Source organism: Pararhizobium qamdonense (assembly GCF_029277445.1).
GTDB lineage: Bacteria > Pseudomonadota > Alphaproteobacteria > Rhizobiales > Rhizobiaceae > Pararhizobium > Pararhizobium qamdonense.
The window spans coordinates 2,401,577-2,457,955 of the sequence record NZ_CP119566.1 but is presented as its reverse complement, the minus strand read 5'-3'; the positions used below and the strand labels follow the sequence as shown (position 1 = coordinate 2,457,955).

Annotated in this window: 56 protein-coding genes (2 of these 56 only partly in view); 26 read left to right on the top strand and 30 right to left on the bottom strand. The window is 60.9% G+C overall.

Translation table 11 applies throughout. The features are described 5' to 3' along the window. Nucleotides 1-88, bottom strand: the start of a protein-coding gene (gene cobT / locus PYR65_RS11820; RefSeq protein WP_276118118.1) for a nicotinate-nucleotide--dimethylbenzimidazole phosphoribosyltransferase. It extends 929 nt beyond the left edge of the window; only the first 88 of its 1,017 coding nucleotides appear in the window; the start codon lies at nt 86-88; its stop codon lies beyond the left edge, outside the window. 176 nt (nt 89-264) lie between these two features. Here cobT and PYR65_RS11815 point away from each other — a divergent pair, with 176 nt between their 5' ends. From PYR65_RS11815 to PYR65_RS11800, 4 genes are all read left to right on the top strand, one after another. After that, nucleotides 265-1,053, top strand: coding sequence for an adenosylcobinamide-GDP ribazoletransferase (locus PYR65_RS11815; protein WP_276118117.1), 789 nt, complete (start codon nt 265-267; stop codon nt 1,051-1,053). A 48-nt stretch (nt 1,054-1,101) separates the two neighbouring features. Continuing rightward, nucleotides 1,102-1,326, top strand: coding sequence for a DUF1289 domain-containing protein (locus PYR65_RS11810; protein WP_276118116.1), 225 nt, complete (start codon nt 1,102-1,104; stop codon nt 1,324-1,326). After that, entirely contained in the window at nt 1,323-2,027 is a 705-nt protein-coding gene (locus PYR65_RS11805; RefSeq protein ID WP_276118115.1) for a retropepsin-like aspartic protease family protein, read from the top strand. The genes PYR65_RS11810 and PYR65_RS11805 overlap by 4 nt, the downstream gene beginning before the upstream one ends. A gap of 218 nt (nt 2,028-2,245) precedes the next feature. Continuing rightward, nucleotides 2,246-3,385: a glycosyltransferase gene (locus PYR65_RS11800; protein ID WP_276118114.1), complete on the top strand. Its 1,140-nt coding sequence runs from the start codon at nt 2,246-2,248 to the stop codon at nt 3,383-3,385. A 167-nt stretch (nt 3,386-3,552) separates the two neighbouring features. Here PYR65_RS11800 and PYR65_RS11795 read toward each other — a convergent pair whose 3' ends face one another. Both PYR65_RS11795 and PYR65_RS11790 read right to left on the bottom strand, forming a co-directional pair. Continuing rightward, nucleotides 3,553-4,314, bottom strand: a complete 762-nt coding sequence (locus PYR65_RS11795) for an ABC transporter permease (protein WP_276118113.1) — start codon at nt 4,312-4,314, stop codon at nt 3,553-3,555. Continuing rightward, complete coding sequence (locus tag PYR65_RS11790; protein ID WP_060640771.1) at nt 4,311-5,237, bottom strand: ABC transporter ATP-binding protein; 927 nt, start codon at nt 5,235-5,237, stop codon at nt 4,311-4,313. The genes PYR65_RS11795 and PYR65_RS11790 overlap by 4 nt, the downstream gene beginning before the upstream one ends. Nucleotides 5,238-5,664: 427 nt before the next feature. Between PYR65_RS11790 and PYR65_RS11785 the strand changes: the two genes are divergently transcribed. Both PYR65_RS11785 and PYR65_RS11780 read left to right on the top strand, forming a co-directional pair. Next, nucleotides 5,665-5,925: a CopG family ribbon-helix-helix protein gene (locus tag PYR65_RS11785; protein WP_276118112.1), complete on the top strand. Its 261-nt coding sequence runs from the start codon at nt 5,665-5,667 to the stop codon at nt 5,923-5,925. Continuing rightward, on the top strand, nt 5,922-6,266 hold the full coding sequence (locus tag PYR65_RS11780) for a type II toxin-antitoxin system RelE/ParE family toxin (protein WP_276118111.1): 345 nt from the start codon (nt 5,922-5,924) through the stop codon (nt 6,264-6,266). The genes PYR65_RS11785 and PYR65_RS11780 overlap by 4 nt, the downstream gene beginning before the upstream one ends. A gap of 142 nt (nt 6,267-6,408) precedes the next feature. Here PYR65_RS11780 and PYR65_RS11775 read toward each other — a convergent pair whose 3' ends face one another. The 5 genes from PYR65_RS11775 to PYR65_RS11755 form a co-directional block, all read right to left on the bottom strand. Beyond that, entirely contained in the window at nt 6,409-7,692 is a 1,284-nt protein-coding gene (locus PYR65_RS11775) for an extensin-like domain-containing protein (RefSeq protein WP_276118110.1), read from the bottom strand. Nucleotides 7,693-7,921: 229 nt separating this feature from the next. Continuing rightward, entirely contained in the window at nt 7,922-8,323 is a 402-nt protein-coding gene (locus PYR65_RS11770) for a VOC family protein (protein WP_276118109.1), read from the bottom strand. A 160-nt stretch (nt 8,324-8,483) separates the two neighbouring features. Then, nucleotides 8,484-9,287: an endonuclease/exonuclease/phosphatase family protein gene (locus PYR65_RS11765; RefSeq protein ID WP_276121045.1), complete on the bottom strand. Its 804-nt coding sequence runs from the start codon at nt 9,285-9,287 to the stop codon at nt 8,484-8,486. An 86-nt stretch (nt 9,288-9,373) separates the two neighbouring features. Further along, nucleotides 9,374-9,976 (bottom strand): Kazal-type serine protease inhibitor domain-containing protein, encoded by a 603-nt coding sequence (locus PYR65_RS11760; RefSeq protein ID WP_276118108.1) that lies wholly within the window; start codon nt 9,974-9,976, stop codon nt 9,374-9,376. Between the two features lie 221 nt (nt 9,977-10,197). Next, nucleotides 10,198-12,012 (bottom strand): methyl-accepting chemotaxis protein, encoded by a 1,815-nt coding sequence (locus PYR65_RS11755; protein ID WP_276118107.1) that lies wholly within the window; start codon nt 12,010-12,012, stop codon nt 10,198-10,200. Nucleotides 12,013-12,212: 200 nt separating this feature from the next. On the opposite strand from PYR65_RS11755, the gene PYR65_RS11750 reads away from it, so the two are divergent. The 5 genes from PYR65_RS11750 (at nt 12,213) to PYR65_RS11730 (ending at nt 16,215) form a co-directional block, all read left to right on the top strand. Then, nucleotides 12,213-12,599: an acyl-CoA thioesterase gene (locus PYR65_RS11750; protein ID WP_060640762.1), complete on the top strand. Its 387-nt coding sequence runs from the start codon at nt 12,213-12,215 to the stop codon at nt 12,597-12,599. Nucleotides 12,600-12,633: 34 nt separating this feature from the next. Then, nucleotides 12,634-13,221 (top strand): hypothetical protein, encoded by a 588-nt coding sequence (locus PYR65_RS11745; protein ID WP_060640761.1) that lies wholly within the window; start codon nt 12,634-12,636, stop codon nt 13,219-13,221. Nucleotides 13,222-13,378: 157 nt separating this feature from the next. Next, nucleotides 13,379-14,347 (top strand): aliphatic sulfonate ABC transporter substrate-binding protein, encoded by a 969-nt coding sequence (locus tag PYR65_RS11740; RefSeq protein ID WP_276118106.1) that lies wholly within the window; start codon nt 13,379-13,381, stop codon nt 14,345-14,347. A 157-nt stretch (nt 14,348-14,504) separates the two neighbouring features. Beyond that, nucleotides 14,505-15,284: an ABC transporter permease subunit gene (locus PYR65_RS11735; protein ID WP_276121044.1), complete on the top strand. Its 780-nt coding sequence runs from the start codon at nt 14,505-14,507 to the stop codon at nt 15,282-15,284. 34 nt (nt 15,285-15,318) lie between these two features. Beyond that, the gene (locus PYR65_RS11730; RefSeq protein ID WP_276118105.1) at nt 15,319-16,215 is read left to right on the top strand and encodes an ATP-binding cassette domain-containing protein; all 897 of its coding nucleotides are present in this window, start codon (nt 15,319-15,321) and stop codon (nt 16,213-16,215) included. A gap of 3 nt (nt 16,216-16,218) precedes the next feature. Here the strand turns inward: PYR65_RS11730 and PYR65_RS11725 are convergent, their stop codons facing one another. Together PYR65_RS11725 and PYR65_RS11720 are read right to left on the bottom strand one after the other, a co-directional pair. Beyond that, a complete protein-coding gene (locus PYR65_RS11725) occupies nt 16,219-16,989 on the bottom strand; it encodes a hypothetical protein (protein WP_276118104.1) in 771 nt (256 codons plus the stop codon). A gap of 76 nt (nt 16,990-17,065) precedes the next feature. Continuing rightward, on the bottom strand, nt 17,066-17,419 hold the full coding sequence (locus tag PYR65_RS11720) for a DMT family protein (RefSeq protein ID WP_037096567.1): 354 nt from the start codon (nt 17,417-17,419) through the stop codon (nt 17,066-17,068). A 258-nt stretch (nt 17,420-17,677) separates the two neighbouring features. On the opposite strand from PYR65_RS11720, the gene PYR65_RS11715 reads away from it, so the two are divergent. The 3 genes from PYR65_RS11715 (at nt 17,678) to PYR65_RS11705 (ending at nt 23,099) form a co-directional block, all read left to right on the top strand. Further along, nucleotides 17,678-18,907, top strand: a complete 1,230-nt coding sequence (locus tag PYR65_RS11715; RefSeq protein WP_407951324.1) for an MFS transporter — start codon at nt 17,678-17,680, stop codon at nt 18,905-18,907. Nucleotides 18,908-19,017: 110 nt separating this feature from the next. Then, nucleotides 19,018-22,197: an excinuclease ABC subunit UvrB gene (uvrB, locus tag PYR65_RS11710; protein WP_276118102.1), complete on the top strand. Its 3,180-nt coding sequence runs from the start codon at nt 19,018-19,020 to the stop codon at nt 22,195-22,197. Nucleotides 22,198-22,619: 422 nt separating this feature from the next. After that, nucleotides 22,620-23,099: a DUF3828 domain-containing protein gene (locus PYR65_RS11705; RefSeq protein ID WP_276118101.1), complete on the top strand. Its 480-nt coding sequence runs from the start codon at nt 22,620-22,622 to the stop codon at nt 23,097-23,099. Between the two features lie 357 nt (nt 23,100-23,456). On the opposite strand, the gene PYR65_RS11700 is transcribed toward PYR65_RS11705, so the two are convergent. Beyond that, a complete protein-coding gene (locus PYR65_RS11700) occupies nt 23,457-24,035 on the bottom strand; it encodes a J domain-containing protein (RefSeq protein WP_276118100.1) in 579 nt (192 codons plus the stop codon). Between the two features lie 524 nt (nt 24,036-24,559). On the opposite strand from PYR65_RS11700, the gene PYR65_RS11695 reads away from it, so the two are divergent. Next, nucleotides 24,560-24,772, top strand: coding sequence for a cold-shock protein (locus tag PYR65_RS11695; RefSeq protein WP_037095903.1), 213 nt, complete (start codon nt 24,560-24,562; stop codon nt 24,770-24,772). Between the two features lie 366 nt (nt 24,773-25,138). On the opposite strand, the gene dusA is transcribed toward PYR65_RS11695, so the two are convergent. From dusA to PYR65_RS11680, 3 genes are all read right to left on the bottom strand, one after another. Continuing rightward, nucleotides 25,139-26,248, bottom strand: a complete 1,110-nt coding sequence (gene dusA / locus PYR65_RS11690; protein ID WP_276118099.1) for a tRNA dihydrouridine(20/20a) synthase DusA — start codon at nt 26,246-26,248, stop codon at nt 25,139-25,141. A 336-nt stretch (nt 26,249-26,584) separates the two neighbouring features. Next, nucleotides 26,585-26,827: a DUF982 domain-containing protein gene (locus tag PYR65_RS11685; protein WP_060640378.1), complete on the bottom strand. Its 243-nt coding sequence runs from the start codon at nt 26,825-26,827 to the stop codon at nt 26,585-26,587. Nucleotides 26,828-27,080: 253 nt separating this feature from the next. Then, on the bottom strand, nt 27,081-27,329 hold the full coding sequence (locus PYR65_RS11680; RefSeq protein ID WP_276118098.1) for a hypothetical protein: 249 nt from the start codon (nt 27,327-27,329) through the stop codon (nt 27,081-27,083). Nucleotides 27,330-27,613: 284 nt separating this feature from the next. Here PYR65_RS11680 and PYR65_RS11675 point away from each other — a divergent pair, with 284 nt between their 5' ends. Beyond that, nucleotides 27,614-27,811, top strand: coding sequence for a hypothetical protein (locus PYR65_RS11675; protein ID WP_060640380.1), 198 nt, complete (start codon nt 27,614-27,616; stop codon nt 27,809-27,811). A gap of 287 nt (nt 27,812-28,098) precedes the next feature. Next, complete coding sequence (locus PYR65_RS11670; RefSeq protein ID WP_276118097.1) at nt 28,099-28,629, top strand: gamma carbonic anhydrase family protein; 531 nt, start codon at nt 28,099-28,101, stop codon at nt 28,627-28,629. A 49-nt stretch (nt 28,630-28,678) separates the two neighbouring features. On the opposite strand, the gene PYR65_RS11665 is transcribed toward PYR65_RS11670, so the two are convergent. Genes PYR65_RS11665 through PYR65_RS11655 form a run of 3 tightly spaced genes read right to left on the bottom strand, consistent with a single transcriptional unit; the run spans nt 28,679 to nt 30,838 of the window. Then, on the bottom strand, nt 28,679-29,083 hold the full coding sequence (locus tag PYR65_RS11665; protein ID WP_060640382.1) for a Fur family transcriptional regulator: 405 nt from the start codon (nt 29,081-29,083) through the stop codon (nt 28,679-28,681). Continuing rightward, a complete protein-coding gene (gene znuB, locus PYR65_RS11660) occupies nt 29,083-29,916 on the bottom strand; it encodes a zinc ABC transporter permease subunit ZnuB (protein WP_060640383.1) in 834 nt (277 codons plus the stop codon). The genes PYR65_RS11665 and znuB overlap by 1 nt, the downstream gene beginning before the upstream one ends. Next, nucleotides 29,909-30,838, bottom strand: a complete 930-nt coding sequence (locus PYR65_RS11655) for an ATP-binding cassette domain-containing protein (RefSeq protein ID WP_328518489.1) — start codon at nt 30,836-30,838, stop codon at nt 29,909-29,911. The genes znuB and PYR65_RS11655 overlap by 8 nt, the downstream gene beginning before the upstream one ends. Nucleotides 30,839-30,942: 104 nt before the next feature. Here PYR65_RS11655 and znuA point away from each other — a divergent pair, with 104 nt between their 5' ends. Continuing rightward, nucleotides 30,943-31,938, top strand: coding sequence for a zinc ABC transporter substrate-binding protein ZnuA (znuA, locus tag PYR65_RS11650; RefSeq protein ID WP_276118095.1), 996 nt, complete (start codon nt 30,943-30,945; stop codon nt 31,936-31,938). A gap of 91 nt (nt 31,939-32,029) precedes the next feature. After that, on the top strand, nt 32,030-33,235 hold the full coding sequence (gene zigA, locus PYR65_RS11645) for a zinc metallochaperone GTPase ZigA (protein WP_276118094.1): 1,206 nt from the start codon (nt 32,030-32,032) through the stop codon (nt 33,233-33,235). Between the two features lie 83 nt (nt 33,236-33,318). Here zigA and PYR65_RS11640 read toward each other — a convergent pair whose 3' ends face one another. Together PYR65_RS11640 and PYR65_RS11635 are read right to left on the bottom strand one after the other, a co-directional pair. Then, nucleotides 33,319-33,672 carry an RcnB family protein gene (locus PYR65_RS11640; RefSeq protein WP_276118093.1) on the bottom strand — a complete coding sequence of 118 codons (354 nt, stop codon included), beginning with the start codon at nt 33,670-33,672 and terminating at the stop codon, nt 33,319-33,321. Between the two features lie 141 nt (nt 33,673-33,813). Further along, nucleotides 33,814-35,433, bottom strand: a complete 1,620-nt coding sequence (locus tag PYR65_RS11635) for a glycoside hydrolase family 43 protein (RefSeq protein WP_276118092.1) — start codon at nt 35,431-35,433, stop codon at nt 33,814-33,816. Between the two features lie 342 nt (nt 35,434-35,775). Here PYR65_RS11635 and PYR65_RS11630 point away from each other — a divergent pair, with 342 nt between their 5' ends. Both PYR65_RS11630 and PYR65_RS11625 read left to right on the top strand, forming a co-directional pair. Next, nucleotides 35,776-36,351, top strand: a complete 576-nt coding sequence (locus PYR65_RS11630; protein ID WP_276118091.1) for a TRAP transporter small permease subunit — start codon at nt 35,776-35,778, stop codon at nt 36,349-36,351. Further along, the gene (locus tag PYR65_RS11625) at nt 36,348-38,144 is read left to right on the top strand and encodes a TRAP transporter large permease (RefSeq protein WP_276118090.1); all 1,797 of its coding nucleotides are present in this window, start codon (nt 36,348-36,350) and stop codon (nt 38,142-38,144) included. Before PYR65_RS11630 ends, PYR65_RS11625 begins: the two co-directional genes overlap by 4 nt. Before the next feature lie 115 nt (nt 38,145-38,259). Here PYR65_RS11625 and PYR65_RS11620 read toward each other — a convergent pair whose 3' ends face one another. Further along, the gene (locus tag PYR65_RS11620) at nt 38,260-39,366 is read right to left on the bottom strand and encodes a TRAP transporter substrate-binding protein (RefSeq protein ID WP_060640391.1); all 1,107 of its coding nucleotides are present in this window, start codon (nt 39,364-39,366) and stop codon (nt 38,260-38,262) included. A 512-nt stretch (nt 39,367-39,878) separates the two neighbouring features. On the opposite strand from PYR65_RS11620, the gene PYR65_RS11615 reads away from it, so the two are divergent. The 4 genes from PYR65_RS11615 to PYR65_RS11600 all read left to right on the top strand — a co-directional run bounded on the left by PYR65_RS11615 (nt 39,879) and on the right by PYR65_RS11600 (nt 43,721). After that, the gene (locus PYR65_RS11615) at nt 39,879-40,856 is read left to right on the top strand and encodes a sulfate ABC transporter substrate-binding protein (protein ID WP_276118089.1); all 978 of its coding nucleotides are present in this window, start codon (nt 39,879-39,881) and stop codon (nt 40,854-40,856) included. A 95-nt stretch (nt 40,857-40,951) separates the two neighbouring features. Continuing rightward, complete coding sequence (cysT, locus tag PYR65_RS11610) at nt 40,952-41,773, top strand: sulfate ABC transporter permease subunit CysT (protein ID WP_276118088.1); 822 nt, start codon at nt 40,952-40,954, stop codon at nt 41,771-41,773. A 2-nt stretch (nt 41,774-41,775) separates the two neighbouring features. Beyond that, nucleotides 41,776-42,705 (top strand): sulfate ABC transporter permease subunit CysW, encoded by a 930-nt coding sequence (cysW, locus tag PYR65_RS11605; protein WP_276118087.1) that lies wholly within the window; start codon nt 41,776-41,778, stop codon nt 42,703-42,705. Further along, a complete protein-coding gene (locus tag PYR65_RS11600; RefSeq protein ID WP_060640395.1) occupies nt 42,702-43,721 on the top strand; it encodes a sulfate/molybdate ABC transporter ATP-binding protein in 1,020 nt (339 codons plus the stop codon). Before cysW ends, PYR65_RS11600 begins: the two co-directional genes overlap by 4 nt. 72 nt (nt 43,722-43,793) lie before the next feature. Here PYR65_RS11600 and mgrA read toward each other — a convergent pair whose 3' ends face one another. From mgrA to PYR65_RS11555, 9 genes are all read right to left on the bottom strand, one after another. Next, nucleotides 43,794-44,825 (bottom strand): L-glyceraldehyde 3-phosphate reductase, encoded by a 1,032-nt coding sequence (gene mgrA, locus PYR65_RS11595; RefSeq protein WP_276118086.1) that lies wholly within the window; start codon nt 44,823-44,825, stop codon nt 43,794-43,796. A 189-nt stretch (nt 44,826-45,014) separates the two neighbouring features. Then, on the bottom strand, nt 45,015-46,148 hold the full coding sequence (locus PYR65_RS11590; RefSeq protein ID WP_276121043.1) for a Gfo/Idh/MocA family protein: 1,134 nt from the start codon (nt 46,146-46,148) through the stop codon (nt 45,015-45,017). A 29-nt stretch (nt 46,149-46,177) separates the two neighbouring features. Further along, nucleotides 46,178-46,939, bottom strand: coding sequence for a sugar phosphate isomerase/epimerase family protein (locus tag PYR65_RS11585; protein WP_276118085.1), 762 nt, complete (start codon nt 46,937-46,939; stop codon nt 46,178-46,180). Nucleotides 46,940-46,978: 39 nt separating this feature from the next. After that, on the bottom strand, nt 46,979-47,668 hold the full coding sequence (locus tag PYR65_RS11580) for a D-lyxose/D-mannose family sugar isomerase (RefSeq protein ID WP_276118084.1): 690 nt from the start codon (nt 47,666-47,668) through the stop codon (nt 46,979-46,981). A 9-nt stretch (nt 47,669-47,677) separates the two neighbouring features. After that, nucleotides 47,678-50,143, bottom strand: coding sequence for a beta-mannosidase (locus tag PYR65_RS11575; protein WP_276118083.1), 2,466 nt, complete (start codon nt 50,141-50,143; stop codon nt 47,678-47,680). Between the two features lie 202 nt (nt 50,144-50,345). After that, nucleotides 50,346-51,425: an ABC transporter ATP-binding protein gene (locus PYR65_RS11570; RefSeq protein WP_276121042.1), complete on the bottom strand. Its 1,080-nt coding sequence runs from the start codon at nt 51,423-51,425 to the stop codon at nt 50,346-50,348. 10 nt (nt 51,426-51,435) lie between these two features. Beyond that, nucleotides 51,436-52,362 (bottom strand): carbohydrate ABC transporter permease, encoded by a 927-nt coding sequence (locus tag PYR65_RS11565; RefSeq protein ID WP_276121041.1) that lies wholly within the window; start codon nt 52,360-52,362, stop codon nt 51,436-51,438. 7 nt (nt 52,363-52,369) lie between these two features. Beyond that, the gene (locus tag PYR65_RS11560) at nt 52,370-53,272 is read right to left on the bottom strand and encodes a carbohydrate ABC transporter permease (protein ID WP_060640402.1); all 903 of its coding nucleotides are present in this window, start codon (nt 53,270-53,272) and stop codon (nt 52,370-52,372) included. A gap of 118 nt (nt 53,273-53,390) precedes the next feature. Continuing rightward, nucleotides 53,391-54,626 carry an ABC transporter substrate-binding protein gene (locus PYR65_RS11555; RefSeq protein WP_276118082.1) on the bottom strand — a complete coding sequence of 412 codons (1,236 nt, stop codon included), beginning with the start codon at nt 54,624-54,626 and terminating at the stop codon, nt 53,391-53,393. Nucleotides 54,627-55,119: 493 nt separating this feature from the next. Between PYR65_RS11555 and PYR65_RS11550 the strand changes: the two genes are divergently transcribed. Beyond that, a complete protein-coding gene (locus PYR65_RS11550) occupies nt 55,120-56,148 on the top strand; it encodes a LacI family transcriptional regulator (RefSeq protein WP_276118081.1) in 1,029 nt (342 codons plus the stop codon). Between the two features lie 75 nt (nt 56,149-56,223). On the opposite strand, the gene gndA is transcribed toward PYR65_RS11550, so the two are convergent. Next, nucleotides 56,224-56,379: the 3' portion of an NADP-dependent phosphogluconate dehydrogenase gene (gndA, locus tag PYR65_RS11545; RefSeq protein ID WP_276118080.1), read on the bottom strand. The gene runs 1,275 nt beyond the window's last position; 156 of the gene's 1,431 nt are visible here — the last part of the coding sequence; the start codon falls outside the window, past its right edge — the gene reads right to left on this strand; its stop codon occupies nt 56,224-56,226.

Genomic DNA, 56,379 nt, shown 5'->3' with positions numbered 1-56,379 from the left:
GCGCGGCCACCAGCGCCGCACTGTCCGGACCCGGCAGGTTTCGCAGCAATTCACGGAAATCGTCGAACGGCAGGCCGCTGGCACTCATGGTGTAAATCCTTGTATCGTCTCGTCATCGGCAAAGCTTGGCTTCGCAAAGGTGCTTCCTCATAAAGTGCTGCGATGAATCCGGCAACGGGGTTTGCGCCGGTTCGTGCCGCCGTCGCATGATCGGCTTGAAAACACCGATTCGCCGGGGGCGGCCCGGTCTGGGGGACGATGTTCATGTTCGATATCCGCGATTTCATCGATGACCTGGCCCGCTCGGTGGCGTTTCTCAGCCGGATCCACATGCCGCAGCGTCATTTCGTCAATTTCGATGGCCGCCTCAGCCGCGCCGTGCGTGCCTTTCCGCTGGCTGGCCTGCTGATCGTGCTGCCTGCCGCCGCCATCGTGTCGGTCTTCAGCGCGCTCGATGTTTCGCCCCTGTTCACTGCCTTCGCCGCAGTTGCCGTCCAGGCGCTGATCACCGGCGCCCTGCACGAGGACGGCCTCAGCGATACCGCCGATGGCCTTGGCGGCGGCAGGACCCGGGAAAAGGCGCTCGTCATCATGAAGGACAGCCGCATCGGCTCCTACGGTGCCGTCGCCCTCATCCTCTCCTTCGGGCTGCGAGTATCGGCGCTTTCTGCAGTGCTGCCGCTGGTATCGCCGACGGGTGCGGGATTGCTGGTACTGGCCGCTGCCGCGCTGAGCCGCACCGCCATGGTCTGGCACTGGTCGAAACTGCCGCCCGCCCGGCACGACGGCGTTGCGGCGTCAGCCGGCGAACCGCAGGCATCGGCAGTCACATTCGCGCTGATCTCCGGCGTCGTGTCGTCCGCAATCCTGCTGCTTTTGTCCGGCGCGTCGCTGCCGGCCACCGTCCTTGCCATCGCCGCTTTTGCCGTCACGGTCCCTGCCTTCAGCCAAATTGTCGATGGCAAGATCGGCGGCCATACCGGCGACACAATCGGTGCCACACAACAATTGACCGAAATCGCCGTTTTCGCGGCCCTTGCGCTGGCAATTTGAAACGACGATATAAGTTGGAACAACTGTTTGCCCGGATTACCGAACCTGATGGAAACACCCTGCATTCTCGTCTGTTCGATCGATATGAAAACCGGATATTGCTTCGGTTGCGGCCGCACGCGCGATGAGATCGGCGGCTGGACGCTGTTCACGCCGCAAGAACGCCGCGACATCATGGAGAGCCTCGGCGCCCGGCTGGAAACGCTGGAGCGCAAGCCGCGCCGCGAAACGCGCCGGACCCGTATGGCACGCGAAAGGGTCACCGGCGAATGACGAGACTGACCATTGTTCTGGGCATCCTTGCTGTCGGCCTCGTCTTTCTCATCCTCAACCACGACAGCGGCCGCACGTTCGGCATGTTGAACGACGATTTCGGCCGCTTGGTGACGCTCGGCGCCATCGCCACGATGTTTGCCACCGGCATCGTGCAAAGCCGCCGCCACAATATCGGCGAGACGCTGCGCCAGTTCGGCATCTGGGTGCTGATCATCCTCGTTCTTGTCTCGGGCTATCTCTACCGCACCGACCTGCAATCCTTCGGCAACCGACTGGTCGCCGGCCTTATTCCCGGCCGCGCCGCCGTCTTCACCGACAATGAGGGCATCCAGGAGGTCGTGCTGCACAAGGTGCTGAACGGCCATTTCGAAACGCCTGTCACCGTCAATGGCGAAACCGTCCAGATGCTGGTCGATACCGGCGCCAGCCGCGTCGCGCTCTCCTACGAGGATGCCCAAACGCTGGGCCTCAACCCCGCCGGCCTCGCGTTTACTCAACGGGTCTCCACCGCCAACGGCGAAGCCCGCGCCGCCCCCATAACCCTCGCCGAAGTCGCCATCGGCCCGATCGTGCGCAACAACATCCAGGCCATGGTCACGGAAGAAGGCAAGCTCGATCAGAGCCTGCTCGGCATGAGCTTTCTGTCGACCCTGGATTTTTTGCAGATGCAGACGGATGAGCTGCGCCTGCGGGATTAACGGCCCTCCCTCTCCCCTTGCGGGAGAGGACGCAAAATCAACATCTTAGCTTCAGCTAAGTGTTAGATTTTGCTGGTGAGGGGCTCGCTTCGTTTCCCAGCGACGCGTCTCTTTAAAGCACCGCCTGTCATCCGCGCGTCATATGACAATGATGTTGCTGGATAGCTCAGCTGCTGCGGATTCGTCAAGAAGCAGCTGAGCGAGCAAGGGGACTGTGTATGATCATCGCATTGGCCGCTGCGGCCGCAATCCTCATCCTGGTCAATGTCGTCAGTATCATCATCGCCGGCTGGCGAATGGCGCCAAGCGGGGAGCCGGCTCCGCCAGTCCAGAAGCGGCCGCCGGTCTCAATCGTCGTGCCCGCCCGCGGCATAGAAGCATTCACATCCGATACGCTCGCGCGCGCCTTTTCGCTCGACTGGCCCGATTACGAGCTGATCTTTTGCGTCGCCAATCCGCGCGATCCTGTCATCGGCGAGATACGCCGGGCGATGGCTGCCAATCACGGCATTCCCACGCGCATCCTGACCGGCGACGACCGGATCAGTGCCAATCCAAAACTCAACAACTGTGTGAAGGGCTGGAAAGCCGCCCGGCACGACTGGGTGATCCTTGCCGATTCCAACGTGCTGATGCCGAAGGACTACGTGGCTCACCTCATGGCGGGTTGGCGCAAGAACACAGGTGTGGTGTGCTCGACGCCGATCGGATCACGGCCGGACGGTTTCTGGGCCGAGGTCGAATGCATGTTCCTGAACACGCATCAGGCCCGCTGGCAATATACCGGCGAAGCGATCGGGCTCGGATTTGCACAGGGAAAGAGCATGCTGTGGTTCAAACCTCTCCTTGACTCACATAACGGCATTGAAGCGCTCGCCGCCGAGATTGCCGAGGATGCCGCCGCAACCAAGCTGGTCAATCGTCTCGGGTTGAAGGTCCATCTTGTATCCTCCCCCTTCGACCAGCCGCTCGGCAGCCGCACCCGCCATGACATATGGTCGCGCCAGGCACGATGGGCACGCCTGCGCCGCGTCACCTTTCCGCTGTTCTTCGCACCGGAAATTCTGCTCGGCGCGCTGCCGCCCCTCCTCCTTGCAATCGCCGCAGCTCATCTCGCAGGCGTCAATGTCTTTGCCGTCGCCTTGGCCGTCGCCGCTGCGATCTACCTGCCGGAACTGGCCCTTGGCCTGGCCAAGGGCTGGCGCGTATCGCTCCTCTCCCTGCCCGCCATCCTCGTGCGCGACATCATGCTGCCGCTGGTCTGGATCCGGAGCTGGGGCAGTGGCGCATTCGTCTGGCGCGGTAACGCCATGACGATCGACACGAAGGCCTGTGAACTGGAAGAAGTGGCGCAGTGAGCGAATAGCGAATAGTGAGTAGTGAGTAGTGAGTAGTGAGTAGTGAGTAGTGAGTAGTGAGTAGTGGGTAGTAAGTAGTGATTAGTTTTATTCCTATTCACTATTCACTATTCACTATTCACTATTCACTATTCACTATTCACTATTCACTACTCACTATTCCCTATTCAGTTCCGCAGCCGGTATCCCGTCTTGAAGATCCACGTCAGCAGCCCCATCAGCACCGCCAGAAACACGATGATGATCGCAAAGCTGACCACCGGGTTGACGTCGGCGATCTCGAAGAAGCTCCAGCGGAAACCGCTGATGAGATAGAGCACCGGATTGAAATGGCTGACCGCCTGCCAGAACGGCGGCAGCATGTTGACCGAATAGAAGCTGCCGCCCAGGAAGACCAGCGGCGGGATGACCAGCATCGGGATGAGGTTCAGCTGCTCAAAATCCTTGGCCCAGATGCCGATGATGAAGCCGAACAGGCTGAAGGTTACGGCCGTCAGCACGAAGAACAGCAGCATCACGAACGGATGGGCGATCGACAGATCGACGAACAGCGAGGCCGTTCCGAGGATGATGAGGCCGATCATCATGCCCTTGGTCGCCGCCGCCCCGACATAGCCCAGCACGATCTCCGTCATCGAGACCGGCGACGACAGCAGCTCATAGATCGTGCCGGTGAATTTCGGGAAATAGATGCCGAACGAGCCGTTGCCGATGCACTGCGTCAGCAAGGTCAGCATGATCAGGCCGGGCGTGATGAAGGCGCCGTAGGAGACACCGTCGATTTCCTGGATGCGCGATCCGACGGCCGCGCCAAAGACGATAAAATAGAGCGAGGTCGAGATGACCGGCGAGACGACGCTTTGCAACAGCGTGCGGCGCGTGCGCGCCATCTCGAAGAAATAGATCGACTTGACCGCTTCGAGGTTCATGCTTTTGCTCCCACCAGTTCGACGAAAATATCCTCGAGCGAACTCTGCCGTGTCGAGATGTCCTTCAGCCGGATGCCAGCCTCCGCCAGCGCCGTCAACAGCGTGGTGATGCCGGTGCGCTCGCCGGACGTATCATAGTCATAGATCAGGCTCTGGCCGTCGTCCTCGATCGTCAGGTCGTAGGATGACAGCGTCTCGGGAATGGCCAGAAGTTTCTCCTGCAGGTCGATCCGCAGCTGCTTGCGGCCGAGCTTCTTCATCAGCTCCTTCTTCTGTTCGATCAGAAGGATCTTGCCGCCATTGATGACGCCGACGCGATCGGCGATCTCCTCGGCCTCCTCGATATAATGGGTGGTCAGGATGATGGTGACGCCGGTTTCCCGCAGCTTCTCAACCACCTTCCACATGTCCTTGCGCAGGTTGACATCGACACCGGCGGTCGGCTCGTCCAGAAAGAGCACGCGCGGCTCATGCGACAGCGCCTTGGCAATCAGAACCCGGCGCTTCATGCCGCCGGAAAGCTCACGCAGCATGCTGTCCTTCTTGTCGTACAGCGACAGATCTTTCAGCACCTTCTCGATATGGGCCGGGTCCGGCTTCTTGCCGTGCAGCCCGCGCGAAAACGATACCGTGTTCCACACCGTCTCGAACTGGTCTGTGGTCAGCTCCTGCGGCACCAGGCCGATCATCGAGCGGGTGGCGCGAAAATCCTTGACGACATCATGGCCGCCGACCAGCACCGTGCCGCCGCTCGGATTGACGATGCCGCAGATGATCGAGATCAGCGTCGTCTTGCCGGCGCCGTTCGGCCCCAAAAGCGCCAGGATCTCGCCCTCCTCGATATCGAGACTGACATCCTTCAGCGCCTGAAAGCCGGACGCATAGGTCTTCACCAGATTGGAAACGGAAACGATGGGCGCCATGAAATATGTTCCGGGGAAAGGAGGCGGAAAGAGATGCTCTATATGGGGCGTTCTTTCGAAAATTTCAGCTGCCAAATCAAGAAAAGACGAAAACACATCGTCAACACCATCCGCAACGCCGTAACCGCCTGTTCCCTTTGGTTTCAGAAACCGCGTTTTTTCCGCTTGAGCCCGTCTGTCATCAAACGGTGACGGACCGTCGTCATGTTCGCGCCGTGAGACAGACACGACTCACGTGATTTGCAAGAACCTCCGGCAGTCCCCCTTTCGGAAAGGTTCATTTTAGGCCGGTTTTCACCGGCCATTTTTTTGCGCGCAGCTGATCGAAATATGAGCGCGCGGCCCGCTTCACTGCCTGCCTATTTATCATAACTTGCACGGCAGAATGGTTTGTCTTACATTGTCTTACACAGCCAAGGAGATGGTCATGCCGCATGCGAGTACCTCAGAATCGGTCACCCTTCGAATACCCTCGGATATCGTGTCGGACATCGAAACCATTGCCGAAGCGACGGAGCGCTCCAGGAGCTACATCATCGTCCGGGCGCTCAGAACCTATCTCATGAACGAGGGTTCCGGCATCTTGGCCGCGATCGAGGGTCGTGACCAAATTCTCAACGGCGAACACGAAGACATGGATGACGTCCTTGCCGATATCGATCGGATCGTTTCCGGCAAGGTGGCATGACACCCGTCAGGCTTTCAAAAGACGCTGCGAGCTACGTCCGTCAGGAAGCGGAGTATTTGCGCCGGCGAAACACTGCCGCCGCGAGAAACTTCGCACTCGCGATGAAAAAGGCTCGGGAAACACTTCAAAACTTTCCTCAATCGGGAAACAGAATGCACGGTCTTGGGATCGCGGGCAGCCTGACCTTGGTCGTCGGCGATTATCTTCTCGATTATGTCTATGATGGTTTCTGCGTTGACGTGATCCTCATCCGGCATGGACGAATGCTGACACCCGCCCCGGAGATCGAATTGGAAGAGGATCAGGAAAGAGCGTCCACAGACACCAAATCCTCGGTCTGAAAACCGGAATTGGGCGGCCTTTCAGCCTCTCGCCCCATTCGCTCCCCTCGGGAAATCTTCGATTCGTGACCACGCGCCACCAAATCTTACCGCGCGGCACGGCATGCACACCCAGGCCGCAGCGACCTACGGGCACCTCACCTCAGTCGCAGTGCCGGTATCCGGACTTGCGCTCTCTCAGGTCGAAATGGAAATGGTCCTTGTGCTGCGGATCGCTGCCGGGGCCGAGCACCGTGTTGAAATATTTGCAGCTGTCGCTGCGCACTGCCTTCAGCAGCCCCTTTTCGCGGAAGGCGAAGAAGCCGGGCTTGCGCACGTCGATTTCCTTGCCGGAATTCAGCACGAACTTTCCGACATCGATGGCGTTGCCATGGGCGTGTTCCGACATCGGATTGCCGCGCTTGGAATTCATCGTCCGGCAGGAATAGCCCCCAAGCGGCTTGATCGTCTTGATGCCGGACAGGTAGCGGTAGCGGGCCGAGGGTGCGAGTTCGTTCTTCACCCATTTGGCAAAGGCTTCCGTCACCTCGCAATTGAGCTTGACGGCGGGCTTGACGTCGATGCCGCCGGAAAGGCCGGTCAGCTGGATCGGGTAGTCGATGCCACAGGATTTTCCGTTGGAAATGCGGGGAATATCGGTGAATTCCACCCGCAATTTCTTCAGCCGTTGGCGGCAGGCCACTTCGGAGGCCGGCATGCGCCCGGTAAAATCAGGCTCGGATTCCAGCGGATTGCCCCCACGCGGCAGGAACGCCACCTGCTGCTCCTGCTGAACTTGGCTCTTGCGCAGCATCACGCGCTGCTGCTGGTCCAGAAACTGCGCCTTGCGTGCCTCCTCAGCCGCTTGCTTTTCGGCGCTGAGCGGCGGCAGGTCGGGGTCATAACTCGGATCGGCGGAAGCCACCTGCATGGCCTGTGACCCGCCAAGCTGTTCGACGCTGTCGCCACCGATCCCGCCAACCACCGGCTGGCTGGCATTGCCCTCGGCAATCTCATTGCCGCGGCCGTAATCGCGGTTCTGTTCCTCGGCCAGGCCGACAACCTGCGTTGATCCGGTTTCGACGCCCATCATCGCGTCCATATTGACGCCTTCAGACGGAACCGTCATCGGCTGTCCACCGGCAAGCGGCTGTTGCGTGGGTTCGCTGTCGATCATCGGCAGGCGCCGGCTGGCGCCTTGTAGCCCCGGATCGGCCGGGACCGCATCGTCGGAATTTTCAGAAAACGTCGCAACCGGTGTCTGGGCCGCCGGATAGGGATTTTCGCGCGAACCGCGCGCATGACCGTTCACCGGCTTGATGGCACTCACCCGTGCCGACGAATCGACCCGCCCCGGCGGCGTCAGATCGTCCGTCGAACAGGTGGTCAGCGATAACGACAGCAAAAACACCGCCACAGGCCGCCGGAAAAGGGAAACATACGCCATACTCACTTGCCGCCTCTACCGATGAGGATGCACCAGAATGCACCATCGCGCCGCCCCATCCCTGCCTGGCCCTCAAGAACAACCTGCGGTCCGCCTGTGTCGAAAGGCGGGCGCCGGGCGGGAATGGCCGTCACTGAAGCGGATTTTAAGCAAACATGGTAAACGAAGGCTTTCGCTGCCGTCACTGGAAATGGGTGACAGCAGCAGACGCCGGGTTGGAGCTCCGTGCTCAGGCCGCGCCCATGTCCATCCACATCAATTCGATGTTATGGCCGTCAGGATCTGCGATCGCACGGTTATACATGAAGCCGCTGTCCTGGCGCTCGCGAATGTCAGCCTTGCCGCCCGCAACAGCCGCCGCGTCAGCCAATCTGTCCACCTCCTGCCGGCTGTCGATCGACAAGGCGAGCAGCACCTCCGTCGTTGCATGCGCGTCGGCAATCGCCTTCGGCGTGTAGGTTGCGAAATAGTAGGGGGTTGCCAGCTGGAACGTAATCGTCTCCGACCAAACCATGCTGGCCGAACTGTTGTCGCTGAACTGATCGTTCTTCTGGCATCCAATCGCCTGATAGAAGCGGATCGCAGCCGCCAGTTCGCGCACCGGCAAATTGACGAAAATCATCTTGGGCATTGCCTGTCTCCTTGAGGGTCCATGTGTTGTACGAGCTTACGGCCCGTATCATCACGACGAACGGCCCTGCTGCGGATCGACACGGCAACGGAAAAAAAATTTGACAACCTGCCCCTTATCCAATGACGCCCGCCAGATTGTTGCCTCGCGTGCGGCTTCCCTAGCGCATATCGAGAAGCAGAGCGCGATGATCGGACACCTCCGGCTCGGCCACAGCATCGAAACTGATCACTTCAATATCCGGCGTGACCAGCAAGTAATCGGCAAAACGCCCCGGTTTTTCATAGTAGGACGTGCGGGTATCGGCATGCCCGCGTGCGGTGATCAGATCCGTCAGGCCGAGCGCCGCAAGTTCGGAAAAAATCCGGCTGTCCGGCAGCACGTTGAAATCGCCGCAGACCGCCAGCCGCTCACCTGCACTCCATACCCGCCCGATCAGTTCGATCAGCGCCTGCGTCTGGGCATCGCGCGCCGGAGTATCGCCCTTGCCCGCAACCTCTCTTAAGCCATGCATCTGCGCGACGGTGAACGCAAACCCGTCCTCATGGTTGAAAAGGCGCAGGCAATGAGCGTTGCGGGCGCGCGGATGCGGCCCCCAGCCGTCGGGCGAAAACGTGCCATGCACGAAATCCTGAGCCTGCGCGATCACCGTCAAAAACTTGCGCACAAAGGTCGCCAGCCCGAATTCGGACGGCACCGCCCGCTCGCCATCAAACAGATGACCCCGCGCCGTTGGTGCGAAGAACCCGTCATGATCCGGCAGAAGCGTCCTGATCTCCTCAAACAGATTGGCCCGTTGCGGCAGTTCGACACCCTGGTCGCGATAGATCAGCCAGTCGGACGGGGCATCCGGCGTGCGCGCCACCTCCTGCAGGCAGATCACATCCGCATCCACCTCGGCGAGATATCGCATCAGCGGCGCATGGACCCGCCCGCCCCAGGCATTCAACGAAAGGATGCGCAGCATGCTCAGCTCCAGCCGTCAGCAACAGAAAGAGGACCGGGCAAGACGCCCTCGCCCGGGCGCATTGTCCGGTCCTTCAATTCAGATCAGCGGCAATCGCCGTTGCCGATCACACGAAACCCTTGAGCCTGCGCCGTGCAGGCGTTCGGGAATGTCTGCTCGCGGCCGCCTTGCCGGGCGCAGACCGGGGCGAATTCGCGGGTACAGGCCTGCGGGCCGCGATCCGGGCGCGGCGGACGCATGCCGCCCTCATCGCCGGGCCGGCCGCCGCCGCGTTCGCATTCGCCGCGCCCGATGACGCGGAACCCTTGCGCCTCAGCCATGCAGCCATTCGCAAACGTCTGCTCGCGCCGTCCCTGGCGGGCGCAGACCGGCGCATATTCGCGCGTGCAGACCTGCGGCCGGTCGCCGCCGAAATCGGGCCTTTGCGGCCGGCATTCGCCCCGGCCGATGACCCGGAACCCTTCCGCCCGCGCCTGGCATTCATTGCCGAAAGTCCGGCTGGTATTGCCGCGCGCGCCGCAAACCGGATCATATTGCATCGTGCACATCTGCGGGGACGAAGGCTGCGGCCGCGGATAGGGCCGCCCACCGGGCTCATCGACAGCGACGGTGCAGGCACTCAAAACTCCGAGCGAAAGCGCCATCAGCGCGGCAATACGGATCGTAACACGTTGAAACGGCGTCATTCGCAGTCCTCCCCTGGCAACAGCACCCCAGCGATAAACGCGGAGCGGCACTGTCGCACTTTGAGTCACCCCGCCATTCTCATGGGAAATCCATACGGGTCAACCCGGCGTCCAAACCTTCCCAACATTCCCTCGAAAACCCAACCCATCACACACACACACGAAAAAGCCCGCGTCCTTTCGAACGCGGGCAATTGGCATTTCCGTCTTTTTGGATGCGATCAGGCCGCGCGGCTGTAGTTCGCCTGCCGGTTGCCGGCGGTCAGGCGGAAGGTCTGCAGCAGGCTTTTCAGCTCGCGGCTTTCCTGCGCCAGGGTCTGGCTGGCCGCCGTCGTCTCCTCGACCATGGCCGCATTCTGCTGCGTCATCTGGTCCATGCTGTTGACGGCGGTGTTGACCTCGGCAAGCCCCGTCGCCTGTTCGCGGGCAGCCGTGGCGATCGAGGCTACGTGTTCGTTCACCCGGTTGACCAGCTTTTCGATTTCCGTCAGCGCCTCGCCGGTCGAGCGCACCAGCGTCACCCCGGTTTCGACTTCGGTGGCCGAGTTGCGGATCAGCTCCTTGATCTCCTTGGCGGCACCGGCTGACCGCTGGGCCAATTCGCGCACTTCCTGCGCAACGACGGCAAAGCCGCGCCCTGCTTCGCCCGCACGCGCCGCCTCGACACCGGCATTCAGCGCCAAAAGATTGGTCTGGAAGGCGATCTCGTCGATGACGCCGATGATCTGGCTGATTTTCGTGGAGGAACCTTCGATCCTGGTCATCGCGGCAATAGCGTTGCGGACGATATCGCCGGATTTGGCAGCGCTGCCCTTGGTCTCATCGACCATTTCGCGGGCTTCGGCCGCGCGGTCGGATGCGCTCCTGACCGTCGAGGTGATCTCGTCGAGTGCCGCCGCCGTCTCTTCGAGTGCGGCCGCCTGCTGCTCGGTGCGGCGTGACAGGTTGTTGGCCGCTTCGGAAATGTCACCGGCGCTGCCATAGACCACCTCGGTCGAATGCGCGATCGACTGGATGACGCCGCGCAGCGCGCCAACGGCCGTGTTGAAATCATCGCGCAGCTTGGAATATTCCGGCGCGATCGTGGCGATCTCGGCCGTCAGGTCGCCGCTGGCCAATTTCTCCAGCGCACTGCCGATCGCCGCCATGGCATCGGCCTGCGTCTGCGCGTCCGATTGGGCGCGGTTTTCGTTGCTGCGCCGCTCGGCATCGAGCTGGCTCTGCTGCTCGGCCTCGCGCTGCCGCATACCGATGCGCTCCTTGACGGAATCGCGCAGCACCACGAGAACAGCGGCCATCTGGCCGATCTCGTCCTTGCGCCCGGTTTCCGGAACGGCTGACGACACATCCTCATCGGCAATCGCCCGCATCGAAGCCTTCAGCCGCTCGATCGGACCAACGACGCTACGCACGATGGAGAAAGCCGCAAGCAGAATGACCAGCGCGGCGAATACGCAGATGACGGCGACCTGGATCAGGCCTTCGGTAAACATGGCGGCCAGGTCGTCGGCATAGACGCCGGTGCCGACGATCCAGCCCCAGGGCGCAAATCCCGCCACATGCGAATATTTCAACACCGGCTCCTCGGCGCCGGGCTTAGGCCAATAATAATCGACGAACCCCTTGCCCTCGGCGGCAACCTTTTTGGCAAACTCGACGAAGATGCGTTTGCCGGTCGGATCCTTGTTCTCCGTCTGGTCGGTGCCATCAAGGGCCGGCTTGATCGGGTGCATGATCATCATGCTCTTCATGTCGGTGATGAAGAAATAGCCGCTATCTTGATAGCGCATCGCCTGGATCGCCTCGATGGCGCGCGCCTGCGCGTCGTTGCGGCTCAGCGTGCTGGCCTGTTCCTGCTTGTAATAGGCATTGAACACGGTCACCGCGTTCTCGTTCATCGCCTCCAGCATGGCCTTGCGCTGCGCCACCAGCTTGTCCTGTTCCTCGAACAGCCCCAGCGTCATCACGGCAGCCATCATCAAAAGCGCCAGCCCCACCAGCGCATACAGGCGCACGGAAATGCGGAAATGTTTCATACAGCCAATCCCCCTCAGATTTATGGCCGCACGATACCGTCTGGAATTTTCGAACTTCCTAACAGGATACCCCTAAAATTGAGGATAGCCGATTTACCCTTTGTTCATTCCGGAGTTCTGCAACACAAGGCCGGGATATTTACCTTGGGGGTCTTTTCCGATCGCGGCTCCTCAGGTTACATCGCATCAAACGGAGAGCGATGACCATGGCCAAACCGAACGGCGACCTCACCCTGCGCACGCTGGCCATGCCGGCCGATGCCAATGCCGCCGGCGATATTTTCGGCGGCTGGGTCATGGCGCAGATGGATCTGTCCTGCGGTATCCGCGCCGCCGAGCGCGCCCGCGGCCGCGTCGTCACCGCCGCCGTCAAGGAAATGGCCTTCGAAATGCCGGTCAAGATCGGCGATACGCTGTGCATCTACACCGATGTCGTCAAGGTCGGGCGCACCTCGATGACGCTGAAGGTCGAGGTCTGGGCGCAGCGCTATCTTTCCGACCGGATGGACAAGGTCACCGATGCGCTGTTTGTCATGGTGGCGCTCGACGAGACCGGCCATCCAAAACCGGTGCCGCCCGAGGCCTGATCCTGAAAGCCCGGCACTCATAAAGGCCCAAGCCATGGACCAGCCCGTCGATCCGCAGATTTTCTCGCATATTCGCGTCGTCATGGGCATGGTCATCAGCCTCTCGATGGCCAGGCTGCTCACCGGCCTTGCGCTGTTCGTCCAGCATCCCGGCAAGACCAGGATCTACTGGCTGCACCTTGGCTGGGTGCTTTTCATGTTCCTGTTCCTGATCTATTTCTGGTGGTGGGAGTACCGGCTGCATTCGGTGCCGGTGATCGATTTCAGCGTCTATCTCTTCGTCATTTCCTATTGCTGCATCTTCTTTTTCCTCTGCGTCCTCCTGTTTCCCACTTCGATGGAGGATTACAGCGGCTATGAGCATTATTTCATGTCGCGCCGCGCCTGGTTCTTCGGCTTTTTGGCGCTCGCCTATGCCGTCGATCTCATCGACACCGCCGTCAAGGGCAAGCAGTATTTCCTGTCCTACGGCGTGGAATACCCGCTGCGAAACGCCGTCTATATCCTGCTCTGCATCATCGCGGCCCTGACCGCCAACCGCCGTTTTCACGCCGCCTTCCTGATTGCCGGGCTCACCTATCAAGTCGTCTGGATTTTTCGCGCCTTCGATTTGCTGGACTGAGCGGCGGAAAAATCCCCCAATGTCCTGCGCTCACGGAAAAGCGTTTCGCTGCGCGTCCAATCTACAAAATAAATAAACTCTATAAGCACGCTAGATTTCACTAGCATGATCCCACATCACGCGGAGAAGCGTCTCCGCCAACGACTAAGAGGGATCGATGCTCACACTGACAAGACGCCTGTTCGGCGCCGGCCTTGTTGCCGCCAGCCTGCTTTCCGCCACCGGCCTGTCTGCAACAGCCGCGCTCGCCGCCGAACTGACCGAATTCAAGATCGGCTATCAGAAGACCGGCCTGCCAGTCATCGCCCGCCAGCAGCAGATCATCGAAAAGGCACTTGAACCGAAGGGGATCACCGTCTCCTGGGTCGAATTCACCGCCGGTCCGCCTTTGGTCGAGGCCTTAAATGTCGGCTCGATCAATGTCGGCTGGACCGGCGATGCGCCGCCGATCTTCGGCCAAGCCGCAGGCTCCGCCATCACCTATGTTGCCGCCCTTCCTGCAAATGGCGCCGGTGAAGCGATTTTCGTCAAGCCGGACTCGCCGATCCAGTCTCTCGCCGATCTCAAGGGCAAGAAAATCGGCGTCGGCAAGGGCACTTCGGCCCATAATCTCGTCGTCGCTGCGCTCGAAAAAGCCGGCATCGAATTCAAGGACGTCACTCCGGTCTATCTGAGCCCCGCCGATGCGGCGGCCGCCTTTGCCAGCGACAAGATCGATGCCTGGGCCGTCTGGGATCCCTTCTTCGCCATCGCCGAAACCCGCTACAAGCCGCGCGTTCTGACGACGTCGGCGCAGGCGCTGGATGTCAAAACCTATTTCCTGGCCAATCGCGACTTCGCCAAGGACCATCCCGAAACGGTCACCACCACCATCGCCGCCCTGAAGGAAGCCGCAGTCTGGGCGGATGCCAACCGCGACAAGGTGGCCGAAGCCCTGCACGAGGTCACCGGCGTGCCGCTCGAAGCCCAGACGATCGCCGCCAACCGCACCAAGTTCGGCATCGAGCCGATCACCCCGCAGATCGTCGCCAGCCAGCAGCAGACTGCCGACCGTTTCTTCAAGCTCGGCCTGATCCCCAAGCAGATCACCATCGCCGATGCCGTCTGGACGGCACCGTCGAACTGATTTCCTCCCAGGAAATGCGGCAGCGTGCCGGCCGATCCGGGCCGGCACGCAAGAGAACGTTCCAGCGCGCATCCGCTGCGGTCTTGCGGTGAAACAATCAGACAAAGTGTTTTCGCGTTTGCAGAATGACGGAAACGCGTGAAGTAAAGGGCAGATGATGAAATCCACCGGTCACTCGATCCTGCGCAATGGCACCGGCTGGCTTTTGCCGGCCCTGATCGTGCTTGCCTGGGAAATTGCCGCCCGCACCGGGCTGATCTCGCCGAATGTCATGGCCGCCCCCTCCGCCGTTGCCGAAGCCTTCTGGCGTCTGCTGCTGTCCGGCGAACTCATCCGCAATATCGGCGTCAGCACCGCCCGCGCGCTGTCCGGCTTTGTGATCGGCGGCTCGATCGGCCTGATCTTCGGTCTTGCCAATGGTCTCTCCGGCCTGTCGCGCAACTTGACCGATACGACCCTGCAGATGGTCCGCAATATCCCGCATCTGGCACTTATCCCGCTGGTCATCCTGTGGTTCGGCATTGACGAGGAGGCAAAGCTCTTCCTCGTGGCGCTCGGCGTGTTCTTCCCGATCTATGTCAACACGCTGCTCGGCATCCAGAGCGTCGATCCGCAGCTGGTCGAGATGGGCCGTGTCTACGGCATGTCGCGCACCACGCTGTTCTTCCGCGTCATTCTCCCCGGCGCCCTGCCCGCCATCTTCGTCGGCCTGCGCTATGCGCTGGGCATCATGTGGCTGACGCTGATCGTCGCCGAAACCATCGCCGCCTCCTCCGGCCTCGGTTACATGGCCATGCAAGCGCGCGAATTCCTGCTGATCGATGTCGTCGTCTTGTCGATCCTGATCTACGCGCTGCTCGGCAAGCTCGCCGACAGCTTCGCCAGGCTGCTGGAACGGTTGACGCTGCAATGGCATCCCGCCTTCCAGACCGCCTGACCCATCGCGAAACGAAAAATACGGAGTACCGAACATGTCCGTCATCGCCCTCGATCAAAAAAACAAGCCAGCGCATCCGGCCACAGCACACCCAGCCTCAGCGCACTCGGCAAAAGAAACGGCGGAAGCGCGCGCGCTGCGCGAAACGGCGCCGGGCCAATGGTTTCCCTATGCCGCGCCCCAGCCGCGCGAACGCGAAAACCGCGACATCGCCTTTTCCTTCCGTGGCATCAGCCGAAAATTCGGCGACAAGACGGTGCTCGATAATATCGATCTCGATGTACCCGCCGGCCAGTTCATTGCCGTCATCGGCAAGAGCGGCTGCGGCAAGAGCACGCTGCTGCGGCTGTTGACCGGCCTCGACAAGCCGACATCCGGCACGCTAACGGTCAACAAGGGCGCGGAAGGTGAAAACCGCACCCGCATCATGTTCCAGGAACCGCGCCTGCTGCCCTGGGCAAAGATCGCCAAGAATGTCGAGGTGGGCCTCACCGGCATCGCCAAAGGCGCGCAAGCGCGCGAAAAATCGCTTTCCATCCTCAGCGAAGTCGGCCTGGCCGACCGCGCCGAAGAATGGCCTTCCGTGCTGTCAGGCGGCCAGCGCCAGCGTGTCGCGCTTGCCCGCGCGCTGGTCGCCCATCCCTATATCCTGGCGCTCGACGAGCCGCTCGGCGCGCTCGATGCGCTGACCCGCATCGAAATGCAGCACCTGCTCGAAAGCATCTGGCAGCAGCAGGCGTTTACCGCCGTTCTGGTCACCCATGATGTCGCCGAGGCCGTGGCGCTCGCCGACCGCGTCATCGTCATCGATCACGGCAGGATCGCGCTGGATCTGGATATCCCGCTGGAACGCCCCCGCCGCCACGGCGCGCCTGAACTGGCCCGGCTGGAAGGCCAGATCCTCGACACGCTGTTTGGCGGTTCCGACTGATTTCTACGCTGCGGCCCGGCGAAGGGCTGCAGCGATCTGCCGGCTCGCCCATTGCACCGTGACAGATGCCAGCGACGAGATCAGGAACGCGATCTCGGCATTCTGTCCGGGCAGCGTCCAGATCAGGCAGAGGCAGAAGGCCGCAAACGAAAACCGTCCGAGCACCATGCCGCGCAGCAGCCGGACGACGAAATCCGGGCCATAGGCGCGCTGCGACGATACCGACAGGATCAGCCCAAGCAGCGGAAACACGCTGAGTACGCCGCTCCACTGTGCCCCCAGCGACACCGACAGCATCGTCACCGCCAGCGTCAGTACGGCGCCGGAGATCATGCGCATCACGAGATCGGTGCGGGTGATCGATATGACCTTGGCGGCCGCCTGGGTTCGCGGCAGGAAAGTCTGCGCTGAGACAACGCCAAGCAGCGCCACGCCCAGCGCAATGGACGGCGATCCCGGCAGGCTGGTGAGAGTGAAGGCCGCGATGAACCACGCGGCAAGTCCCATCACGGCCGCAACCGCATAATGAAATCTGCGGCATGTCCAGGCATAGGCGAGGTTGAACGCCTCCGATGCGAAGATCGCCGACAAGGCGGCGGCCGCAGCCCCGGCGCCGAACACCGGACCATGCTCGAGCACCAGCAGATAGAGGATCGGCCCGGCCACGATCGGCAGACCGGCCAGCCAGCCGGCCACGCCGGGTCCCCAGCGCACGGCGGCCATCGAGACGACGAGAAGAAAGAACGGAACGAGCGTGAGTTTCAGAAGCAGCATGCCCGTCCGGTATCACATCCTCGCCGATAGACCAGCCCTGATGTGAGAGCCTCGTACGATCCGGCCGGAGCGGACCTCAGCCCTTGAACACGAAAGCCGCACCGCCCGCGATCATGCAGAATCCGATGGCATGGTTCCAGGTCAGCGATTCCTTCAGCCAGAACACCGAGAAAATCGCAAACACCACCAGTGTGATCACCTCCTGCATCGTCTTCAGCTGTGCCGCCGAATAGACCTCATGGCCGATCCGGTTGGCCGGAACCGCCAGGCAATATTCGAAGAAGGCGATGCCCCAGCTGGCGATAATCGCCATGTAGAGTGGCGACGAGGTGAATTTGAGGTGCCCGTACCAGGCGAAGGTCATGAAAATGTTGGACAGGACGAGCAGCACGATCGGCAGGACGGCCGCCGTATTCAATGAAAAAGGCATATTCGAATCCTTGGGAGTGCGATGGCAAACGGTGGCAAGCATGTACCGTTCCCGCAAACAACTTCAAGGCCGAATTTCAGAGCGGATTGCGGCTTTTTCAGACGGACCGGAAGGCGCCGGTCGCGGTGGAACTTTTACCGCTTTCCGGCATTTTCGTCTCTGCCGGAAACTGAACGAATGCAACGCTCAAAGACGGCCCTCTGCCAGCCTGATATTGCCCTTGACAACCCTTCGCTCATCGCCACCGGGAGACTTCGCTTGTCGCCATCCTCCACCTCTGTCAGGGCGGGAACGCCGCTGATCGCGCTTGCTGCGCTGAACTTCTTTTTGGCAGATGCCCGCGACGGGCTTGGCCCTTTCCTCGATGCCTATCTGGCGACGAACGGCTGGTCGCCGTTCTCGCTCGGCATGATCGCCACCTTCGGCGGCATTCTCGGCATGGTCTCGACGCCGCTGTTCGGGGCACTCGTCGATGGCACGGTATACAAGCGGCTGCTGGTCATCGTGCCGGTAATCCTGGTCACCGTGGCGGCGCTTTTGACGCTGGCCATTCCCAATGTCTCCGTCGTCGTCGGCGGCCAGACGGTCACGGCGATCGTCGGTGCCGTCATCGGTCCGGCCCTGATGGGCCTGACGCTGGGCATTGTCGGCGAGGCCGCCTTTCCGGCACAGGTGTCGCGCAACGAGTTCTGGAACCATGCCGGCAATGTCGTGTCGCTGGCCGGCGTCTACGCAGCCACCGTGTTCTTCGGCATGGGCGGCATCATCGCCTTGATGATCATCACCGCCATCGGCGCCGTCGGCGCGGCCCTGATGATCGATCCCGCCAAGATCGACCACAAGGTCGCCCGTGGCCTTGGCCATGACGACGGCGCACCTGGCCCGTCCGGCTATTCGGTGCTGATCGGCACGCCCGGTCTCGTCGTTCTGGCCGTGGTCATGCTGGTCTTTCACTTCGGCAATGCGCCGATCAGCCGCCTGGTTGCCCAGCAGTTCTCCGTCGAACTGGGAACACCGTTTCGCACCACGGCGCTGATCACCGGCGTCGCGCAGCTGACGATGATCGGCGCGGCCATCGCCGCTCCCTTTCTGATCCGCCGTTTCGGCCTGGCCGCCGTCTTCATCATCGCGCTCTGCGCCCTGCCCATCCGGGGCGCGATCGCCGGCAGCATCGGCGATTTCTGGATGGTCTATCCCGTGCAGATCCTCGATGGCCTCGGCGCCGGGCTGATCGGCATCGCCACGCCGATTGCCGCCGAGCGCATCCTGTCCGGCTCCGGCCGCTTCAATGTCGGCCTGGCCGCCGTCATGACGGTGCAGGGCATTGGCGCCTCCACCAGCAATATCGTCGCCGGCTGGCTGGTACAGACCTATGGCTTTGCGCTGGCCTATTGGGTGCATGGCGCGATTGCCATCCTGGCGCTAGTGCCGTTTCTGATCTGGCGCAACAGCGTCGCACCACACGCGCCCGAAGGCCGGACCGCCTGATGCCGGCGCAAACAGCTCAAGTCAGAAACTGGCAGTAGCCCGCCATACCCTTGCCTTTTCGACCTCATCGCCCCCTTCACATTTCACCGGACTCTCTCCATATTCCCCGCATGTCGAAAGCACCGAAAAAATCCCCCCGTCCCGACCTTGGCGGCTTCGAGGAGGCCCCCCAGGCGTCGTTCGAAGGCGCCCCGCTGTCGTCGAATGTGTCCGATTGGGCCAACGAACTGCAGCGCATGGCCGAAGCCGAGACGATCGAGACGCGCCACGACGTCGCCTCCAAGGCGGGCAAGCACCGCAAGAAGGTCGAAATCGCCGCCCAGAAGGCGAAGCAGGACAAGGCCGGCAAGGACACGGTCGGCGCCAGCCGCTCGGCCCGTGGGACCTCCATGGGCGGCACGTCGGACCCGAAAGCCCGGGCCGCCGCCGGCCTGAACCCCGTGTCCGGCATGAACACCTCTTTGGAGGACGCCGAGGCGCTGGCATCCGGCTCCGTCACCGCCACCGTCGAGGCCCTTTCGGCGCTGATCGAATCCGGCAATCCGTTGTTCAAGGACGGCAAGCTGTGGACGCCGCACCGGCCGGCCCGGCCGGAAAAGTCCGAAGGCGGCATCGCCATCCGCATGCAGTCGGATTTCGAACCGGCCGGCGACCAGCCGACCGCCATCAAGGATCTCGTCGAGGGCCTGTCGAACGGCGACCGCTCCCAGGTCCTGCTCGGCGTCACCGGTTCCGGCAAGACCTTCACCATGGCCAAGGTGATCGAGGCTACACAACGCCCCGCCGTCATCCTGGCGCCGAACAAGACGCTGGCCGCCCAGCTTTATTCCGAGTTCAAAAACTTCTTCCCCGACAACGCGGTCGAATATTTCGTCTCCTACTACGATTACTACCAGCCGGAAGCCTATGTGCCGCGCTCGGACACGTTCATCGAGAAGGAATCCTCGATCAACGAGCAGATCGACCGGATGCGCCACTCCGCCACCCGCTCGCTGATCGAACGCGACGATGTCATCATCGTCGCCTCGGTCTCCTGCATCTATGGTATCGGCTCGGTCGAGACCTATACCGCGATGACCTTCCAGATGACGGTCGGCGACCGGCTCGACCAGCGCCAGCTGCTCGCCGATCTCGTCGCTCAGCAATACAAGCGCCGCGACATGGATTTTCAGCGCGGCAGTTTTCGCGTGCGCGGTGATACGATCGAAATCTTCCCGGCGCATTTGGAAGACGCAGCCTGGCGCATCTCGATGTTCGGCGACGAGATTGACGGGATTACCGAGTTCGATCCGCTCACCGGCCAGAAGACCGACGACCTGAAGAGCGTCAAGATCTACGCCAATTCCCACTATGTGACGCCGCGCCCGACGCTCAACCAGGCGATCAAGTCGATCAAGGAAGAGCTGAAGCTGCGCTTGGCCGAACTGGAAAAAGGCGGCCGCCTTCTGGAAGCCCAGCGGCTGGAACAGCGCACCCGCTACGATATCGAGATGCTGGAAGCCACCGGCTCCTGCGCCGGCATCGAGAACTATTCGCGCTATCTGACGGGCCGCAGCCCCGGCGAGCCACCGCCGACCCTGTTCGAATATATCCCCGACAACGCCCTCCTGTTCATCGACGAAAGCCACGTCTCCGTCAGCCAGATCGGCGGCATGTACCGGGGCGACTTCAGGCGCAAGGCGACGCTGGCGGAATATGGCTTCCGCCTGCCATCGTGTATGGACAACCGCCCGCTTCGCTTCGAGGAATGGGATGCCATGCGCCCCGATACGATCGCTGTGTCGGCAACCCCGGCCGCCTGGGAGCTGGAACAGGCCGGCGGCGTCTTCGCCGAACAGGTCATCCGCCCCACGGGCCTGATCGACCCGCCCGTCGAGGTCCGCTCGGCGAAAACCCAGGTGGACGACGTGCTCGGCGAAATCCGCGAGACCGCGCAGGCCGGCTATCGCACGCTCGTCACCGTGCTCACCAAGCGCATGGCCGAGGACCTCACCGAATATCTGCACGAACAGGGTATTCGCGTCCGCTACATGCACTCGGATATCGACACTCTGGAGCGCATCGAGATCATCCGTGACTTGCGTCTGGGTGCGTTCGACGTGCTGGTCGGCATCAACCTGTTGCGCGAAGGCCTCGACATCCCCGAATGCGGCTTCGTCGCCATTCTCGATGCCGACAAGGAAGGCTTTTTGCGCTCGGAAACCTCGCTGGTCCAGACGATCGGCCGCGCCGCGCGTAACGTCGATGGCAAGGTCATCCTCTATGCCGACCAGATCACCGGCTCAATGAAGCGCGCCATGGAGGAAACCTCGCGCCGCCGCGAAAAGCAGGTGGCCTATAATGAGGCCCACGGCATCACCCCGGAATCGGTCAAGGCCCGCATTTCCGACATCCTCGATTCCGTCTACGAAAAGGACCATGTCCGCGCCGATATCGGCATCCGCGGCGTCAAGGGCGGCATCACCGACATGGTCGGCAACAACCTCGCCGCCCATCTGGAAGCGCTGGAAAAACAGATGCGCAACGCCGCCGCCGACCTCGACTTCGAAACCGCCGCCCGCCTGCGCGACGAAATCAAGCGCCTCAAGGCCGCCGAACTCGCCGTCATGGACGATCCGATGGCACGGCAAGAGGCAAGGGCAATGGAAGGCAGCGGCAAGCCCACCGGTTCGAAAAAGAAGGGTGCGGCAAACGCCGGACCTGCCTCTCCCCTTGCGGGAGAGGATGGCTTGCCCCAAGAGGCGCAACCGATTGGCGAGGCAAGCGTGGTGAGGGGTCCCTCGCTCTTCGCCAAACCCAGCCTCGACGACATGGGCCCAGGCACCGACATGACCCGCCCGGCCCGCAAACCGTCACCCCTGAACGAGCCCGGTGAGCGTGGCGAGCCCGGTGAGAATCGTGATCGTGGCGATTCCGGTGAGCGTGGCGCGCCCGGAGACACCACCGTCCCCAGCACTTTCCGCAAGCCCGGTCTCGACGAGATGGGCCGCGACATCGCCACGCCCGCCCGCCCGCAGAGCAGCCTGTTCCGCAAGAACAGCCTCGACGAAATGACCGTCGGCCGCACCGAAAAGCCGCTGAACACCACGGGCAAGCTGCCGGAAAAGCCGAAGACCGAGCCCGGAAAACGCATCGCACCGCTCCTGGAAGGCCAACCGGAAAAGCGCGACCCCGCCGTCGGCGCCAAACCCTTCATCCGCGCCAAGCCGGGCGCCGGCTCCTACGAGGACGCAGGCGATATGAAGCGCCAGAAGAAAACCAAGGGAAAGACGGGCCGGCCGGGTCAGTAGTCGCTGGGAGAAATGATGCAAAGTGCCGATGACGGGACCAAAGGCCATCACCTCAAACTCCCTCTACGCCGAGCCGCCCCCTCATCGCCTCGCTTCACTCGGCACTTCTCCCCGCTGGGGAGAAGGGGGAAGCCCGCCCCTAGCCCCCTGCCTTACCTTCTCTCCCGAGGGAAAACCCCGCAGCCAGCCCCACACTCCCTCTTCTCCCCAGCGGGGAGAAGGTGCCCGAAGGGCGGATGAGGGGGGCCGAAGGCCACCGCCTCAAACTCCATTTCCACCGGCATACCCCTCATAGCCCCGCTCACGGCTCCCGCCGACGAACAGACACCACCGCCACCCCAAGCCCCCAAAAATGCAGCATGGCCAGACCACCCCCCATCGGCTAATCCTCCAGAAACAACCCAAGCCCAGGATCAAGCCCCATGCGCCTGCCCGCCCTCGCTCTCTTCCTGTCCGCCCTGTCCGCACTGTCAGCCCTCTCAGCCTCTCCCGCTGCCGCCCAGACCTACAAGACGCCGCAGGCACTGCTGCAGGCGCTTTACCGCTACGACACGGCCCAGACCAGCGACAGTGCCCCCTCGCTCTATTCCCCGTTCTTCTCCGACCAGTTGAACGCCCGCTTCCAGGACGACGCCGACACCACGGAACCTGGCGACAGCGGCACGATCGATTTCGACCCGGTCATTTCCGGCCAGGACGGCCAGGCCACCCATGTCGAGATCGGCGAACCGATCGTGCTCGATGGCACCGCCGAAGTCGAAGTCTCCTTCCAGAATTCCGAACCAGTGACGCTCTACTACACCCTCGTCCAGGAACATGGCGGCTGGAAAGTCGATGACATCGCCAACCAGCAGGGGGAATACCCGTGGAGCTTGAGTGCTTTGTTTGATGGGGCGCAATAGCGCCGCGACAGGGCAATATTGGCAAAAGCACGAGCAATACCGCCCACGAAACTCTGCCCCTTCAACACCCTCTGCGGGGGTGAATGTACCCCCAAAAAGCGCCGCAACCTCTCTTCTCCCCTTGCGGGAGAGGACACAAAATCAACATCTTAGCCGAAGGCTAAGTGTTAGATTTTGTTGGTGAGGGGCACCCCCAAGCTCTCCCAAAGCTCCCCCCAAAAACCCGCCCCGCGATAAGCGCCGCTCCAACGCCTTCCGCCGCGAGAAGGAAAAATCCTTTCGCCGCCACGCCTACCGCAGCAAACGGCGTAACTGCGAATCCGCACGAGAAAGACAGCCCGCACCGTAACGCGCGCCCTACTCCGCCGCCGCCTCCAGCCGTTCCAGTTCGTAGGAATAGCCCTCCAGGATCGTATAGGCCTGCTCGGTCGCCTCGATCTGCGCCTCGGCGCTGCGGATGGCGTCGGCGATCGATTGCGAGCGGGTGCGCAGCATCGAGCCGAGAATATCGGCGGCCGGGCGGCGGCCCAGCCGGTCGAGATGCTGGCGCACGCGGGCGCGGTGGCGCTCCAGTTCGAGAATGTGAAACCGGCTCTTGACGATATCATCAGACAGTTTGCGGCGCATGGCGGCGACGGGGTCGAAACTGCCGGGCTCGCGCTCGTCGAGGATGAAATCGTTGACCAGCGTTTCCAGCTTCAGGATGCCCTGCAGGTCGCGCGGGTCGGCGAGCTGCGGATCATAGCCGGTATTGTCATAGACCTTGCGGCGCACGGGGTCCTTCAACAGGTCATAGCTTGCCTGCAGCCGGCCGAAGGCCTCCGGTTCGCCGCCGCTGTCGGGATGAACCGCCTTCACCAGCTTGCGATAGGCCGCCTTGACCGCCTGATCGTCGGCGCCGCGCTCCAGTCCCAGCGTTTCATAGGGGTCGATCACGACGCCACCTCTTCAGTCCCAGCATTCGTCCAGTCCGCTCCTGACCTACCCTTTAGCCCACCCGGCATCAACCCAAAAGCGGATGCGGCGCGGCCAACCGTTACTCTGACACGGCCCCTTGATCGGACATTGCCGGGACCAAATTGTGGTGAGATCGCGACGCCGTCCGGTTTTCCCCGGCCATGGCGTCAGCGCCGCGCAAAACCCTGTCAATGTCCCGCCCTGGTGCATCCCGGACGCAGCACCGCCAGGCGGTTGAGTGCAAAGGATTAAACGCTTGCTATTTTCTTTTTTTGCTGCAAATATTTCCGCGTTCGGGCGTTTTCTATCCCGGAGACTGGACTGGCTGTATGGTCCCGGAGGTAATCCGGGCGTGTCGATAAAAACGGCACTGTAGACGTTCTTTCCCCGTTATCGTGACTTCACCGACTGGCTTTCCGAAATAAAGACAACACCGGAAAGAAAAACGTCTCCACCCTGGCAGGGGTGAAGACACATCATTAAGGGAAAAAAGGACTTCTCCCATGGCCACCAAGGGCACCGTAAAATTCTTCAACCAGGACAAGGGTTTTGGTTTCATCACGCCGGAAGGCGGCGCTAAGGACGTGTTCGTTCACATCTCCGCGCTGCAGGCCGCTGGCCTCCAGACCCTGAAGGACGGCCAGCAGGTCACCTTCGACACCGAGCCGGATCGCATGGGCAAAGGCCCGAAGGCCGTCAACATCCAGGCCGACTAAGCCTCGATCCGACTGCCCGCGAACACTGAATTAAACGGCGTCCTTCTGGGGCGCCGTTTTTTTGTTGGTGAGTAGGTTTTAGTGGGTAGTGGGTAGTGGGTAGTGGGTAGTGGGTAGTGGGTAGTGGGTAGTGAATAGCGAATAGCGAATAGTGAATAGCGAATAGCGAATAGCGAATAGTGAATAGTGAATAGTGAATAGTGAATAGTGAATGGTGAATGGTGAATAGTGAATAGTGAATAGTGAATAGTGAATAGTGAATAGTGAATAGTGAATAGTGAATAGTGAATAGTGAATAGCGAATAGTGCAATCTCTTCTATTCGCTATTCGCTACTCACTATTCGCTAAAAACCACTCACTACTCACTAAAAACTCACCAACTCCTTCGCCTCTGCCGCAACAAACACCGCCTCAAACGCTGCGGCAATCACCTCCGGCCCGGCGCCTGACCGCGTCGCATCCGCCGACAGGATCTGACGGAAGCGCCGGGCGCCCGGCCAGCCCTGGAAGAGGCCGACCATATGGCGGGTCACATGGATCAACCGCCCGCCAGACGCGATATGCCGGGCCGCATAGCCCATCATCGCATCCCGCACCCCGTCCCAGAATGCCAGCGACTGCCGGTGGCCGTTGGCGGTAAAGGCCTCACTGCTGACACCCAAAGGCGCAGCCCCCGAGACCGGATGCGGAAACACACCGTCCACCGCCGTCAGCATGGCACTGTCATGATAGGGCGCCCGCCCCAGCATGACGCCGTCGAGAGCAGTCCCCGTGTTCAACTCTTCGACTGCTTGATTCAAACTGCCAAGACCGCCGTTGATACCAATGAAAAGACTGGGATTTTCCGCCTTCAGCCGGTGAACGAGATCGTAGTCCAGCGGCGGGATATCGCGGTTTTCCTTGGGCGACAGCCCCTGTAGCCAGGCTTTGCGGGCATGCACCCAGACCGCATCGGCGCCTGCCTGCGTCACCCGTGAGACGAGATCGCGCAGCGCAAGCTCCGGATCCTGATCGTCCACCCCGATCCGGCACTTGACCGTGACGGGAATGGACACAGCAGCCTTCATGGCCGCCACGCACTCCGCCACAACCGCAGGCTCGCGCATCAGGCAGGCACCAAACGTGCCCGACTGTACCCGGTCGGAGGGACAGCCGACATTGATGTTGATCTCGGCATAGCCGAACTCTTCGCCGATCCTCGCGGCGCGCGCCATCTTGCCGGGATCATTGCCGCCCAGTTGCAAGGCCACGGGATGCTCCACCGCATCGAAACCCAAAAGCCTCTCCCGGTCCCCCCGCAGGATGGCCTCGGAAACGATCATCTCGGTATAGAGCAAGGCATGTTTGGACAGCTGGCGGGCAAGAAACCGGTAGTGCCGGTCCGTCCAGTCGATCATCGGAGCGACGGCAAAGACGGGGGCGCGAAAATATGCCGAAGCGGTACTGTCCGATGCCGAAATCGCTGCAGTGCCCATTGCCAAAAATTCTTTCATCCCCGCGCGCAAGGCAGACGGTACAATCTGATGGAGAAAAAGGCGCGTGAGCGGAGAAGGGTATCTCGCGGCTCAAACAGCCTAACCAATTCCGGCCTTATACAGCGCAGCGGTTTTGAAAGCGAGATAGAAGTTTGGCGGCAGCATTGGAGATAAGTTTTTAGAAAACGGCGATGTTTTGGTCCGCTTTCCGCAGACCCATACTGAAAGCTATTTAACGAGGGGTACCAAGCATCTGCTAAAACAGAGCCCACGGGCGGGCGCACACGCGCACAACCCTTTTCTGCCCGATTTTGAAAGCCAGCTTTTTCGCTGGCGTCAATGCGCCTGGAGTTTCGCCTCTTGCGCAGCAGCGATGAAGACCTCGCGGGCTTCTTCTGCCGACTTGCGGCCGTCGATTGCGGCGCGGCAAAAGCTTCTCGCGGCGACGTAGCGCGGACCGCGAAGATCGGGCCAGGTTTCCATCAGGCAGGCCAGCGCATCGAACGGACCCAGCACCACCTGAGACCCCTTGTGAGCAAATCCGACCTCGACGGGATTGGACCATTTGGCATTTGGCATGAGCGTCTCCTCCGAATATCTTGCCAGACCAGAACGGCACCATAGCGGATTTGGTTCCTTTTGGGCAGAGCACAAAACGAAAAAAGCCTGCCGCGGGAGGAGGTGCGGCAGGCTTTCTGAAAATGACCCACGGTCGGGAGGAGGTGACCGCTGGTCGATCGCAGCTTTCCGGGAGGAGGTGGATGGCTGCGATAAATATGACTATAATGCTGCGATGCACAATAATCAATTCAAATTTGATGCAAAGCACCCTTTACCAGTAACTTCTTCGTGTTGAAGCGCCGTTTGAGGCGCTACCGATGAGATAACCGGCAACGAATGCCGCAGCCCCAAAGACAAGAAGGGCCGTACTGGTGGCCGAGGGATGGTCCTGCGCGCTCTGAACGACAGCAGAGGCTTCGTCGCTGACATAGTTTGCCGCTTTTTTCGCCTTGGCCGTCACGCCGCTGGTATCATTGAGTTCGCCGGTAAAGCCGGTCCGCAAATTCTTGACATTTGCCATTTCGCGCTCCTTTTCCGTTCGAAAAGAAAACACGCGAAAGGCAGGATTGTTCCAGATTGCCGGGCAGCGATGTGAAACCAATATCGAACAATCCGCAATAGAACGTCCGGCATTGGGCAAACTGCACCGTCCCGATCCGGCACAAATAAAAGCATCTGCTCAGAAATCACTGTTGCGATTTCTTCATGTGTGGCATGCTAATAGATGAGGTGCCTCATAAAAACCAATTTCGGAGTAGCTACTGCAGTCCAGAATCAAAAAAATAAAGAGACGGGAGAAACCACATGGTAGAGGAAAATCTGTATCGGATCGTTGAAGTCAGCCTGAAGCGCGGCGGCGATCGCCGGGATGTCGGCATCATGACGGTGCGTCAGGCACTGGAACTTCCCGATGTCCCGAGCCTGGAATATACACATCCCGATAGCCGCGCAGACAGCCGGTTTCTGACACGCGATCAACTCCAGGCCTACGTCTGCAGCTGACGCGCTGTCCCCACCCCTCACAGGGTGCCATCGTCCGCTATTCGCAAACGGATAGCCGGCTGACGATGATGACTGCAATCCCCTCCCCGCGCCGGCGCTTGCGCCGGTGATGAATTCCAAGAGCATGTTTTCCCGTCGCCGCGTGCATTGTGTGGGTCGCAATTTTGACGCCCACGCGGTACAGATCGGCCGTGATATGCACCGCCGGGCGCTTGTTGCTTGGCCGGTGTTACGCGGTGTGGATGACGCCGCAGCGCTGACCATCACCGCCGTTTGAGAGGGAAAACATGCCGCTTTATGCTCTTGGAACCACCCGTCCCGCAGTCCCTGCCCAAGACCGTTACTGGATCGCACCGGATGCGCATGTGATCGGCCAGGTCGAATTGGGGGACGATGTCGGGATCTGGTTCGGTGCGGTCCTGCGCGGCGACAATGCGCTGATCCGGATCGGCGCCCGCACCAATATCCAGGAGGGTGTGGTGATCCATGTCGATCCCGGCCAACCGGTCACGATCGGGCAAGGCTGCACCATCGGCCACCGCGCCATCGTGCATGGCTGCACCATCGGCGACAATTCGCTGATCGGCATGGGCGCAACGGTGCTGAACGGCGCCGTGATCGGCAATAATTGCCTGGTGGGGGCCAATGCGCTGGTGACGGAAGGCAAGGTCTTTGCCGACAATTCGCTGATCGTCGGGGCGCCGGCCAAGGCCATCCGGCTGCTGGATGAGGCTGCTGTGGCAGGCTTGCGGCTATCTGCAGACAGCTACGTCCAAAAATGGCAGCTGTTTGCGGCAAGGCTTTCCGTCATCGGATAGGCGACGCCGGGGCTGCCCGCAACGCGACAGCCCGAAGACAGTCCTTTGCCTATTCGGCGGTGCAGTTCTGGCAATGGCCGCGGATCTCGATCGTGGTCTTCTCGGTCTTGAAATGCTGCTTGCCGGCGAGCACCGACAGGCGCTCCTCCATGGCTTCGTCATGCATCTCGGTCACCTGGCCGCAATCCTCGCAAATGGCAAACGCCGTCACGCCATGGTCGTGGTGGTGATGATGATCCGGATGGGCGCAGGCAACGAAGGAGTTCATGCTTTCAAGCCGGTGGATGAGGCCGAATTCCAGCAGCTTGTCGAGCGCCCGGTAGACCTGCAGCGGCGCGCGGAACCCGTGATCGCGCAGCTTGTCGAGGATCGTATAGGCGCTGAGCGGCCCTTCGGCATGATGGAGCGTATCGAGGACCAGCGACTGGTTCTTGGTGAGCTGTTGTGCCGCCATTAGTGATGTCCTCCATGCGTCGAATGTATCGCCGTCTCTGCCTGTTTGTTGCGCCCGAACGGCAGCAGACTGAGCACGAAAAGCACCATCGCCGCAACCACGATCGACGGTCCCGATGGCGTATCAAAATGCAGCGAGCCGAACAGGCCGCCCGTGACCGCAAGCGCCCCGATGACCGAAGCCAGCACCGCCATGATCTCCGGCGACGTGGCAAAGCGCCGGGCGGTGGCTGCCGGGATGATCAGGAGCGAGGTGATCAGCAGAATGCCGACGATCTTCATGGCAATCGCAATCACAAGCGCCATCAAAAGCATGAAATAGAGCCGCGCCCGCTCCGGCTGAAGGCCTTCGGCCTCGGCCAGTTCCGGATTGACGGTTGAGGCAAGCAAGGGCCGCCAGAGATAGACGATCGCCGCCAAAACCAGAATGCCACCGCCCCAGACCAGATCGATATCGGCTTCGGAAACAGCGAGAATATCGCCGAACAGGAAGCCGACCAGATCGATCCGCACCCAGGTCATGAAGGCGACGATGACAAGGCCGATCGACAGCGAGGAATGCGAGAGAATGCCGAGCAGCGCATCGGTGGACAGCGCGCCGCGCTTTTGCAGCAGCAACAGCAGCAGTGACACGGCGGCGGCAACGATGAAGACGCTGAGCATCAGATTGAGATCGAGCAGAAGTGACAGCGCCACACCAAGCAGCGCGGAATGGGCCATCGTGTCGCCGAAATAGGCCATGCGCCGCCAGATGACGAAACAGCCGAGCGGGCCGACGGTGATGGCAAGGCCGATGCCTGCAATCAGGGCGCGGGTGAAGAAATCGTCAAACACGGCCGCTCTCCTTGGTGTCATAGCCCTGCAGCCGGCTCTTGTAGCCGCAGCCGCAATCGGGTCCGTGAACGTGATCCTGCCCGCCGTGATCGTGGCCGCTGTCCTGGTCACCCTCGTGATGGTGGCCATCACCGGGATGGCAATGTTCGGTAATGCTGCCATCGGTGTGCAACACGCGGCCATCCGGCAGATGGGTATGGTCGTGGTCGTGGCTGTAGACCGCCAGCGACTTGGCGGCGCGGCTGCCAAACAATTTCAGGTATTCCGGGCTCTGGCTGACCATCTGCGGCGTGCCACGACAGCAGACATGGCCGTTGAGGCAGATCACCGTATCGGTCTCGGCCATCACCACATGCAGATCATGGGAGATCAGCAGGATACCGCAGCCGGTCCGGTTGCGGATAGATTTGATCAAATCGTAAAGCGCGATCTCGCCGGAAAAATCCACGCCTTGCACCGGCTCGTCGAGGACGAGCAGATCAGGCTTGCGGGCAATGGCGCGGGCAAGCAAAGCGCGCTGGAACTCGCCGCCGGAGAGATGCTGCACCTCGGCGCGGGCAAGATGGGCAATGCCGGTCGAATGCAGCGCTTCCTCGACCTCGCGGCCCTTCAGCGGCCCGGTCAGCGTCATCAGCCGCTCCACGGTCAAAGGCAGCGTCCAGTCGATCGAAAGCTTCTGCGGCACATAGCCGACCTTCAGCCCCGGCATTTTCTCGACCCAGCCCTCGTCCGGCTTCAAGACGCCGATCGCAGCCTTCGCCGTCGTCGATTTGCCGGAACCATTGGGGCCGATCAGCGTGACGATCTCGCCCCTGCTGATCGAAAACTCGACGCCGCGCACCAGCCAGCGGCCATTGCGGCGGATACCGGCATTGTTGAGCGAGACGAGCGCTGCCTGGTCGGACTTGTGAAAATTCAGCATCAAAAAAATCCGGATGGGGTGTTGCCAGCCGCTATGCCACACGTTATAGCATAACGCAATTGATGTAATAACATTACATTGATTTACAAGACAGGAGTCCCCGCATGAGCCTGAAAAATTCCCTCCTTTTGACATCGGCGCTGATATTCGCCCCCTCCATGCTTCTGGCGGCGGGCACGGCCCATGCCGAAGTCCCCAATGTCGTCGTCTCGATCAAGCCGATCCACTCCCTGGTCGCCTCGATCATGCAGGGTGTCGGCGAGCCGGCACTGATCGTCGAAGGTGCCGCCTCGCCGCACACCTACAGCATGAAACCGTCCAATGCCGCAGCCCTGGAAAAGGCCAACATCGTCTTCTGGGTCGGCCACGGGCTGGAAGCCTTTCTGGAAAAGCCGCTGGAATCGCTCGGCAGCGGCGCTGAGATCGTCGAGCTTGACGACGCCCCCGGTCTTGAAAAGCTGAAATTCCGCGAAGGCGGAGCGTTTGAGGCCCATGACGACGGCGACGAGCATGACGCCAGCGCAGAGGGTGCAGAGGGTCACGCCCATGAAGAAGCCGGTCATCACCATGACGAGGGCGAATTCGACATGCATCTGTGGCTTGATCCTGCCAATGCCAAGGCCATGGCTGCACAGATCGAGGCCACGCTGACGGCTGCCGATCCGGACAACGCGGCCGCCTACAAGGCCAATCTGGAGGCGCTCGGCATCCGGCTCGATGCGCTCGACAAACAGATTGCTGAGACTGTCGCCCCCATCAAGGACAAGCCCTTCATCGTCTTTCATGATGCCTATCAGTATTTCGAGCATCGCTATCATGTGAAGGTGGCGGGATCGATCACGGTCAGCCCGGAAACGCTGCCGGGTGCTGCGCGTTTGAAGCAAATCCACGAAAAGATCGTCGAACTCGGCGCAACCTGCGTCTTTGCCGAGCCGCAGTTCGAACCCAAGCTCGTCAATGTCGTGCTGGAAGGCACGCCGGCAAAATCCGGCACGCTGGATCCGGAAGCAGCAACCCTCGATGCCGGCCCGGACCTCTATTTCCAGCTGATGGAGGGGATCGGCACATCGCTGAAGACCTGCCTCTCCTCCGGCAGCTGACGCGTTCCTCCCAGGCGACTGAACGAGGCGGGCCCCAGGTCCGCCTTTTTCAGATCATCGAATGTAATAGTATAACATTAAGGATAGATGCATGTCCGACAAACTTCCGGTCACTGTGCTGTCCGGCTTCCTCGGGGCCGGAAAGACCACGGTGCTCAATCACATCCTCAACAATCGCGACGGACTGCGGGTCGCCGTCATCGTCAACGATATGAGCGAGGTCAATATCGATGCGGCCCTGGTGCGCGAAGGCGGCGCCAACCTGTCGCGGACCGAGGAACAGCTGGTCGAGATGACCAATGGCTGCATCTGCTGCACGCTGCGCGACGATCTTTTGAACGAAGTACGCAAGCTCGCCGAGCAGGACCGGTTCGATTATCTGCTGATCGAATCCACCGGCATCGCCGAACCCCTGCCCGTCGCAACCACATTCGAATTCCGAGACGAGCACGGCAACAGCCTTGCCGATGTCGCCCGGCTCGACACGATGGTCACCGTGGTCGATGCGGTCAGCCTGCTCGGCGACTACTCCTCAGCCGACTTTCTGGCCGAGCGCGGCGATACTGCCGGGGAAAACGACAACCGCACGCTTGTCGATCTCCTGGTCGAGCAGATCGAATTTGCAGATGTCGTCATTCTCAACAAGACGGGAAGCGCAACGCCCGAACAACGGGATGCCGCCCGCAAAATCATCGCCGGGCTCAATGCCGATGCGCGGCTGATCGAGACGGATTTCGGCAAGGTGGCGCTGCGGCAAGTGCTCGGCACCGGCCTGTTCGACATGCTCAAGGCCGAGCAGCATCCGCTCTGGTACAAGGAACTCAACGGCTTCAAGGACCATATTCCTGAAACCGAGGAATATGGCATCCGCTCCTTCGTCTACCGGGCAAAAAAACCCTTCGATCCCGCGCGGTTTCACGATTTCGTTCACCGGCCCTGGCCGGGGGTGGTACGGGCCAAGGGCTTCTTCTGGCTGGCGACACGGCCGCATCACGCCGGCGAACTCAGCCAGGCCGGGCCGATGGTGCGCACCTCGAAAATGGGACTGTGGTGGTCGGCCGTGCCGAAAGCCCAATGGCCGGATGATCCGGGCTTTCTGTCGATGATGAAGCCCTATCTCGATCCCGTCTGGGGCGACCGGCGCCAGGAAATCGTCTTCATCGGCGCCGATCCGATGGATCAGGCTAACCTGGAAGCGGAACTCGATGAGTGTCTGGTTGATGCCGACGCCTTCACGCCCGATCGCTGGCGGGCACTGCCGGACCCGTTTACGGACTGGTCGGCACGGGCAAATTAGGCCGCCGGAACAACGGCCGCCCCAATCTCGCAAAAAAAGGACGGCATTCAACGCCGCCCTTTTTTGTCAGTCACATCAAGCGATCAGCGCGTTGCCAGATTGACGATGACGCCGGTGGCGACGCTGATCAGAAGGAAGTTGTTGTCGACGCGAACCCACTGCTGTCCACGCGGCGGCGCGCGCAGCTTGTAGCGGCGGTAATCGTTAACGGCGGCAATGCGGCGGCGTTCTGCCGCAGATAGGCGCTGACCGCGCGCCCAGCGCTTCTTAACAACGACGTTCTTTTCAACAATCTTGGTATTGCCGTTTCTGTAAACGCGTTTTTCGACATGGCGCTCCTTGGCCTGAGCGACTTCGAAGGGCCGCGCCGGCTGGGCGAAAGCCATCGGTGCTGTCAGGAAGGAGCTTGCAACCAGCGCAATCATCAGACGTTTCATCGGGGTGTCCTTTCGTTTTTGACACCCTGAATCTACGCCTGCAAAGATGAACGGAAACTGAAACATAAAATTACAAAATTGTAATGATATCAGTTAATTATAAGCATTAACTGATACAACGCGCAAACTTGCAACCTCGTTTCAAAGCGCCTCATAGGAAAATCGGCTGAAATCCGCCACCTGCGCCCTGCCCGATGTGTCGAAGGCGAAGACACCGGCAAAAGCGCCGGTAAACGAGCCATGTTCGCCCCGGCCGCCCTCGTCGGAGACCATACCGGCATCGAGCAAGGGGCCAAGTTTGCGCCAGTCCGGGTCTCCTTCGGGGTGCCAGAAGAACTGCAGATCGTTGTCGCGGATCTCCATGGCCAGATGCACCCAGCCTACGGGCACGGAAACGCCGCTTTCGACCGGGAAGGTCATGCGGCTATGGGGAAAATCGCCATTGCACGAAAAGATCGTCACCACCCGGCCGAGTTGTTCATGCAGCGTCACCACGATCGCATGGAATTTGTGGCGGTTGTAATAGTGGGTGAGCCCCGCCGCCTGCTGATAGGTGTCCGGAGCGAATTCGACCACGGTTTCGGCGCGAAAGGCGTGATGTTCCTGGCGCCGCGCCACCAGCGCCTGCTCGAACCAGCTGCCGATGCTTTCGCGGCCAAACAGCCTGAGATGCCCCGGCCGCTCCGTCAGCGAGAAGATCCGCTCCGGCACCGGCGTGCGCAGCCATTGGAACTCCATCGGCAAATGCGGGCCATCGAACCCCGTTTCCAAGCGTGAGCGTTTCTCGATGACGGCGGCCTCGCCCGGCGCCGGAACATCGACCGCGGGCACGACACCGCCCTGTGCAAGATAAAGCCAGCCGTCATCGCCCCAGACGCATTTCTGCAAGCCCGTCTCGCGCCCGAGCGTACAGCGCCGGTGCGGCGCAAGCGGCCGCCCGGTCAGGTGGGTGTGGTAGGCCTGGCCATCCGGCGTTTCGACATATTGGCCATGCCCTGCCCTTTGCAGCGCCGCTTCCGGATTGTCCTTGGAGGTGATCAGATGCGTCTGCGGGTGCATCTCGTAGGGACCCTCGATGGTTCGGGCGCGCGCCATGGTCACCGCGTGATCGTAACCGGTGCCGCCTTCGGCCGTGGTCAGGTAGTACCAGCCGTCGCGCTTGAACAGATGCGGCCCCTCGACAAGCCCCTGCGCGCTGCCGGCAAAGATATTGCGGATCGGGCCGGTCAGCGTTTTCGTGATGGGGTCCCATTCCTGCAGGAGAATGCCGTCGAAGGCCGGGGATTTCGGCGCGCCGCCAAAACTCTCGGTGCGGTGGTTCCACTGCATGTTGAGAAACCATGTGCGCCCGTCGTCATCGTGAAACAGCGACGGGTCGAAGCCTGAGGAATTGACATAGACCGGCTCCGACCATGCGCCTTCGATCGTTGGTGACGTGACGATGTAGTTGTGGGCGTCCTTGAAATTGCCGTCGAAGCGCTTGACGTCGGTATAGACCAGATAGAACAGACCGTCCGCAAACGACAGGCACGGCGCCCAGACACCGCAGCTGTCGGGATTGCCGCGCATGTCGAGCTGGCTCGCCCGTTCCAGCGGCCGACGCACCAGGGTCCAATTCACCAGATCGCGGGAATGGTGGATCTGCACGCCCGGATACCATTCGAAGGTCGAGGTGGCGATATAATAGTCATCGCCGACGCGGCAGATCGAGGGGTCCGGATTGAAACCGGGCAGGATCGGATTGCGGATCGTCGCGGTCATGATGGACGTACCTCATGTTTCTCGGAACGCCATACGGCCTCAAACCGATGGGAAATTCAACCCCTGCCCGGTTCCGCGAGCGGCATCCCTGCCTTTTCGACTCGGCCGGCCACTGGTCTTGCGGGCGCAATCCAGCCCACGTCATCCACCGTCATACGCTGGTTTCCCACAGTTTTTGCCCAAGCTTTAGGCAAAGGCGGAAAGCCTATATGCGACTTTGGTATGACGGTGGCGGACTAGGCCGGAAAATCGGAAACCAGACTTGAAACAGGGCTTGAAATCGGCACTGTGGCTAGGCTTGGCCATAAAAATCGACAATCAGCTTAGCGGGGAGGAACCTATATGACCGCACTGCTCGGGTTCAGCAGGCTCATTGACCGTGTCACGGAAATCATCGGCAAATCAGTCTCCTGGCTGATCCTGGTGGCCGTCTTGGTCAGCGCCGGCAACGCCATCATCCGGAAGATATTCAACATGTCGTCGAACGCCTGGCTGGAGGCGCAATGGTACCTGTTCGGGGCCGCCTTCATGCTCGCGGCCGCCTACACGCTTAGCCAGAACGAACATATCCGCATCGACGTGGTCTACGGCAAGTTTTCGCGCCGCACCCAGCATTGGATCGACCTGTTCGGGCATGTCTTCTTCCTGATGCCCTTCGTGCTTTTGATGACCTATTACCTCATCCCCTACGTGCTGATGTCGGTTCGCTCGCAGGAGGGGTCTTCCAGCGCCGGCGGCCTGATCGTCTGGCCGGCCAAGGCCATCCTCCTGGCCGGCTTCGTGCTTCTGGCGCTCCAGGGCGTCTCCGAGATCATCAAGAAGGTGGCAATCATGACCGGCAATATGGACGATCCGACGCCCTATGTGCCGACCCATGCGCCGCTTGACGATGTCACCGTTCCGGAGGCACGCCCATGATGGAATTCATCGCCGTCAATCTCGCGCCGATCATGTTCGTGTCGCTGATCATCTTTCTGCTGCTTGGCTATCCCGTCGCCTTTTCGCTGGCTGCCAACGGTCTTTTGTTCTTCATCATCGGCGTGGAACTGGCGCCCTTGTCCGGCGGCTCGATCAACCTGTCCTGGCCGTTGCTCAACGCCCTGCCCGATCGCTTCTGGGGGGTGATGTCGAACGACACTTTGCTCGCCATTCCCTTCTTCACCTTCATGGGGATCGTGCTGGAACGCTCGGGCATGGCCGAAGACCTGCTCGACACGATCGGCCAGTTGTTCGGCCCGATCCGGGGCGGTCTTGCCTATGCGGTCATTTTCGTCGGCGCACTTCTGGCCGCAACCACCGGCGTGGTTGCCGCATCCGTCATCGCCATGGGCCTGATCTCGCTGCCGATCATGCTGCGCTACGGCTATGACCGCCGCGTCGCCTCCGGCGTCATTGCCGCGTCCGGAACGCTCGCACAGATCATCCCGCCATCGCTGGTCCTGATCGTCCTTGCCGACCAGCTCGGCCGCTCCGTTGGCGACATGTATGCCGGCGCGCTCATCCCCGGCCTGGTTCTGACCGGGCTCTACATGCTCTATATCCTGATCATGACCTTCGTCCGGCGCGATTCCATGCCGGCCCTGCCGCTCGAAGCCCGCACGCTCGGCTCCGGCGTCACCTCGCTGATCATCGCCTTGATCGTGGCGGCCGGCTTTGCCTATGCCGCCCATATCTATCTCTACCCGGCACATGGCGAAAACGCCGATATTCTCGGCGCAACCGTCGGTATCGGCTTCATCTACATCGTCGCCCTCCTGGACAAGGGGCTGAAGGTCAATGCGATGTCGCGGCTGGCCCAGCAGGTCATCATCGTGCTGATCCCGCCGCTGGCGCTGATCTTCCTGGTGCTCGGCACGATCTTCCTCGGCATCGCAACGCCGACCGAAGGCGGCGCGATGGGTGCTGTTGGCGCGCTCGTCATGGCGGCGGCCAAGGGGCGGCTGAGCATGGAGGTGATCCGCTCGGCACTGGCCGCCACCACGCGGCTGTCGGCTTTCGTGCTGTTCATCCTGATCGGCGCGCGGGTGTTTTCGCTGACCTTCTACGGCGTCAACGGCCATATCTGGGTCGAACATCTGCTGGTCGCCATGCCCGGCGGCGAAACCGGCTTCCTGATCACGGTCAACCTGCTCGTGTTCTTCCTGGCCTTCTTCCTGGATTTCTTCGAACTGGCCTTCATCATCGTGCCGCTGCTCGTGCCGGCGGCCAATGCGCTCGGCATCGATCTCATCTGGTTCGGCGTGCTTCTGGGCATCAACATGCAGACGAGCTTCATGCACCCGCCCTTCGGCTTCGCTCTGTTTTACCTGCGCTCGGTGGCGGCCAAGGTGCCCTATCTCGACAGGGTTACCGGCAAGGTGACGCAACCTGTCACGACGGGGCAGATTTATTGGGGCGCCGTCCCGTTCGTCGGCATCCAGATCATCATGGTCGGGCTCACCATCATGTTCCCGCAGATGGTCATGCACTACAAGGGCGATGCTGCCGTGGTCGATCCCAATACGATCAACATCGTCGTTCCTGGTTTTGGAACGGGCGGCGGCGGGCTGACCCTGCCGGACAATGGCGGCGGGCTTGGATTGCCCGGTGGCCTGCAGCTGCCGGGCGGCAGCCCGCTGGATGGCAACAGAGAGAAACCGGCGGACCAGAACGGTGGCGCGGGTGACAACAAGCCTGCCACGGACCTCAGCGCTCCGCCGTCCTTCAATTGATAACGGAAGAAGGGCCGGATTTCGAACCGGCCCTTCCCTCCACAAGCAGACAACGAAAAACCCCGAAGCTGTTCAACTTCGGGGTTTTTCGTTTCCGCGATTATCTCTCCAGCGCTTAAAGCTTGCCGCCGCGCTGCTGGATCATCATGAACGTGTCGTAATTGTATTCAGCGATCTGGGCGTTGAGATAGTATTCGCCGCGGAAAGCCTTGATCGAATCCCAGATCTTCTTGAAGGTCGGGTTGGTCGCTTCCATCTCGGCATAGACCTCGTTGGCCTTTTCGAAGCAGGCCGACAGGATTTCCGGGCTGAACGGGCTGAGCTTGGCGCCGGCGGCCACCAGACGCTTGATTGCGGCCGGGTTCAGGTAATCGTATTTCTGCAGCATGTTGGCGTCGGTTGCCTGGCAGGCGGTGCGCAGCAGCGACTGATAGTTCTTCGGCAGGCCGTCGAAGGCCGCCTTGTTGAACATCGCATGCACCGTCGGGCCACCTTCCCACCAGCCAGGATAGTAGTAATAGGGCGCAACCTTGTAGAAGCCGAGCTTCTCGTCATCGTAGGGGCCGACCCATTCGGCCGCATCGATCGTGCCCTTTTCCAGCGACGGATAGATATCGCCGCCGGCGATCTGCTGCGGCACGACGCCGAGTTTCTCGACCACCTTGCCGGCAAAACCGCCGATGCGCATCTTCAGCCCCTGCATGTCGGCAACGGTCTTGATTTCCTTGCGGAACCAGCCGCCCATCTGCACGCCGGTATTGCCGCCGGGATAGCCGACGAGACCCTGGGTGGCCAGGAACTCGTTGAACATGTCGATGCCGCCGCCATGATAGTGCCAGGCGTTCATGCCGCGTGCGTTGAGCGCGAAGGGAACGGCAGCGCCGAGCGCCCAGACCGGATCCTTGCCCCAATAGTAATAGGATACCGTGTGGCAGGCTTCGACCGTGCCTGCGGCAGCGGCGTCTGCAGCCTGCAGGCCCGGAACGATTTCACCGGCGGCAAAGACCTGGATCTGGAAATTGCCATCCGTGGCCTCAGACAGATATTTCGACAGCACCTCGGCGCCGCCATAGATCGTGTCGAGCGATTTCGGGAACGATGATGCCAGGCGCCAGTTGATCTTCGGATTGCTCTGGGCGATGGCTGGCGCTGCGAGCGTCGTGGCTGCAGCGGCACCGACGCCACCGAGAGCCGCGCGCTTGATGAATAGACGGCGATCCATGTTCTCTCCTCTGTTGTCGCGGACAGAACGGCAAAGCCTGATCTGCTCCTCCCCGCGGGCGCAAGCCGCACCGGCCGGTATCGGCCGGTCAAAAACGGATATGCGCAATCTCAATCCATTTTGCGAACATGCGCTTTTTGATGGGAATGCGCATGCCTCCATACGGCAGATTACACGCTCACCCCCTCATGTCCAGCTATGCGGGAAGCGGCGATGTTCGACTTTTGTCTAAGATCAATCACCCGGGTTTGCAGCGGCTGACGCAAGGGTGAGCTGAGCAGGGCGCGAACCGCCAAACTTTGTGAAGACACAGCGCCAAACTATTGAAAGAGCTAATATAGAGAATCCGGAAGTCCCTGCCGGTTTTTGCCCGCTTAAGGCGACCGTTTCTTCATTGAAGCGTTTACGGCAATATTTTTCCAATGTGGCTGACACATTCACAGATGGGTTCCTCGGCAGGTCCACGCCTCCACCCTATGCTCCACCCGAAATCAAATCTCGGGGAGTTTTTTATGAAACGTCTACTGCTCATCGGCGTCGCGCTTGCGGCCTTGACCGCTCCGGCCGCAGCCGCCGACAAGCTGCTCAATGCATCCTACGACATTTCCCGTGAATTGTTCGAACAGGTCAACGAAGCCTTCGTCGCCGCCCATCCCGGCGTGACCATCGACCAGTCGCATGGCGGCTCCTCCAAGCAGGCCCGCGCCATTCTCGAGGGCCTCGAGGCCGACGTCGTGACCTTCAACCAGGTGACCGACGTCGATGCCCTGGTCAAGGGCGGCTTCGTGTCCGAGGACTGGAAGAGCGACTTTGCCAACAACGCATCGCCCTTCTATTCCTTCCCGTCCTTCCTAGTGCGCGAAGGCAATCCGAAGGGTGTCAAGGACTGGGGCGATCTGGTGCGCGACGATGTCAAGGTGATATTCCCGAACCCGAAGACATCAGGCAATGCCCGCTACACCTACCTCGCCGCCACCGCTTACGCGAAGGAAAAATTCGCTAACGATCCGGCCAAGGTCGAGGAATTCGTCAAGAAGATCTTTGACAATGTTCCGGTCTTCGACACCGGCGGACGCGCAGCCACGACGACTTTCGTCGAGCGCGAAACCGGCGACGTGCTGATCACGTTTGAAGCGGAAACCAAGGGCATTGCCAAGGAATTCGGCGAGGACAAGTTCGACATCGTCACGCCGTCCGTCAGCCTTCTCGCCGAATTCCCGGTCGCGATCGTCGATAAGGTGGTGGACAAGAATGGCACCCGCGCGCTGGCCAAATCCTATCTCGACTTTCTCTATACGCCGGAAGGCCAGAAGATCCTGGCCGAGAACGGTAACCGCGTCAACGACGCGGCCGTCTCCGCCGAATTCAAGGACCAGTTCCCCGACGTCCGCCTGCTGAAGGTCGAAGATGTCTTCGGTGGCTGGGAAAAGGTCAAGACGGAGCAGTTTGCCGAAGGTGCCGCACTGGATAAAATCTACGGTAATCGTTGATCCCAAACGAATAATGTGAAAAACGGAGGCCGTGGCGGATGTTGATCCGCCACGGCCTCCCGTTATTTTTGAACTCGATTTTCAAAGGGCATGTTTTGGCACGGCGCATTCTTCCAGGCTTGCCCCTGACGCTCGGCATCACGCTCGTTTATGTCGCCATCATCGTGGTGCTGCCGCTTGGCGCGCTGATTTTCAAGGCAGCCAGCCTTGGGCCGGAAGATTATTGGCGCATCGTCTCCTCCGAGCGCGCCATCGCCAGCTACCGGGTCACCATTCTCTGCGCGCTCGCGGCCACGCTGTTCAACCTCGTCTTCGGCATGGCGCTTGCCTGGATCATCGTGCGCTACCGCTTCCCCGGACGGCGCTTCGTCGACGCCCTGGTGGACCTGCCCTTCGCGCTGCCGACCGCCGTTGCCGGTATCGCGCTGACGACGCTGTTTGCCTCGAACGGATGGTTCGGCGCGCCGCTTGCCGCCATCGGCATCAAGGTCGCCTATACGCCGCTCGGCATCATCATCGCCATGGCGTTCACCAGTCTGCCCTTCATCGTGCGCACCGTGCAGCCTGTGCTGGAGGAACTCGATCCGGCGCTGGAGGAAGCGGGCCAGACGCTTGGAGCCAGCGATCTCGAAATCTTTCTGCGCGTGATCCTGCCACAGCTGGCACCGGCAATTCTGGCCGGATTGTCGCTGTCGTTCGCGCGCAGCCTCGGAGAATTCGGCGCGATCATCTTCATCGCCGGCAACCAGCCGTTCGAGACGGAAATAACCGCCCTTCTCGCCTTCATCCGGCTGGAGGAATATGACTACCCCGCCTCTGCCGCCATCGCCTCGGTCATGCTGATCGCCGCCTTCACGATGCTGGCCATCACCAATCTTCTGCAGGCCCGCGCCCTGCGTTACACGGTGAAGGGTTGAGCATGGCAAAAACTGCAGCCGCAACGCCAGCCAAGACCAAGACCAAGTCCAAGACCCGGCGCCCGCCACGGATCGGCGAGGCGCCGATCTTCCGCAACACCATGATCACCATCGTGCTGATCCTGGTGGCGCTGGTCATCATCGCGCCGCTCGCCGTCATCGGCTATGAAGCCTTTTCCAGGGGCGTCGCCTATTTCGGCAAGACCATCGCCAATTCCGATACGCGTCACGCCATCCTGATGACGGGGCTGACCGCATTGATCGCGGTGCCGGTCAACACCGTCTTCGGCGTGGCCGCCGCCTGGGCGATCACCAAATTCGATTTTCCCGGCCGCCGCCTGCTTCTGATCGTCATCGAAATCCCATTCTCCGTGTCGCCGATCGTTGCCGGCGTCGCCTATCTGTTCGTCTACGGCCTGCAGGGACTGTTCGGCGATGCGCTGCAATCGGCCGATGTCAAAATCCTTTTCGCGCTGCCCGGCATCGTGCTTGCCAGCATGTTCGTCACCGCGCCCTTCGTCGCCCGCGAGCTTATTCCTTTGATGCAGGCGCAGGGCCGCGACCTGGAGGAAGCAGCGACCTCGCTCGGCGCCAGCGGCTGGCGGACATTCTTCTTCGTCACCCTTCCCAATATCAAATGGGCGCTGCTCTACGGCGTCATCCTCTGCAACTCGCGGGTCATGGGCGAGTTCGGCGCGGTCTCGGTGGTCTCGGGCAATATTCGCGGCCAGACCAACACCCTGCCGCTGCATATCGAGCTGCTCTATCACGACTATAACGCCGTCGGCGCCTTTGCCGCCGCCTCGATCCTGGCTGCCCTTGCGGTCGTTACCCTGATTGCCAAGGTTGCGCTGGAGCGCCGGGGGGCCGGCCGCGTGCGCCGCCCGTCGCTTGCCGGCACAGCGCCGAACACACCGGAGACCACACCGTGAAAATCCGCCTCGATACCGTCGTCAAGACATTCGACACGTTTCGCGCCGTGCACGGCGTCTCGCTGGATATTGAAAGCGGCGAACTGGTGGCGTTGCTCGGCCCTTCCGGTTCCGGCAAGACGACGATCCTGCGCATGGTCGCAGGCCTCGAATTCCCCGACGGCGGCGCCATCTATTTCGGCGACGAGAACGCCACCGATATCGAGGTGCGCCATCGCGGCGTCGGCTTCGTCTTTCAGCATTATGCGCTCTTCCCGCATATGACGGTGGGGGAAAACATCGCCTTCGGCATGAAGGTCTCGAAGACGAAACGGTCGGGTGCCGAGATTTCCGAGCGCGTCGCGCATCTGTTGCGCCTGGTTCAGCTGGAAGGCCTGCAGGACCGCTTCCCGGCGCAGATTTCCGGCGGGCAGAGACAGCGCGTGGCGCTTGCCCGGGCGCTCGCCGTCGATCCGAAGGTGCTGTTGCTCGACGAACCCTTCGGCGCGCTCGATGCTAATGTGCGGCGCGACCTTCGCCGCTGGCTGCGCAAGATCCATGACGAGTTGGGCATCACCACGCTGTTCGTCACCCATGACCAGGCCGAAGCGCTCGATCTTGCCGACCGCGTCGTCATCCTTGACAAGGGCCGGATCATTCAGACCGGAACGCCGGAGGAAGTCTGCCGTGCGCCAGCCAGCGCCTTCGTCATGAACTTCCTCGGCGATGCCAATCGTCTGAAAGTGACGGTATCGGCTGAAAAAGCGCAGATCCAGAACGTCGTCTTCGACGCCGCCGGAATCGCGGATGGTGCAGCCGAACTCTACTTCCGCCCGGCCGACGTCACCTGGCGCGAGGACGGCCATGGCATCCAGGCGACCATTGCCCGCGTCATCGACCGGCCCGATTCCAAACGGGTGCTTGCCTTGACGGTGGATGGCCAGTCCATCGAGTTCGACGCCGCCCCGGAATTCCCGTTCCGCGCAGAAGCCCGCGGCTTTGTCGATATCCGCCGCCCGCGGGTTTATCCGGCCTGAATGCTTCTCAAACGAAAAAGCCACCGAATCTCGCGATCCGGTGGCTCTTTCTGTTGTAACTGAGAACAGTGCTTAGTCGCGCTCGGCCGACGAGGCCCACAGGTTTATGTCGGCTTCCTTCGCGTAGATATCGATTTCCGCCAGTTCTTCCGGCGTGAACGTGTCGTTGTCGAGCGCTGCCACGCAGTCGACGATCTGCGAGGAGCGGCTGGCGCCGATCAGCGCCGAGGTGATACGGCCGCCCCGCAGCACCCAGGCGATCGCCATCTGCGCCAAGGTCTGGCCGCGCTTTTCGGCGATCTCGTTGAGTTTGCGGATATTGTCGAGGATCGACGGGCGGATGAAGTCCTTCTTGAGGAAGTGGTTCTGCGCCGCGCGGCTGTCGGCTGGAATGCCGCCGAGATATTTCGTCGTCAGCATGCCCTGCGCCAAGGGCGAGAACACGATCGAGCCGGCACCGACATCATCCAGCGTATCGACCAGACCGTCATCCTCGACCCAGCGGTTCAGCATCGAATAGCTCGGCTGATGGATGATCAGCGGCGTGCCGAGATCCTTCAGGATCGCCGCGGCTTCGCGGGTGCGCTGCGAATTGTAGGAGGAGATGCCCACATAAAGCGCCCTGCCCGAGCGGACGATATGATCGAGCGCAGCGCAGGTTTCCTCCAGCGGCGTTTCCGGATCGAAGCGATGCGAATAGAAGATGTCGACATAATCGAGACCCATGCGCGCAAGGCTCTGGTCGCAGGACGCGATCAGGTACTTGCGGCTGCCCCATTCGCCGTAAGGACCCGGCCACATGTCATAGCCGGCCTTGGACGAGATGATCAGCTCGTCGCGCAGGCCGGCAAAATCGGTGCGCAGGATGTCGCCGAATGCGGTTTCAGCCGAGCCCTGAGGCGGGCCGTAATTGTTGGCAAGATCGAAATGGGTGATGCCGAGGTCGAACGCCATGCGGCACATGTCGAGCTTGCGCTCATGCGGTGTGTCATGGCCGAAATTGTGCCACAGGCCGAGCGAGATCGCCGGCAGCTTCAGGCCGGTCTTGCCGCAGCGATTGTACTTCATCGTCTCATAGCGATTGTCAGCCGGTTGCCAGCTCATGGTGTTATCCTGCCCTGTCTTTGAAATTGGAATTCCCGGAGCAGCGATGCTCCGGGAAGGATTGGGATAGATCCGGTATATTTTATTGTGATGACGGTGCAAAGCGATACTGACCGGCACCCCCAGATTTGGCTTTATGCCGGCGCAATTCCGGACGCAAAACCGCTGCGCACTTTTGGCGCAATTGCTTCAGCGCAAGAGAGCCCTGGCTTCCTCGATCCCCAGTGCCGCCGGCTGGGTGCAGGTCGTCGTCAATTCGATGAACCGGCCCTCTTCGCCCGATTTCAGGATCGAAACCATGACATCGACGCCGTGCAATGCACGCTCCAGCGAGCAGCGCGCGTCCCGGCCATCAAGGATGGCGAGCGCCATGTCGGCAAGACCGGCGGTGCGGTAATTCGCCATCATGCCCTGCTTGTGTTCCTGGTTGGGAACGGAGAACGGATGATCCCAGGTTTCCAGCGGCTGGATATCCTTGTCGCGCCCACTTGCCGACACCGTACCGCCAAAGAAATTCGGATCCGGCACGAACAGCGAGCCCTCCGTGCCGTAAAGCTCCATATTGGCATGGTTGTGCGACCAGACATCCCAGCTTGCCGACAGGGTGACTGTCGCGCCATTCTGGAATTCGAGCAACGCATGGATATTGGTCGGCGTTTCAACCGGAATGACCTCGCCCTTGCGCGGCTCGCTGGTGATGGTGCGGCTTGCATTGGCCATCGAGGTCAGTGCCGCAACGCGCTTGACCGGGCCGATCAGGTTGACGAGATCGGCAATGTAGTAAGGGCCGAGATCGAGGATCGGGCCGCCGCCGGGCAGGAAGAAGAAATCCGGGTTCGGATGCCACATTTCCATGCCCGGGCTCATGACGTGGCAGGTTCCGGAAGTGACGCGGCCGATCTTGCCCTGGTCGATATAGTCGCGCGCCAGCTGATGAGCGCCGCCGAGGAACGTGTCGGGAGCGCAGCCGACCTTGAGATTGCTGGCCGTGGCGATCCCGCGCAACTGCTCGCCCTGTTCCAAGGACAGGACCAGCGGCTTTTCGGAATAGACGTGTTTGCCGACTTCCAGGATCATCTTGGAGACCGGAAAATGCGCATCCGGGATCGTCAGGTTGACGACGATATCGATGTGCGGATTGGCCAGCAGCGCCTCGATCGTCTGTGCCTCGACGCCAAATTCGGCCGCGCGGATTTCGGCAGCCGCCGGGTTGATGTCGGCGCAGGCGATAACCTTGATGCCCTTGAAGAGCGGCGAGAGCGTGAAATAGGTGGTAGAGATATTGCCGCATCCGATGATGCCGACGCCAAGCTCCCCGGTCACTCGTTCCTGTGTCATGGTCTGTCTTTCTTTCAATAGGTCTTGATCGATGCGATCGAGCGCTCGGCCGTCGCCTTGTAATCCTTGGGATTGTCGTGCTCGACGATGTAATATTTGGCAGGTGTCGCAGACAGCGCCTTGAAGAGTTTCGCCCATTCGACGGTGCCGTGGCCAACATCGGCCCAGCCGTCCTGATCGGTATTCTCCCCGGTCGGCGCGATATCCTTGACGTGGACGGCGGTGATGCGGTGGCCGTATGTCTCGATCCAGGCGAAGGGGTCGGCACCGCCGCGAATGATCCAGGCGATATCGGCTTCCCAGGACAGGTTCGGCCCACCGGCAAAAATATGGGTTTGCGGGACCGACCCGTCCGGCAAGGCGGCGAATTCGAAATCATGATTGTGCCAGCCGAAATCGAGACCGGCATCCCGGAAGGGTTGCCCTGCCTTTTCCAGCCGCGCCCCAAAAGCCTTCCAGCCGCTCGCATCGGCCGGCCGCTGGTCTGCAGCGAGATGAGGGCAGTAGATCGATTGGATGCCGAGCGTCTGGGCGATATGGACGGCCCGCGCCGGATCGGATTCGAGCAGATCGAGCCCGAAATGCGCCGACGGCATGGTGACGCCGCTCTTGTCCATGTCGGCTTTCAGCGCCACGAGGGCCGCATCGTCGAGGGCGGCATAGAGCGCGCCATAACCTTCGACCTGCGTGTAGCCGGCGGCACCGACGGTCTTTAGGACATCGGCGAGCGGCGGGAAATTTCGGGCGCTGTAAAGCTGGAAGCTGACGGTCTGCATGGGAATGTCTCCTTGGGATCGATTGGGAAAGGGGATCGATTACGAAAGCCAGGTGTCATAGTCCGACACCAAGAGATGGCTCGGCTTGATGTCTTCCTGGATGGTGGAAAAGCGGCCGACAGGCTCGCGGAAATAATTGTCGGTGAGATCGTCGTTGACGGTGGAAACCTCACCCATCAGCACATCGGCACCCTCAGCCCAGAAGGCATGCCAGTTTCCAGGCAAGAGTGTGACGCTTTCGCCGGGTGACAGGCGCAGGAAAGAGCCGGCCTTCAGCGTGCGCAGCCGCGCATCTGCCGCCACCACCACATCCGTTGCTTCATCGACATCGCCGTCCGGCAGCGAATTGTACATCTGCAGCACCAGCGTGCCACCGCCGCGATTGATGATATCCTCGGTCTTGACCGCATGCCGGTGCAGCGGATTGACCTGGTCCTTGGCGGTAATCATCAGCTTTTCGGCATAGAGCATGCCACGGCCATGGGCGAGCGCTGCGGCCGAACCATTGCGCAGCGTGAAGAGCACGAGGCCAAACGCACTGAACCGGTCCTTGCCGTAATCCGTGATATCCCACCCGAGCCGCGTATCGCGGATCGACGGGGTGTCCGACGCAACCCGCGTTTTCAACTCATCCGGTGACCAATAGGCGAATGGCGGCAGGACGAAACCATGCTGGCGCATGAAGGCGTCGCTTTTCTCGATGATGGCATTGACTTCGCTTCGCAGCATCGTGGTCTCCTATCCGTTGCCCTGGCAGGACTGCAGGTCGTAGCCGGTAAAGACCGGCACGCTGCCTTCAGCCAGCGGCTGTCTGGGGGTGAAGCGGATGACGCGGCTTTCGCCAGCCGTCAGATCGAAGGCGTTGTCGGAATAACGGCCCTCGGCATCGGCTTCCATCATCACATGCAAGGCAAGGCCAGTGGCAGACACGGTAACCCCGAAGGAACCGTCGCCGGTTGGAATTGCCAAGATGGACAGGCCGGAGGGCTGCAGATCCAGCGCCTTGTAGGTGCCGGCAACATGATGCCCCTCGCCCCGCATGCCGTTTGAAGCTTCGAACGACCAGAACAGCACTTCGTCCTTTGGAATATCCGATGCCGTCATTGTCATCAGCGTTGCCGCGCGATCCGGGCTGCAGGTCCCGGCTGCGGCCATCAAAGGCCGTTTTTCGCCTGAGAGCGTCACAAGGAACGTTTGAAGCGCGACCGTGACCGGCGCTTGCGTGTCGTTGACCATGGAAAAGCTGATCGTCTTGCCGTCATCGGACGGGATCGCGGCAACGGTGACCGGCTGGAAGAACCGGCGGGTCATATAATGCATGGCCTTCCAGTTGCCGCCATAATCGAGGCTCGCCCATGAGGCGACCGGCCAGGTGTCGTTGAGCTGCCAGTAGAGCGTCCCCATGCAATGCGGTTTCAGCGACCGCCAGAAATCCACGGCGGTGCGGATCGCCAGCCCCTGCTGGATCTGACTGAGATAGACGAAATTGGAAAAATCCTTCGGGAACCGGAAATAACGGAACATGGTGGCGGCGATCCGCTCATTGCCACCGGCATTCTTCTGATGCGCTTCGATGACCGGCGAAGCGACGTTCAGGTCCTTCTGCCCGGCAAACTGCCGGATGACCGGCATCGAGGTGTAGGACTGGAAGCCAAATTCCGAGCAGAAACGCGGCCGCACGGTGCGGTAATTGTCGAACGACCTGTTCTCGTGCCAGACCGACCAGTAATGCATGTCGCCGGAGCCATCGGCATGCCAGGCATCGCCGAAATTGAGCGGCCCGACCGATGGGCTTGACGGCCACCAGATCGCCTCAGGGGCGGCCGCCTTGATACCCGTCTCGATCACCCGGTTGAGACGGTCATAGGAGACGAGATAGCGGTCACGATCCCTGCGGCTTTCCTCAAACCAGGTGAGCGCGCCGACCAGTTCGTTATCGCCGCACCACAGTACGATGGAGGGATGCGAGGACAGGCGCTTGACCTGATATGCGACCTCGGCTGCGACATTGTCGAGGAAATCCGGCGTCGAGGGATAGAGATTGCAGGCAAACATGAAGTCCTGCCAGACCATGATGCCCAGCCGGTCGCACAGATCATAGAACCAGTCCGGCTCGTAGAAGCCACCGCCCCAGATGCGGATCATGTTCATGTTGGCATCGACGGCCGATTGCAGCAGATCCTCGACGCCCGCCCGCGCCACCCGCGAGGCCAGCGCGTCGGCCGGGATCCAGTTGGCGCCACGGCAAAAGATTTCGCGGCCATTGACACGGAATGCAAACCGGCTGCCCGCCGCATCCGCGTCGGTCAGCAGTTCGACGGTGCGAAAGCCGATCTGACGGGAGACGGTTTCGCCCGGCAGCGAGACCGTCAGCACCGACACGGCCTGTTCGCCGCTGCCCGCCGGCCACCAGAGTTTCGGGTTTTCGACGGTCAAGATCTGGGTGATCCGCGTTTCACCGGCAGTGACCGTGCAGTCCAGCCGCTTTTGCTCGCCGTCCAGCGCGAGATCGAGGCCGATGGTGCCGGGCTCGGTTGCAGACAGCGTCACCGTCACATGAAGATCGATAGCACCGCCGACACGCGGCACCTGCCGCGTCGTCACATGCTCGATGCGCGCAACGGCAAATTTCTTGAGCGCGATCTCGCCATAGATGCCGAGCGGGGCAATGGCGATATTCCAGTCCCAACCGAAATGGCATTGCGGCTTGCGCAGCATGTTGCCATTGGCGATCGGCGAATTGCCGGTCGAATAGGGAATGTAGAATGGCTGGGCCGCCTGCCGCTCCACGCCCGCAGCAATTGCGGAATGAAGGACAATGCGCAGCTTGTTTTCGCCCTCGCTCAAGGCCCACGCAACATCCGGGCGGTAGCGCCGGAAGCAATTGTCGGCGGTGAGCACCAGCTGATCGTTGACATAGACATCGGCAACGGTGTCGAGGCTTTCGATGTCGAGATACCAGTTTCCGGGCAGATCAGCCGCGTCGAGATGAAACTGCCGTTCCAGCACCCAGTCCTTGTGCGCCACCCACTGCACATCGTCCTCGTTGCGCCCGGCATAGGGATCGGCAATCACGCCTGCCGCCTGCAGCGCGCTGTGGACATCCCCGGGAATGGCGATCGTCAACGCATGGCTGCCGTCGGACGCGGCAAGCTGCCAGTCGCCGGAGAGGTCGATGGCGGTGTTCTGGGTGAATGTGGTCATGCGAGACTATCCAATATATTTTCGTGTTCGGGGCTTTCACCCCCCCTCTGTCCCTCCGGGACATCTCCCCCTCAAGGGGGAGATTATCGCAACCGTCAGTGCCTCAACCGTAAGTGTGGCACGAATTCTCGGCTGATCTCCCCCCTTGAGGGGGAGATGTCCCGGAGGGACAGAGGGGGGTGAAAGCCTCCGCAAATACGGACTAAATCCTGTTCTCCGTCACGGCGTCGAACACCGAGGCCATCGACATGTCGAAGCTGAGTTTCACCGCCGTCCCCGGCGCATAGCGCCGCGCGCCGGCAATGCGTACCGAGATGGTCTGCCCGGCAAGCTTCAGCCACAGGAGATTGTCGGCCCCCATCGGTTCCTCGATATCGACGACCGCGTCATGGATCTCAGCACCCGGCTCATCCACCTTGACATGTTCCGGACGCACCCCGAGCACGACCTTGCGGCCGGCCTCCAAGGGCCCACGGGCCGGATAGGCATCCATGGCGAAATCGACCCCATTGATCTCGATGACCTTGCGCCCGTTCTTGTCCTTGATCTCGCCGCGAAAGAAATTCATCGAGGGCGAGCCGATGAAGCCGGCGACGAAGAGATTTTCCGGCATGTTGTAGATCGTCATCGGATCGGCCAGCTGCTGGATGACGCCGCTTTTCATCACCGCAATACGGTCGGCCAGCGTCAGTGCCTCGATCTGGTCATGGGTGACGTAGATCATCGTGTTCTTCAAGGACTGATGCAGCCGCTTGATTTCGACGCGCAGTTCCGAGCGCAGCTTGGCATCGAGATTGGACAGCGGCTCATCGAACAGGAAGACATCGACATCGCGCACCAAAGCCCGGCCGATGGCCACGCGCTGGCGCTGGCCGCCGGAGAGTTCCGAAGGCTTGCGTTTCAAGAGCGGCTGGATCTGCAGGATTTCGGCGGCGCGCGCCACCCGCTTGTCGATTTCCGCCTGCGGCAACTTGGCCACCTTCAGGCCGAAGGACAGATTGCCCTCCACCGTCATCTGCGGATAGAGCGCATAGGACTGAAACACCATGCCGATGCCGCGATCCTTCGGCTCTTCCCAGGTGACATTCTTGTCCTTGATGAAGATCTGGCCGCCGGTGACGTCGAGGAGCCCGGCGATGCAATTCAGAAGGGTCGATTTCCCGCAGCCGGACGAGCCGAGAAGCACCAGGAACTCGCCATCCCGGACATCAAGATTGAGGGTTTCGAGCACGGTGACGGCACCGAAGCTCAATGACAGATCCCTGACCGATACGCTGTTGATGGTCATGCAATTATCCTTTCACTGCGCCGGCGGCGATGCCACGGACGAAAAGCCGTCCGGAGACGAAATAGACGATCAACGGCACGGCGCCGGTCAGGATGGTGGCCGCCATGTTGACGTTGTATTCCTTCACGCCCTGGACCGAATTGACGATATTGTTGAGCTGGACGGTCATCGGATAATATTCCGGCCGGGTGAACACGACACCGAACAGGAAGTCGTTCCAGATCCCGGTGACCTGCAGGATCATCGCGACCACGAAGATCGGCAGCGACATCGGCAGCATGATCTTGAAATAGATCGTCCAGAACCCGGCGCCATCGACACGCGCCGCCTTGAACAGTTCCTCCGGCAACGAACTGAAATAGTTGCGGAACAGCAGCGTCAGGATCGGCATGCCGAAGATCGAATGCACGATGATCAGGCCGGTGAGCGAGCCGTAAAGCCCCAGTTCGCGCAGCACGATGACGATCGGATAGATCATCACCTGGTAAGGAATGAACGCTCCGACGATCAGGATGGTGAAGAACAGGTCTGCACCCTTGAACCGCCAGTTGGCCAGCGCATAGCCATTGATCGAGGCGATCGCGATGGAAAACAGCGTCGATGGGATGGTGATGCGCACCGAATTCCAGAACCCCCGCGACAGCCCGTCGCAGTTGAGCCCGGTGCAGGCGCTCGACCAGGCCTTCACCCAGGGCTCGAAGGTAATTTCCATCGGCGGCGAGAAGATATTCCCAAGCCGGATTTCCGGCATGCCCTTGAGCGAGGTAACGACCATGACGTAGAGCGGCAGCAGATAGTAAGCGGCCGCAAAAAGCAGCGCGCCATAGACCATGATGTTGCGCGGCGAAAGCATCGGGCGCGGCTTCCTGCCGCTTGGGCCGGGGGCCATTTTCGTGGTGGAACCGGCCTTTGAGGACGGATCGATAGGCATTGCGATATCAACCACGCTTGCGTCCTCCGAATTCGAGATAAGCCCAGGGAACGATGATGATGGCGACGGTGATCAGCATCATGGTCGAGGCGGCAAAGCCCTGGCCGAGATTTTGAGCCTGGAACATGTAGTCGTAGACGTATTTTGCCGGAACTTCCGAGGAGATGCCGGGCCCGCCGCTGGTCTGCGCCACGACGAGATCGTAGACGCGCACGATACCGCTGGCGATGATCACCAGCGTTGTGATGAAGACGGCACGCATCATCGGGATGATGATGAAGAGATAGGTCTTCCACATCGGGATGCCATCGACGCGCGCGGCCTTCCAGATGTCTTCGTCGATGCCGCGCAGACCGGCCAGCATCAGGCACATGACGAGGCCGGTGCCCTGCCAAAGCGCGGCAATCAGAATGCCGTAGATGACGATGCTGGGCGTATACAGCGGATCGAAGCTGAATGTCGTCCAGCCCAGCGAACGCACCACCGACTGGATGCCGAATTCAGGATTGAGGATCCATTGCCACACAAGTCCCGTGACGATGAAGGACAGGGCGAAAGGATAGAGGAAGATCGTCCGGAAGGTGTTTTCGAAACGGATCTTCTGATCCATCAGCGCTGCCAGCAGAAAGCCGATGACCAGGCTGAAGATCAGCGAGAAGACGCCGTAGATGGCAAGGTTCTGGATGGAGACGATCCAGCGCGGTGCGGCCCACAAACGCTCGTACTGATCGAGCCCGACGAAGGAGAGGCGCGGCAGGAGCTTGGAATTGGTGAAGGAATAAAACACCGTCCAGAGCGTGCCGCCGAGAAAGATGACGACGGCGGTGAGTATCATCGGAATTGAGGCAATCTTTGAATGGAGATTGCGCAGCAACTGGTTTGGCCGGCCGGCATTCGCTTGGCCCGTCATGGATCAACCCTCCCCTGGATCGTGGTTTTCGTGCGAGGATGAAGCGCAGGCAGGAGATGCCAGCTTGCTTCAGACCGGCCCCGCATTGCAGAGCCGGTCTTTCACAAAGACGTGCCGGTCAGTCGGCAGCGGCGATGATATCCACGAAGCGCTTCTGCGCATCTTCCGGCGTCATCGCCGGTGTGGCGAAGAACTCCGAGAAGAGATCCTCCATCTGCTTCTGGCTGTCTGCGGACACCAGCTGGTCGGTACTCACGACAACATTGCCCTTGGCGAGAATGTCGAGACCTTTTTTCATGCAGTCGTTGGCGGCCGCCAGATCGACGTCGCCGCGCACCGGCAGCGACCCCTTCTTCAGATTGAAGGCAACCTGCGTCTTCGGGTTCAGAAGCGTCGAGGCGAGCACTTCCTGCGCCTTCGATTTCTCCTCATCCTCCAGAAGCGGGAAATAGAAGGCATCGCCGCCCGTCGAGATGATCTCGTTCACGCCGAGGCCCGGCAGGCAGGTATAGTCGGTACCGGCCGTCTGGCCGGCGAGCTGAAATTCGCCCTGCGCCCAGTCGCCCATGATCTGGCCGCCGGCCTTGCCGGTGATGACCATGTTGGTGGCCTGGTTCCAATCCTGCACGTTGGTGCCCTTGGACAGGCGGCGCGCGTCGTCGGCAGCCTTGAAGACCTTGACCATCTCGGGACCGGCTGCGGCTTCCTCATCCTTGTCGGCAAAGACCTTCTGATAGACGTCCTTGCCGCCAATCGCGATCACCAGAACGCCGAAAGCGCCGTTTGCCTGCCAGGCCTGGCCACCGATGGCGAGCGGAACGATACCGGCCTTCTCCAGTGCGGGACCGGCAGCGACGAATTCGTCCCAGTTCTTCGGAATTTCGACGCCGGCCGTCTTGAAGGCGGCGTTGGACAGCCAGAGCCACTGCCAGGAATGAATATTGACCGGGGCGCAATAGATCTTTCCGTCGATCGTGCAGCTGTCGAGCAGGCTCAGCGGCTTGATGACGTCCTTCCAGTTTTCCTTGGTCGCAACATCGGTCAGGTCGCGCATGAGGCCGGCCTGCACCAGCTCTTCCGCCTGGCGGCCATGGTTGAACTGGGTGGCGCCCATCGGATCGCCGCCGGTGATGCGGCTGACCATGATCGGCCGCGCCGTGCCGCCGGAACCGGCGATGGCACCATCGACCCATTTATTGCCGGTGGCATCGAATGCCTTGGCGAGTTCAGCGACGGCAGCGGCTTCGCCTCCCGACGTCCACCAATGCGTTACTTCCAGATCGGCAGCGTTGGCGATGCCCAACGGCAAAACCACAGTCGCCGCCAATGCAGCAGCCAACAAACGCAATTTCATGAGTTTTCCTCCCTCACTGTAACGTTACCGTAAAAACTTAGTTCAATCGTTTTCCAGACGCAACCTCTACAACGCAAAATTCCGGTTAAAAATCTCCACACAATCCAGAGTGTAAATTTTCGCGACTGCAAAATAAACTCGGTTGAGGGCGCAAAACGAAAAAATAACCTTAAAAATTGCTGAAAATGCAGTTATTTGGCGATATTTTCGGGAATATGCAATAAACACCATCTGGAATAAGAGCCTCGCATCTGCAGTCGATTTTGGTGCGGCGCATCATTCAACCGTTCCGGGAGCAACTTTAGTGAGACGAAAAAAACCGCTCGACAACGCTACTGTATCGTTACAGATTTCGAGACAAGGGAAGAGATCAGGCCGTGGGTGCCTCCAGGTTGTGAATCGGATATAAGGCAAGGCAGGACCTTTTAAACTGCTGCAGGCAGGCTCCATCCTCGCGATGGAACGGTCTGAACATGGAAAGCGACGGACGGGAATGGACGACAAAAACAAAAGCCGGCAGGCGGCGCACCCGGCCTCGATGAATGATCGCCCCACCCTGAAGACAATCGCCTTCATGACCGGCCTTGGCATCACCACCGTATCGCGTGCGCTGAAGGATGCTCCCGATATTGGCGCTGAAACCAAGGAGCGCGTGCGCCTGGTTGCCAAACAGGTCGGGTATCAGCCCAACCGCGCCGGCGTCAGGCTGCGCACCGGCAAGACCAATGTGATCAGCCTTGTGCTCTCGCTTGAGGAAGAGGTGATGGGCCTGACCAGCCCGATCGTCGTCGGTATTTCCGAAATCCTGGCCTCGACGGGCTATCACCTCGTCATCACGCCATACCGCTTCTCCAAGGACGCGCTGGCGCCGGTGCGCTACGTGCTCGACACGGGCGCGGCCGACGGCGTGATCATCTCACGGACCGAACCGAACGACCCCCGGGTTGCCCTGATGATGGAGCGGAATTTTCCCTTCGCCACGCATGGGCGCACCGATATGGGGCTGACCCACCCCTATCATGACTTCGACAATGAAGGCTTTGCCTATGAGGCCGTGCGGCGCCTGGCCGAACTTGGGCGAAAGCGCATCGTCATCCTGCAGCCGCCGCAGCATCTGACCTTCCACCGGCATATGCGAAAGGGGTTTGACCGGGCCGTCCGCGATTTCGGGATCGAGGCCGTACCGTTCAATTCCGTCGATATCGACAATAGCCTGGTGGATATCCGCGCTGCTTTCGAAAGCCTGATGGGTGCGCCGGATGCGCCTGACGGCATCGTCTCCGGCTCCGGCGCAGGCTCGATCGCGGTCATTGCCGGTCTTGAAGCGGTCGGAAAACGGCTGAGGCATGATGTCGATATGGTCTCCAAAGTACCGAGCGATTTCCTGAGCTGGCTGCGGCCGGAAGTCATCACCGTGAACGAGGACATCCGCCATGCAGGCCGGGAACTGGCCAAGGCCGTGATTGCCCGCATTGCCGGCACGCCTGCGGAAGAATTGCAAAGCCTCAGCAAAGCTATTTAACTGAAGAGGTGCCATTGATAAGCCCGCGTGGACCACTCCACGCGGGCTTTGTTGTTTCAAGATAATGAAACGCGATCAGGCGATGAGGCCGCTGCCCCAGGGGCCATGGTGCGAATCGGCACCGTCGATACGGTCGAAACCGTGAGCGCCGAAGAAGTCGCGCTGCGCCTGGATGACGTTTGCCGTGCCGCGGCCGCGGCGGTAGCTGTCGAAATAGCCGAGTGCCGAGGC

Coding starts and splice junctions, on each gene's coding strand:
- PYR65_RS11795 (WP_276118113.1), bottom strand. CDS start 4,314: ATGAACCTCGAAGCGGTCAAGTCGATCTATTTCTTCGAGATGGCGCGC.
- PYR65_RS11565 (WP_276121041.1), bottom strand. CDS start 52,362: ATGCCTATCGATCCGTCCTCAAAGGCCGGTTCCACCACGAAAATGGCC.
- PYR65_RS11695 (WP_037095903.1), top strand. CDS start 24,560: ATGGCCACCAAGGGCACCGTAAAATTCTTCAACCAGGACAAGGGTTTT.
- PYR65_RS11730 (WP_276118105.1), top strand. CDS start 15,319: ATGTCCGTCATCGCCCTCGATCAAAAAAACAAGCCAGCGCATCCGGCC.
- PYR65_RS11755 (WP_276118107.1), bottom strand. CDS start 12,012: ATGAAACATTTCCGCATTTCCGTGCGCCTGTATGCGCTGGTGGGGCTG.
- znuA (WP_276118095.1), top strand. CDS start 30,943: ATGAGCCTGAAAAATTCCCTCCTTTTGACATCGGCGCTGATATTCGCC.
- PYR65_RS11805 (WP_276118115.1), top strand. CDS start 1,323: ATGACGAGACTGACCATTGTTCTGGGCATCCTTGCTGTCGGCCTCGTC.
- PYR65_RS11670 (WP_276118097.1), top strand. CDS start 28,099: ATGCCGCTTTATGCTCTTGGAACCACCCGTCCCGCAGTCCCTGCCCAA.
- PYR65_RS11740 (WP_276118106.1), top strand. CDS start 13,379: ATGCTCACACTGACAAGACGCCTGTTCGGCGCCGGCCTTGTTGCCGCC.
- uvrB (WP_276118102.1), top strand. CDS start 19,018: ATGTCGAAAGCACCGAAAAAATCCCCCCGTCCCGACCTTGGCGGCTTC.
- PYR65_RS11615 (WP_276118089.1), top strand. CDS start 39,879: ATGAAACGTCTACTGCTCATCGGCGTCGCGCTTGCGGCCTTGACCGCT.
- PYR65_RS11780 (WP_276118111.1), top strand. CDS start 5,922: ATGACACCCGTCAGGCTTTCAAAAGACGCTGCGAGCTACGTCCGTCAG.
- PYR65_RS11555 (WP_276118082.1), bottom strand. CDS start 54,626: ATGAAATTGCGTTTGTTGGCTGCTGCATTGGCGGCGACTGTGGTTTTG.
- PYR65_RS11550 (WP_276118081.1), top strand. CDS start 55,120: ATGGACGACAAAAACAAAAGCCGGCAGGCGGCGCACCCGGCCTCGATG.
- PYR65_RS11580 (WP_276118084.1), bottom strand. CDS start 47,668: ATGCTGCGAAGCGAAGTCAATGCCATCATCGAGAAAAGCGACGCCTTC.
- PYR65_RS11685 (WP_060640378.1), bottom strand. CDS start 26,827: ATGCCAAATGCCAAATGGTCCAATCCCGTCGAGGTCGGATTTGCTCAC.
- PYR65_RS11560 (WP_060640402.1), bottom strand. CDS start 53,272: ATGACGGGCCAAGCGAATGCCGGCCGGCCAAACCAGTTGCTGCGCAAT.
- PYR65_RS11575 (WP_276118083.1), bottom strand. CDS start 50,143: ATGACCACATTCACCCAGAACACCGCCATCGACCTCTCCGGCGACTGG.
- PYR65_RS11630 (WP_276118091.1), top strand. CDS start 35,776: ATGACCGCACTGCTCGGGTTCAGCAGGCTCATTGACCGTGTCACGGAA.
- PYR65_RS11720 (WP_037096567.1), bottom strand. CDS start 17,419: ATGCCTTTTTCATTGAATACGGCGGCCGTCCTGCCGATCGTGCTGCTC.
- cysW (WP_276118087.1), top strand. CDS start 41,776: ATGGCAAAAACTGCAGCCGCAACGCCAGCCAAGACCAAGACCAAGTCC.
- PYR65_RS11785 (WP_276118112.1), top strand. CDS start 5,665: ATGCCGCATGCGAGTACCTCAGAATCGGTCACCCTTCGAATACCCTCG.
- PYR65_RS11725 (WP_276118104.1), bottom strand. CDS start 16,989: ATGCTGCTTCTGAAACTCACGCTCGTTCCGTTCTTTCTTCTCGTCGTC.
- PYR65_RS11800 (WP_276118114.1), top strand. CDS start 2,246: ATGATCATCGCATTGGCCGCTGCGGCCGCAATCCTCATCCTGGTCAAT.
- PYR65_RS11745 (WP_060640761.1), top strand. CDS start 12,634: ATGGACCAGCCCGTCGATCCGCAGATTTTCTCGCATATTCGCGTCGTC.
- PYR65_RS11775 (WP_276118110.1), bottom strand. CDS start 7,692: ATGGCGTATGTTTCCCTTTTCCGGCGGCCTGTGGCGGTGTTTTTGCTG.
- PYR65_RS11625 (WP_276118090.1), top strand. CDS start 36,348: ATGATGGAATTCATCGCCGTCAATCTCGCGCCGATCATGTTCGTGTCG.
- dusA (WP_276118099.1), bottom strand. CDS start 26,248: ATGGGCACTGCAGCGATTTCGGCATCGGACAGTACCGCTTCGGCATAT.
- PYR65_RS11750 (WP_060640762.1), top strand. CDS start 12,213: ATGACCATGGCCAAACCGAACGGCGACCTCACCCTGCGCACGCTGGCC.
- zigA (WP_276118094.1), top strand. CDS start 32,030: ATGTCCGACAAACTTCCGGTCACTGTGCTGTCCGGCTTCCTCGGGGCC.
- PYR65_RS11665 (WP_060640382.1), bottom strand. CDS start 29,083: ATGGCGGCACAACAGCTCACCAAGAACCAGTCGCTGGTCCTCGATACG.
- PYR65_RS11815 (WP_276118117.1), top strand. CDS start 265: ATGTTCGATATCCGCGATTTCATCGATGACCTGGCCCGCTCGGTGGCG.
- PYR65_RS11675 (WP_060640380.1), top strand. CDS start 27,614: ATGGTAGAGGAAAATCTGTATCGGATCGTTGAAGTCAGCCTGAAGCGC.
- PYR65_RS11810 (WP_276118116.1), top strand. CDS start 1,102: ATGGAAACACCCTGCATTCTCGTCTGTTCGATCGATATGAAAACCGGA.
- PYR65_RS11640 (WP_276118093.1), bottom strand. CDS start 33,672: ATGAAACGTCTGATGATTGCGCTGGTTGCAAGCTCCTTCCTGACAGCA.
- PYR65_RS11620 (WP_060640391.1), bottom strand. CDS start 39,366: ATGGATCGCCGTCTATTCATCAAGCGCGCGGCTCTCGGTGGCGTCGGT.
- PYR65_RS11735 (WP_276121044.1), top strand. CDS start 14,505: ATGAAATCCACCGGTCACTCGATCCTGCGCAATGGCACCGGCTGGCTT.
- PYR65_RS11680 (WP_276118098.1), bottom strand. CDS start 27,329: ATGGCAAATGTCAAGAATTTGCGGACCGGCTTTACCGGCGAACTCAAT.
- PYR65_RS11760 (WP_276118108.1), bottom strand. CDS start 9,976: ATGACGCCGTTTCAACGTGTTACGATCCGTATTGCCGCGCTGATGGCG.
- PYR65_RS11790 (WP_060640771.1), bottom strand. CDS start 5,237: ATGGCGCCCATCGTTTCCGTTTCCAATCTGGTGAAGACCTATGCGTCC.
- PYR65_RS11655 (WP_328518489.1), bottom strand. CDS start 30,838: ATGCTGAATTTTCACAAGTCCGACCAGGCAGCGCTCGTCTCGCTCAAC.
- mgrA (WP_276118086.1), bottom strand. CDS start 44,825: ATGAGCTGGCAACCGGCTGACAATCGCTATGAGACGATGAAGTACAAT.
- PYR65_RS11635 (WP_276118092.1), bottom strand. CDS start 35,433: ATGACCGCGACGATCCGCAATCCGATCCTGCCCGGTTTCAATCCGGAC.
- PYR65_RS11770 (WP_276118109.1), bottom strand. CDS start 8,323: ATGCCCAAGATGATTTTCGTCAATTTGCCGGTGCGCGAACTGGCGGCT.
- PYR65_RS11585 (WP_276118085.1), bottom strand. CDS start 46,939: ATGCAGACCGTCAGCTTCCAGCTTTACAGCGCCCGAAATTTCCCGCCG.
- PYR65_RS11705 (WP_276118101.1), top strand. CDS start 22,620: ATGCGCCTGCCCGCCCTCGCTCTCTTCCTGTCCGCCCTGTCCGCACTG.